Here is a 57,671-nt window from a genome sequence, read left to right as displayed (position 1 = left end):
TCGCCGAGAGATTAGCCTGACGCAGGCGCTACAGGATATTGCCAACAAACTTAACCAAACAGCGCTCCCAGTAGCGCTAGAATTGGATGTCGATGCCATCGCAAAAATGCCGAGCAGTGCCTCTACAGCTGCGGGAATTCCCCTACTCGATGCCGCCCACTACATTAGCTATATCGCCAGCCGATGTCCCTGTGCTTATTTACATTTAGCCGAAGCCGCCCCAAGCTGTCATGAGGCCGGCATAGAGGCGGGCTTTAGGGACGTGGGTCAAAGTATCAGCGAGTTAATTTATGCCTATGTACAAGCAAGATGCCAATTTTTAGCCCGATAGCCTCGTTTGCTTGTGTCCTTACGGGCGCGAAGCTATTCACCAAATCCTGATATTGTGGTCTAATGCCAGTCCATTTTATCGGGTCGGCACACTAAACACTGGCAAAAGCCAAACTCTTTAAGCTAACGCCTTGAGGAGAGTTTACTAGCTCGATCACAGAGTGATAGATCAAAGATTCAGCAAATGCAGGCGATGGCTTACACTCGCCACTAATACTTTGCAAAACAATAGGAATACATTGATGTCTGAGGGTGAATCTAAAAATACCCACTTTGGTTATAAAACCGTAGAGGCGGATAAAAAGGCCGATCTCGTTGCTGGCGTGTTCCATTCGGTTGCCGCCAAGTACGATATCATGAATGACGTTATGTCCTTCGGTATTCACCGTTTTTGGAAACGCTACACCATTGAAGTATCTGGCGCTCGTCCGGGTATGAAGGTGCTTGACCTTGCCGGTGGTACGGGCGATTTAACCGCTAAATTCTCTCACTTAGTGGGCGATAAAGGCGAAGTGGTTTTAGCTGATATCAACGATTCTATGCTAAAAGTGGGCCGCACTAAGCTACGTGACAAAGGAATTGTCAACAATGTCAGCTACGTGCAAGCCAATGCTGAAGCACTGCCCTTCCCCGATAATCACTTCGATATCATCACCATCGCCTTTGGTCTGCGTAACGTAACAGACAAAGACGCAGCGCTTCGTTCTATGAACCGCGTACTTAAGCCTGGTGGTAAGTTATTGGTATTAGAGTTTTCTAAGCCCCAGCATGAAATCATGCGTAAAGTGTATGATTTATATAGCTTCAAAGTCTTACCAAAGATGGGTGAACTCATTACTAAAGACGCTGACAGCTATGAGTACTTGGCCGAATCCATTCGGATGCATCCAGATCAAGACACTCTTAAGCAAATGATGGTGGATGCGGGCTTTGAACAGGTCGATTACACCAATATGACCGATGGCATTGTCGCCCTGCACCGTGGTTATAAATTCTAATGATGCCGCAAGAAGTGGTGTTACTTGCCTGCGCCGCTATTGAGATGGGTCTGAAACAACTTCAGACCCAAGCGGGCGACGCCTATGCGCGCCAGCGCCAGCTACATGGCAAAGTATTTCGTATTCAATTAACGCAACTCAACTGGCCAATTTACTTGGTCTTTGCCAAAGAAATCCAAGTACTGAGTCGCTATGAAGGTGATGTCGATGTCAGTCTGCACGCTGATGCAACCACACTTTATCGCGTGTCCGAAGGTGCCAACCTGACTGAACTTATCAAGCAAGATAAGCTCAAGCTCGAAGGCGATCTGAACTTATTGCAAAGCTTTAGCCAATATCTACGTAGCATAGAGTTTGATTTTGCCGAGCCCATTTCGCGTTATTTGGGTGACGGCCCCACTCACAAGCTCATCAGTACAAGCCATCAGGCAAAAGGTTTTGCACTTGAAGTATTGCGTAAAACCCGCTCCCATTTGGGGCAACTCGCTATCGAAGAGTATCGGCTTGCGCCCCATCGGATTGAGCTTATTCATTTGTGCGATCAAATAAATGACTTAGTTACCGACACTCGCGCGCTCGAACAACGGATTGCCCAATTAAGAGACTCAATTAAGCCATGACCCTTGCCAGTATCCGCCGCGGTTATCATGTGATTAAGACCCTATTGCAATATGGGTTAGATGATGTTTTACCGCCAAAGATGACCCCTTGGTACTTTAAACTCGCCCGCAATAGTCTGTTTTGGATCCGTAATAAACACAAAGGTAAATCCGGTGGCGAGCGCTTAAAGCTAGCAATGCAAGAGCTTGGCCCTGTGTATATCAAGCTAGGGCAAATGCTCTCCACCCGCCGTGACTTACTGAGTGATGAATGGGCGACAGAGCTTGCCATGTTGCAGGATAAAGTCCCTCCCTTCGATGGCGCACTCGCCCGACTCGCGATAGAAGCTGAGCTTAAAGCACCAATCGAGACCTTCTTTGATGACTTTAATGAAACGCCATTAGCCTCGGCCTCGATTTCCCAAGTGCATACCGCCACGCTTAAATCCAATGGCAAGGCCGTGGTATTAAAAGTGCTGCGCCCGAACGTAGAAACTAAAATCCAGGCCGATCTCCTGCTGATGTCGCAAACGGCGAAGGTCATCGATTATCTTCTTGGCGAAGGTAACCGACTACGCCCAGCCGAGGTGATTGAAGATTACCGCGTCACCATTTTAGGGGAGCTCAACCTTAAGCTTGAGGCCCTCAATGCCATTAAGCTACGTAATAACTTCCTCGACTCAGACGCGCTCTATATTCCTTATGTATATGAAGAGTTTTGTTATCCACGTTTGATGGTGATGGAACGGATTTACGGTATTCCAGTATCGGATATCGCTGCACTTAAGGCACAAGGCACAAACTTTAAACTGCTAGCCGAACGGGGCGTAGAGCTATTTTTCACCCAAGTGTTCCGCGATAACTTTTTCCACGCGGATATGCATCCGGGAAATATTTTTATCTCCCGCGAACATCCCGAAAATCCTTACTACATCGGCCTTGATTGCGGCATTATGGGCACGCTCAGTGAGGTCGATAAGCGCTATCTCGCGGAAAACTTCCTCGCATTTTTCAATCGTGATTATCACCGCATCGCACAGCTGTATATTGAGTCGGGCTGGGTGTCGGAAAAAACCGATCTGCAAGCTTTTGAACAAGCCATCAAGGTCGTGTGTGAACCCATGTTTAACAAGCCCTTAGATGAAATCTCCTTTGGGCATGTGTTGTTAGAGCTGTTCCGTACCGCACGGCATTTTGATATCGTCGTGCAGCCTCAGCTCGTGCTGCTCGAAAAGACTTTGCTGTATATTGAAGGTTTAGGCCGTCAGCTCTATCCGCAGCTGGATCTCTGGCAGACCGCTAAACCCTTTTTAGAGCAGTGGATGGCCGAGCAAGTGGGACCTAAAGCCATGTTTAAAAAGGTATCCACAAAACTGCCATATTGGTCTGATAAACTTCCGGAATTCCCTGAACTAATTTATGACAACCTTAAATTAGGCAGGAAATTGCTGAGTTCTCAGCAACAAATGCTAGATAAGTATCTGAAATACCAGCAGCAAGCACATAAGAGTAATTACTTACTCATCACTTCTGCAATTTTATTGATCTGTGGCACGTTATTGTTCAACCAAGACGCTACACTGTTGAGCCCTTACGTGTGCCTGATTTCAGGTACGGTACTGTGGATTATCGGATGGCGATCTAGGCCAAAGAATCGTAAATTTTAGCTAGCACTAATTAATCAGAGGTTCATAATAGAACCGATATCAATTAAGAGGATACCTTCATGGGTGGCATTAGTATTTGGCAACTTCTTATCATCGCGTTAATCGTTGTCTTATTGTTTGGAACTAAGAAATTACGCTCTTTGGGTGGTGACTTAGGTGGTGCTGTTAAGGGCTTCAAAAACGCCATGTCTTCAGAAGAAGATAAAAAGGCGCTAGAAGACACTGAAGCGGCAAAACCAGTGCAAACTGCACAAACCGCACAACCAACTCAACAGGCGACTGAAAAGAAACCTGAGTCTCACAAAGAACAGGCGTAACTCTTTATGTTTGACGGTATCGGCTTTATGGAGCTGCTGCTGATCGGTGTTCTGGGGCTGGTCGTTCTTGGCCCCGAACGTCTACCAGTTGCAGTACGTTCAGTAACCAGTTGGATCCGCGCGATGAAACGCATGGCCAACTCAGTCAAAGAAGAACTTGAGCAAGAGCTAAAGATCGAGCAGTTGCACGCCGACCTCAAAAAAGCGGAGAGCAAAGGTTTATCTAACCTCTCTCCCGAGCTGCAAGAGTCAATCGATCAATTGAAGCAAGCCGCGCAGTCAGTGAATCGTCCTTACCAAGTGCAAGATATTCCCAGTGCACAGGAAAACCAGATCCACAATCCTGCAAGCCAAACGGTTTCTACCGAGGCGAGTCCAACTTCGGCTTCCTCCGCCCCACATAGTGAGTCCATTCAGGGCGAGGATACCCGTTCTAACCCGAAAGCTAACGGATAATTCATGTCGCAACAGCAGCCACTTATCAGCCATTTGCTTGAACTTAGGTCCAAGCTGCTTAAATCCATTGCCAGTGTATTGATTGTATTTATTTGTAGTGTGTATTGGGCAAATGATATTTACCATTACATGGCAATCCCTTTAATGCAGTCTTTGCCCTTAGGTGGCAGTATGATTGCGACCGATGTGGCCGCACCTTTCTTCGCCCCTTTTAAACTGACATTAGTTCTGTCATTTTTTGTGGCCGTACCCTATGTGCTCTTTCAAATTTGGTCCTTCGTAGCACCGGGTTTGTATAAGCATGAAAAACGCTTAGTTATGCCGCTACTTTTTAGCAGCACAGTGCTATTTTATTTAGGTATAGCCTTCGCTTATTACGTTGTATTCCCAGTTGTATTTGGCTTTTTTGCCAACACGGCTCCAGAGGGAGTACAAGTTGCAACCGATATCAGCAGCTATCTTGATTTTGTACTGAAATTATTTTTTGCATTCGGCTTATCCTTTGAGATCCCGATTGCCGTTGTTTTACTCTGCTGGGCCGGTGTGACAACACCTGAAGATCTCAAGCAAAAACGCCCCTATATTATTGTCGGCGCATTCGTGGTGGGTATGCTGCTCACACCACCTGATGTTATTTCCCAAACTATGCTTGCCGTGCCAATGCTGTTATTGTTCGAAGGCGGATTATTTGCGGCTCGTTTTTACAGTAAACCTGATGACGAGACCGATGAAGAACAACCAACGAATGACTAATGCCTCAATCGGCATTAGAGGAAAATAATAATAAGGAAACTGGGATGCGTTTAACTCTACTGACTGGTGCAGTGTTACTGGTATCTGCACAGGCTAATGCCGGTATTGAGCAGCAATTAACTCAATGTGCAGGGATAACGGACAAGCTCGAGCGCTTGGTATGCTATGACAACCTCGCAGCAAGCATTCAAGTCACCACAGTGACCAATAACACCACGGCACCGATAGCTGTCGCCCCCGTTGTCACTCCCGCAGCGGCCCCTGCAGCTGTGGCGACTGCAGCTCCTGTTGCTGCCGCCGCGACCAATGTCGAAGATAATTTCGGTATGGAAGTTAAACGCGTCCAAGAGAATACGACTGACAAAATTTATCTCGATGTGGAGTCAATAGCAGAAGATGCCTACGGTGCCTTAAAGATTACCTTTACCAATGGCCAAGTTTGGAAACAAACCGAAAACCGTAAGTTCAACCTCAAAGTCGGTGAAAAAGTATTTATCGAAAAAGCAGCGCTTGGCTCTTTCTTAATGGGCACAGAAAGTCGTAATGCTAAGGTGAGGGTAAAACGCCTAAAATAATGTCATCTTATATAGATATCGCTGTCAACTTGCTTGGCAGCGCACTCGAACCAGACATAACGCAAATCATACAAGCAGCGGCGGACCAAGGGGTTTCGCCGTTAATTGTTATTGGCAGTGATTTAAGCGAAAGCGCGGCAGCCATTCAATTATGCCAACAGTATCCCAAACAGCTTTATTGCACTGCAGGTGTACACCCGCATCATGCTAGCGAATGGCAAACGAATTCCAAACAAACTCTCATAGATTTATGCCAAGCATCGCAGGTCGTTGCCGTTGGTGAATGCGGGCTAGACTATAATAGGGACTTTTCCCCCCGTCCGGCCCAGCGCAAAGCATTTATCGCCCAATTAGAACTGGCTATTGACCTTCAAAAACCCGTTCTGATGCATGAACGAGATGCCCATAGTGATTTTTTAAGCATTGTTAGTGAGTACCGCCCCCATCTTCGCGGCGCATTGTTACACTGCTTTACTGGCAGCCAAGCGCAAATGGAAGCTTATATCGATCTCGATTTACACCTAGGAATTACAGGTTGGGTTTGTGATGAAAGACGCGGCCAAGAATTAGCAGCGCTAGTGCCATTTATTCCAAAAGATCGCTTATTGATCGAAACAGATAGTCCTTATCTGCTACCGCGTAGCATGCGTCCTAAGCCTAAATCCAGTAAAAATAAACCCGAATATTTGCCTTATATTGCTCAGTATATTGCCAATCTACGCGGTGAAGATCCGGCTGAATTTGCAAAACAATGCTATCAAAATAGCCTAGCGTTTTTTAATTTGAGTCAACAGAATGGCTAAATTAAGTTGCTTATTGGTTTTGCTTATCAGCATGCTCATATCATCTGGTAGCTTCGCAAGCATAATCAACATCAATGAACACACTCCGACGCCGCTCAGTCTAACACCTTGGCTAATGGTGACTCATCCCCATTCTGAAAGTCAGTTAGCGGACATTGAAGCACTTCCCAAGGCACAATGGCATAAGTTTACCAGTAACGATATTCAACGTCTTAGCCTGCATAATTTTTGGCTGTCAGTTAATCTTAGTAGTAATAACGAAAGCCTTTCACGCATTCTTGCCTTAGATAATCCCTTATTAGATAAAGTAACTATTTACCATCTTGTAGATAACCAACTCGTCAACACAACGTATATGGGAGATACACTTCCCTATAAACAGCGTCCACTGCTGAGTAATATTTTTCTATACCCTTTTAAAATTAACACCAATGAACAACATACCTTTTATATACATATTGAAACCGAAGGCAATGCGGCCGTTCCTTTAAATTTATGGTCAGCCAACGATTTGGCACAAATAGCGGAATCAACAGCTGTCGAACATGGATTTCAGCTTGGGGTACTCGCCGCCATCGGTATATTCAGTCTATTTATCGCGTTAGCTTCTGGTTCATTCAGTTACAGCTATTACTCCGGCTACGTCCTTAGCATGACTCTCTTAGTTGCCACGATTAATGGTTTCGCATTCCGCTTCCTCTGGCCTAATTGGCCAACATTGCAGCAACTGATGGTTCCAGTGCTACTTCCTTTGGTTATGGCTTTCGCCTTAATGTTTACCGAAAAAATTTTACAATTAAAATACTATAATCGCCGCATGCTATTGATGTGCCGTTATAGTGCCGTTTATATCCTTTTAATCTGTTTATTAGTCCCCTTTTTGCGTTATGGCACTGTACTTTATATTGAGATTATCTCGGTTGTCGTGCTCAGTATCATTATGATGATACTCGCAATTATTCAAGCCGCTAGAGGGCAAAAATTAGCCAAACTTTATACTGTTGGCTGGGTGAGTATGCTGACGGGTGCGTGCCTGAGTAGCTTACTGTATTTAGGCGTTATCGAGCTGAATATCAAACCTCAGACACCTGTAATGCTGGGGTTAACCTTTGAAATCATCTTTATGTCACTCGTGCTTGCTATCCGCTATAACGACGAACGTAAAGCCAAACAACGCATTCAACAAGAAGCACTAAAACAAGCACAAAAAATTCGTAGCGCACGTGAAGATGCATTAAAAGTAGAAGCAGAAACTAACGAAAGACTGGAACAAATGGTGCAAGAGCGCACTTTGGAACTTGAAATTACCCTGCGCGAATTGCATGAAGTTAATCAAAAGCTCACAGAACAAAGCACTATAGACAGCTTAACGGGGGCTAAAAACCGCAGTGCCTTCGATAAACGCCTATTAGCAGAAAGCCGTATAAGTCGTCGTCAAGAAACGCCAATAGCACTATTAATGATCGATATCGATCGATTTAAATCTATCAACGATCAATTTGGCCATTTAGCGGGTGATCAGGCCCTAAAACTTATCACAAAGACATTGCAGCAGCATTTAAAACGACCAACAGATCTAGTATCACGTTTTGGTGGAGAAGAGTTTGCTATTATTCTTCCCAATACCAACGCGGATGGTGCGCTTCAAGTCGCTGAAAATATAAGAGATGCAGTGGCTAGTATCGGCCTTGAATGGGAAGGAAAACCCATACCACTCACCGTCAGTATCGGCGTGAGTGCCGACGTAATCTTGAATGAACAACACAGTACCGAATTATTAGAGCAGGCAGATAAAGCCCTCTATCAAGCAAAAAATAGCGGACGCAATCAAGTGAAATTGTATGCGCCAGCGCAAACAGAACCTAATTAGGAGTCTAATGTGAATATCATTACCAGTGCCTTCCCACAGCGCAGAATGCGCCGCATGCGCAAACATGATTTTAGCCGTCGCCTGATGGCAGAGAATCACCTAACAGTGAATGACCTAATCTATCCTATGTTTGTGCTCGAAGGCAGTAATCGCAGCGAAAAAGTCGCTTCAATGCCAGGTGTGGAGCGTTATTCAATCGACTTACTGCTCAAAGAAGCAGAAGAACTTGTTGAATTAGGCATCCCCTTAATTGCCCTCTTTCCTGTCACGCCTGCAGAGAAAAAGTCTCTCATGGCAGAAGAAGCTTACAATGCTGACGCACTAGTGCAACGTGCTGTACGTGAACTCAAAAAAGCCTTCCCACAACTTGGCATTATGACGGACGTGGCTCTCGATCCTTTCACGACCCATGGTCAAGACGGCATTATTGATGAAACAGGCTATATCCTGAATGACATCACTACAGAAATTTTAGTTAAACAAGCCTTGTCCCATGCCGAAGCAGGCGCTGATATTGTTGCGCCATCGGATATGATGGATGGCCGCATCGGCGCGATCCGTCAAGCACTGGAAGCAGCTGGCCATGTTAATACCCAGATCATGGCCTATTCAGCCAAATACTCTTCGAGCTACTATGGCCCATTCCGTGATGCAGTTGGCTCAGCAGGCAACCTAAAAGGTGGCAATAAGCATAGCTATCAAATGGACCCAGCTAACAGTGATGAAGCACTACACGAAGTGGCGCTCGATATCCAAGAAGGTGCTGATATGGTGATGGTAAAACCAGGTATGCCATATCTCGACATCGTTCATCGTGTTAAAACTGAGTTAGCTGTTCCTACTTTTGCTTACCAAGTGAGTGGTGAATATGCCATGCACATGGCCGCGATCCAAAATGGCTGGTTAGCTGAAAAGGCTATCGTCATGGAATCGCTACTATGCTTCAAACGCGCTGGCGCCGATGGCATCCTAACCTACTTCGCCAAACGTGCAGCACAGTGGCTAAAAGAAGCTAAATAATTGGGTTTAAAAACCAATGCTAAGCATAAAGGGCAGCCAAGTGCTAATGCCGATCAGTTAAGACAGATCGCTTGACGATCTCGCTGAAAAGATCAAAATCCGATGACCTCATGTCATCGGATTTTTTATGCAACTCTCGGAAGCACTCGCCCGTACCCATATTACCCGCCTAACCGAATTCACCTGCTTAGCTGATGTGTTAGAACCTGAGTTAATTCAATCTTGCCTAGACTCCCAGGGCGTTGCGACGTTAAGACGGCGTAAATTGCCGATGGACGCGATGATTTGGGCCGTTATCGGAATGGCTTTGTTCCGAGGGGAGTCTGTTCGGTCACTCATCAACAAACTCGACATTGTTTTGCCGCAAGAGATTGATTATGTTGCACGCAGCGCCGTGACTCAGGCGCGTAAACGATTGGGCAGTGAGGTTATTAGAGAAGTATTTAGCCGCAGCGCCAATACCTGGCACGCGAGAGCTGAACATCCTCATTGGTGCGGTCTTAACTTGTATGGTGTTGACGGTGTCGTGTGGCGGACACCCGATAGTGTTCAAAATCAAGCCGCCTTTGGACGAACCGCCAACGCTTTAGGCGAAGCGGCTTATCCGCAAATTCGCATGGTTTGCTTGATGGAGTTAAGCAGCCATTTATTGGTCAACAGCGCCTTTGATTCGGTTGCCGAAAATGAAATGAACTTAGCGTCCCAGCTCATTCCTAGCATTCCTAATCACAGCCTAACCCTATTTGACCGAGGATTTTACTCGCTCGGCCTGCTGCACGCTTGGCAGCAAGCGCAACCTGATAGCCACTGGTTGTTGCCATTGAAGAAAGGCACACAATATGAGGTGGTGCGAACGCTAGGAAAGCATGACCAGAGGGTGAAACTCACCACGACACCTCAAGCCAGAAAGAAATGGCCGCAGCTCCCTGAAACTCTTGAAGCGCGTTTATTGACTAAGACAGTGAAAGGTAAGTCAGTCGCCATTTTGACCTCGTTGACAGACCCGATGCGTTACCCCAGCGAAGACATCGTCGACTTATATGCCCATCGATGGGAAATCGAACTGGGCTATAGAGAGATGAAACAACATCTACTGGAGAGCCGTTTTACGCTCCGCAGTCAACTACCGGAGCTGGTGACTCAAGAGTTATGGGGCGTGCTACTGGCCTATAATCTCATTAGATATAAGATGTTGCTGATGGCTAAAAGCTTGCCATCGGTCCATCCCAATCAACTGAGTTTTCGGGATGCGGCGAGTTATATCATCTTCAAGTTGACACAACTGTCATCACAAACACCGGGGAATGTCCCGAGAGACGTATTGGATATAGAACGAAATGCACGGCAATTTAAGCTGGATGGTAAACGGGAAAGGGCATATCCACGAGTCCTTAAAATGAGCAAAAACAAGTTTCCGGTTAGACCAAAGAAAAATGCCGTTCACTCTTAAGTGAACGGCATTAGCCAAACGCTGCCCTTTTTATTAGCTCGAAGAAAGCCTTTGAAACTATTGCTCTGTCGGTCAAATCGATATGCAGGTCATAACTATCGTCATCGCAGAAGCGAATAAAAGGAAGTATGAATAGGAAGTAGTAATAGAGAGAATGAAATTACAAATGCCTAAAACAAAAAAGCCAGCTTATTCAGCTGGCTTCATTGCTCTCTTATCGAGAATATTAGGCGCTTGGCGATGACCTACTCTCACATGGGGAGACCCCACACTACCATCGGCGCGATTGCGTTTCACTTCTGAGTTCGGGATGGGATCAGGTGGGACCACAATGCTATTGTCACCAAGCAAATTCTTACTGGTTAATTCTACGTCTGACGGCATTGTTTCCTCACTACTGCGACCTCCATGGATGGAGGAAGTGTCATTAGATGTAAGGAACGTCTTTGACCTCATGTACTACCGTACACTCCGCCCTTTGCTCGTCACGGCTTTGTCTGCCGTACAATTACCTGCGCAATTAACCTTTATTTGTTAATTTAGAAAGCTGGATTGAGTACCACTTCTTAAGTGTTTCTATTCGTCTAAGTGCTACTTAGCAAAACCCATCTGGGTTGTATGGTTAAGCCTCTCGAGTCATTAGTATCAGTTAGCTCAACGCCTCACAACGCTTACACACCTGACCTATCAACGTCCTAGTCTCGAACGGCTCTTTAGTGGACTTATAGTCCAAGGGATGACTCATCTTGGGGCTCGCTTCCCGCTTAGATGCTTTCAGCGGTTATCGATTCCGAACATAGCTACCGGGCAATGCCATTGGCATGACAACCCGAACACCAGCGGTTCGTTCACTCCGGTCCTCTCGTACTAGGAGCAACTCCCCTCAATCATCCAACGCCCACGGCAGATAGGGACCGAACTGTCTCACGACGTTCTGAACCCAGCTCGCGTACCACTTTAAATGGCGAACAGCCATACCCTTGGGACCGACTTCAGCCCCAGGATGTGATGAGCCGACATCGAGGTGCCAAACACCGCCGTCGATATGAACTCTTGGGCGGTATCAGCCTGTTATCCCCGGAGTACCTTTTATCCGTTGAGCGATGGCCCTTCCATTCAGAACCACCGGATCACTATGACCTACTTTCGTACCTGCTCGACGTGTCTGTCTCGCAGTTAAGCTGGCTTATGCCATTGCACTAACCGTACGATGTCCGACCGTACTTAGCCAACCTTCGTGCTCCTCCGTTACTCTTTGGGAGGAGACCGCCCCAGTCAAACTACCCACCAGGCACTGTCCTTACCCCAGATAATGGGGCCAAGTTAGAACATCAACACTACAAGGGTGGTATTTCAAGGACGACTCCATCAGAACTAGCGTTCCAACTTCATAGTCTCCCACCTATCCTACACATGTAGGGTCAATGTTCAGTGCCAAGCTATAGTAAAGGTTCACGGGGTCTTTCCGTCTAGCCGCGGGTATACGGCATCTTCACCGCAATTTCAACTTCACTGAGTCTCGGCTGGAGACAGCGTGGCCATCATTACGCCATTCGTGCAGGTCGGAACTTACCCGACAAGGAATTTCGCTACCTTAGGACCGTTATAGTTACGGCCGCCGTTTACCGGGGCTTCGATCATGAGCTTCTCTTGCGATAACCCAATCAATTAACCTTCCGGCACCGGGCAGGCGTCACACCGTATACTTCCTCTTGCGAGTTTGCACAGTGCTGTGTTTTTGATAAACAGTTGCAGCCACCTGGTATCTGCGACTCCCGTCAGCTTAGAGAGCAAGTCTCATCACCAACAAGAGCGTACCTTCTCCCGAAGTTACGGTACCATTTTGCCTAGTTCCTTCAGCCGAGTTCTCTCAAGCGCCTTGGTATTCTCTACCCGACCACCTGTGTCGGTTTGGGGTACGATTCCCGCTAACCTGAAGCTTAGAAGATTTTCCTGGAAGCATGGCATCAACTACTTCATCCCCTTGGGGACTCGTCATCAGCTCTCAGTGTATAGTGACCCGGATTTGCCTAAGTCACCCACCTACCACCTTAAACGCGGACTACCAACGCCGCGCTAGCCTAGCCTTCTCCGTCTCTCCATCGCAGTTAGCGGAAGTACAGAAATATTAATCTGTTTCCCATCGATTACGCCTTTCGGCCTCACCTTAGGGGTCGACTCACCCTGCCCCGATTAACGTTGGACAGGAACCCTTGGTCTTTCGGCGAGGGGGTTTTTCACCCCCTTTATCGTTACTCATGTCAGCATTCGCACTTCTGATACCTCCAGTGTGGGTTACCCCTTCACCTTCAACGGCTTACAGAACGCTCCTCTACCGCGCAACTCTAATGAATTGCACCCGTAGCTTCGGTGGTATGTTTAGCCCCGTTACATCTTCCGCGCAGGCCGACTCGACTAGTGAGCTATTACGCTTTCTTTAAATGATGGCTGCTTCTAAGCCAACATCCTAGCTGTCTAAGCCTTCCCACATCGTTTCCCACTTAACATACACTTTGGGACCTTAGCTGACGGTCTGGGTTGTTTCCCTTTTGACGACGGACGTTAGCACCCGCCGTCTGTCTCCCGAGTAGTACTCATTGGTATTCGGAGTTTGCAAAGGGTTGGTAAGTCGGGATGACCCCCTAGCCTTAACAGTGCTCTACCCCCAATGGTATTCGCTCGAGGCGCTACCTAAATAGCTTTCGAGGAGAACCAGATATCTCCCGGTTTGATTGGCCTTTCACCCCCAGCCACAAGTCATCCGCTAATTTTTCAACATTAGTCGGTTCGGTCCTCCAGTTGATGTTACTCAACCTTCAACCTGCCCATGGCTAGATCACCGGGTTTCGGGTCTACGCCTTGCAACTAAACGCGCAGTTAACACTCGGTTTCCCTACGGCTCCGCTATTCGCTTAACCTCGCTACAAAACGTAAGTCGCTGACCCATTATACAAAAGGTACGCAGTCACGGTCTCAAGAACCGCTCCCACTGCTTGTACGTATACGGTTTCAGGTTCTATTTCACTCCCCTCACAGGGGTTCTTTTCGCCTTTCCCTCACGGTACTGGTTCACTATCGGTCAGTCAGGAGTATTTAGCCTTGGAGGATGGTCCCCCCATATTCAAACAGGATATCACGTGTCCCGCCTTACTCGTTTTCATCAAAGGTTAGTTTTCGTGTACGGGGCTATCACCCTGTGCCGCTGGACTTTCCAGACCATTCCACTAACACCCCTCTGACTTAAGGGCTAATCCCCGTTCGCTCGCCGCTACTAGGGGAATCTCGGTTGATTTCTTTTCCTAAGGGTACTTAGATGTTTCAGTTCCCCTCGTTTGCCTCATGTAGCTATGTATTCACCACATGATGACCGCTTATGCGGCCGGGTTCCCCCATTCGGACATCGTTAGCTCAAATGCTTGTTACTAGCTCGCCAACGCTTTTCGCAAGTTACTACGTCCTTCATCGCCTCTGACTGCCAAGGCATCCACCGTATACGCTTAGTCGCTTAACCATACAACCCAAATAGGTTTCACTTACGTGAGCCACTTGAATTGTTGCGACCAGCTGGTTTTACTTGTCTCATCTTCGACCAAGAAGATGGACTCGCCTTAGACTTGAATATTCAAGACACTTAACAAGTGTTTTAAGAACTCAATTTTTTTCGTATTAACACAACGACAGACATCATTGCGTTAATTACTATCAGCTTTCCAAATTGTTAAAGAACAATGCATACCGGCTCGCGGTGCATGTCGCTCTCCCTTCCCTTACAGGAAGTTCAACAAGCCATCTGTGTGAACACTCAGGCACATGGATGTGCCGTGTGTAAGAAACGCATGGAGCAGTTTCTTACCAACCAAACATCGAGTTAGTCGTATAGGTAAGGAGGTGATCCAGCCCCAGGTTCCCCTAGGGCTACCTTGTTACGACTTCACCCCAGTCATGAACCACAAAGTGGTGAGCGCCCCCCCGAAGGTTAAGCTACCCACTTCTTTTGCAGCCCACTCCCATGGTGTGACGGGCGGTGTGTACAAGGCCCGGGAACGTATTCACCGTGGCATTCTGATCCACGATTACTAGCGATTCCGACTTCATGGAGTCGAGTTGCAGACTCCAATCCGGACTACGACGAGCTTTGTGAGATTAGCTCCACCTCGCGGCTTTGCAACCCTCTGTACTCGCCATTGTAGCACGTGTGTAGCCCTACTCGTAAGGGCCATGATGACTTGACGTCGTCCCCACCTTCCTCCGGTTTATCACCGGCAGTCTCCCTAGAGTTCCCACCATTACGTGCTGGCAAATAAGGATAGGGGTTGCGCTCGTTGCGGGACTTAACCCAACATTTCACAACACGAGCTGACGACAGCCATGCAGCACCTGTCTCACGGTTCCCGAAGGCACAAGTCCATCTCTGGTCTCTTCCGTGGATGTCAAGAGTAGGTAAGGTTCTTCGCGTTGCATCGAATTAAACCACATGCTCCACCGCTTGTGCGGGCCCCCGTCAATTCATTTGAGTTTTAACCTTGCGGCCGTACTCCCCAGGCGGTCTACTTAATGCGTTAGCTTGAGAGCCCAGTGTTCAAGACACCAAACTCCGAGTAGACATCGTTTACGGCGTGGACTACCAGGGTATCTAATCCTGTTTGCTCCCCACGCTTTCGTGCATGAGCGTCAGTCTTTGTCCAGGGGGCCGCCTTCGCCACCGGTATTCCTCCAGATCTCTACGCATTTCACCGCTACACCTGGAATTCTACCCCCCTCTACAAGACTCTAGTTCGCCAGTTCGAAATGCTATTCCTAGGTTGAGCCCAGGGCTTTCACATCTCGCTTAACAAACCGCCTGCGCACGCTTTACGCCCAGTAATTCCGATTAACGCTCGGACCCTCCGTATTACCGCGGCTGCTGGCACGGAGTTAGCCGGTCCTTCTTCTGTAGGTAACGTCACAGATGAGCCGTATTAAGACTCACCCTTTCCTCCCTACTGAAAGTGCTTTACAACCCGAAGGCCTTCTTCACACACGCGGCATGGCTGCATCAGGGTTTCCCCCATTGTGCAATATTCCCCACTGCTGCCTCCCGTAGGAGTCTGGGCCGTGTCTCAGTCCCAGTGTGGCTGATCATCCTCTCAGAACAGCTAGGGATCGTCGCCTTGGTGAGCCATTACCTCACCAACTAGCTAATCCCACCTAGGTTCATCCAATCGCGAGAGGCCCGAAGGTCCCCCTCTTTCCCCCGTAGGGCGTATGCGGTATTAGCAGTCGTTTCCAACTGTTATCCCCCTCGACTGGGCAGATCCCTAGGCATTACTCACCCGTCCGCCGCTCGCCACCTCATAAGTAAACTTACTTGTGCTGCCGCTCGACTTGCATGTGTTAGGCCTGCCGCCAGCGTTCAATCTGAGCCATGATCAAACTCTTCAATTAAAGTTTTTTGTTTAACTCGCGTTAAACGACTCAATGAATTCTACTGTTTTGATCCGCTTTGCTCACTAAGAAGCATTGCGTTTCAATTCATACATTACTGTATGAACATATTGCTATGAACACTCATTCATTGATTTAATTCTTTGATTACTCGCCAAACGGCAGAGTAATTTCGATTAACTCAACACCTGTGAGTGCCCACACAGATTTCTTGTTTAGATTGTTAAAGAGCATTTGACCTCATCGCTTGCGTTACCGCTCACTGGGTCAGGGCTGCGTATTCTACGCATTTCCCTCATCGCGTCAAGGCGTTTTTACAAACTTCTTGAGGCTTTCGAATCAACTGCACATTTTGTATTCGATTCGCACTGAAACCGCGCTCGCTTTCGCTGTCTGCCGTGTCAGTGGATGCGCATTATAGGCAGCGAAACTTTTTGTGCAAGCGCTTTTTCAGGTTTTTATGATTAATTTTCAAATAGATTGTTACACCCAAGCTAGGCACAACCTACACACTTGTTATACCCAGAGTTATCCACACTGAGAAGGTTTAAAGACTAGATTAAATAATTAATTACTCAACTTTAAGTTAAAAGAACTCACAGCTGTGCGTATTCAAAGTTAATTGTGAGGCTGATTTTTTTAGTCTCAATTGATATTTGGTTTCAGGACGAAGCCAGATTCGGCCTGCAAAATACAACGACACGCCTTTGGGCCCCCAAAGGCAGTAGACCAAGAGCGCTAAAACAGCAGCAGTTTGAATATGTGCACCTCTTCGGCGCAGTCTGTCCTGCAACAGGAGAAACTGAAGCCATCATCACGCCATTCGCCAATAAGGACATCATGCACCAGCACCTGGAGCTCATTGCAAAACGCACCAAACCTGGCCGCCATGCAGTCGTGGTAATGGACGGTGCGGGTTGGCATACCAATGACATTGCTGCTGATATCCCTAACCTGTCGATCCTCAAACTGCCGCCATATTCCCCAGAACTAAACCCCATCAAACAGGTATGGAGTTGGCTGCGCCAACATTATCTCGCCAATCGCTGTTTTAAAGGATATGAGGACATAGTGGATGCCTGCAGCCAGGCATGGAACAGCTTTATCAGTTGTACAAAACGCGTGATAAAGATGTACTCTCGGGAATAGGCGAAGGTGGCTGAGCTTTAATGCGGAATGGTATTAGGCGTTTGGCGATGACCTACTCTCACATGGGGATGAAATCATAGCGCGATAAATACGGAGTATTTAGCCATGATTGAACGCGAAGAAGCTTGTCTTCGTAGCGGGGGCGACCGCAATGGATGGTGGAAGTGTCAATATTGGAGATTGGAGGAACATTTATTGACCGACATCGAGGTAGCTTTTCGCGAAACGTATAAACACAAAAGCCCTAGCGGTTTAGGCTAGGGCTTTTGTGTTTATTTGGATGCTTGGCGATGACCTACTCTCACATGGGGAGACCCCACACTACCATCGGCGCGATTGCGTTTCACTTCTGAGTTCGGGATGGGATCAGGTGGGACCACAATGCTATTGTCACCAAGCAAATTTTTCTCTAGGACATGACACTAGACTATAATGGTGCTGATACCCAGAATCGAACTGGGGACCTCATCCTTACCAAGGATGCGCTCTACCGACTGAGCCATATCAGCAATTTCTTATCATCAATAGATGAAATTAGGCGCTTGGCGATGACCTACTCTCACATGGGGAGACCCCACACTACCATCGGCGCGACTGCGTTTCACTTCTGAGTTCGGGATGGGATCAGGTGGGACCACAATGCTATTGTCACCAAGCAAATTTGGTATCTACTCCCCATCTTATGTGGGCAGTAAATGAATTCGGAAAGCTGTATTGAGTACCACTTCTTAAGTGTTTCTATTCGTCTAAGTGCTACTTAGCAAAACCCATCTGGGTTGTATGGTTAAGCCTCTCGAGTCATTAGTATCAGTTAGCTCAACGCCTCACAACGCTTACACACCTGACCTATCAACGTCCTAGTCTCGAACGGCTCTTTAGTGGACTTATAGTCCAAGGGATGACTCATCTTGGGGCTCGCTTCCCGCTTAGATGCTTTCAGCGGTTATCGATTCCGAACATAGCTACCGGGCAATGCCATTGGCATGACAACCCGAACACCAGCGGTTCGTTCACTCCGGTCCTCTCGTACTAGGAGCAACTCCCCTCAATCATCCAACGCCCACGGCAGATAGGGACCGAACTGTCTCACGACGTTCTGAACCCAGCTCGCGTACCACTTTAAATGGCGAACAGCCATACCCTTGGGACCGACTTCAGCCCCAGGATGTGATGAGCCGACATCGAGGTGCCAAACACCGCCGTCGATATGAACTCTTGGGCGGTATCAGCCTGTTATCCCCGGAGTACCTTTTATCCGTTGAGCGATGGCCCTTCCATTCAGAACCACCGGATCACTATGACCTACTTTCGTACCTGCTCGACGTGTCTGTCTCGCAGTTAAGCTGGCTTATGCCATTGCACTAACCGTACGATGTCCGACCGTACTTAGCCAACCTTCGTGCTCCTCCGTTACTCTTTGGGAGGAGACCGCCCCAGTCAAACTACCCACCAGGCACTGTCCTTACCCCAGATAATGGGGCCAAGTTAGAACATCAACACTACAAGGGTGGTATTTCAAGGACGACTCCATCAGAACTAGCGTTCCAACTTCATAGTCTCCCACCTATCCTACACATGTAGGGTCAATGTTCAGTGCCAAGCTATAGTAAAGGTTCACGGGGTCTTTCCGTCTAGCCGCGGGTATACGGCATCTTCACCGCAATTTCAACTTCACTGAGTCTCGGCTGGAGACAGCGTGGCCATCATTACGCCATTCGTGCAGGTCGGAACTTACCCGACAAGGAATTTCGCTACCTTAGGACCGTTATAGTTACGGCCGCCGTTTACCGGGGCTTCGATCATGAGCTTCTCTTGCGATAACCCAATCAATTAACCTTCCGGCACCGGGCAGGCGTCACACCGTATACTTCCTCTTGCGAGTTTGCACAGTGCTGTGTTTTTGATAAACAGTTGCAGCCACCTGGTATCTGCGACTCCCGTCAGCTTAGAGAGCAAGTCTCATCACCAACAAGAGCGTACCTTCTCCCGAAGTTACGGTACCATTTTGCCTAGTTCCTTCAGCCGAGTTCTCTCAAGCGCCTTGGTATTCTCTACCCGACCACCTGTGTCGGTTTGGGGTACGATTCCCGCTAACCTGAAGCTTAGAAGATTTTCCTGGAAGCATGGCATCAACTACTTCATCCCCTTGGGGACTCGTCATCAGCTCTCAGTGTATAGTGACCCGGATTTGCCTAAGTCACCCACCTACCACCTTAAACGCGGACTACCAACGCCGCGCTAGCCTAGCCTTCTCCGTCTCTCCATCGCAGTTAGCGGAAGTACAGAAATATTAATCTGTTTCCCATCGATTACGCCTTTCGGCCTCACCTTAGGGGTCGACTCACCCTGCCCCGATTAACGTTGGACAGGAACCCTTGGTCTTTCGGCGAGGGGGTTTTTCACCCCCTTTATCGTTACTCATGTCAGCATTCGCACTTCTGATACCTCCAGTGTGGGTTACCCCTTCACCTTCAACGGCTTACAGAACGCTCCTCTACCGCGCAACTCTAATGAATTGCACCCGTAGCTTCGGTGGTATGTTTAGCCCCGTTACATCTTCCGCGCAGGCCGACTCGACTAGTGAGCTATTACGCTTTCTTTAAATGATGGCTGCTTCTAAGCCAACATCCTAGCTGTCTAAGCCTTCCCACATCGTTTCCCACTTAACATACACTTTGGGACCTTAGCTGACGGTCTGGGTTGTTTCCCTTTTGACGACGGACGTTAGCACCCGCCGTCTGTCTCCCGAGTAGTACTCATTGGTATTCGGAGTTTGCAAAGGGTTGGTAAGTCGGGATGACCCCTAGCCTTAACAGTGCTCTACCCCCAATGGTATTCGCTCGAGGCGCTACCTAAATAGCTTTCGAGGAGAACCAGATATCTCCCGGTTTGATTGGCCTTTCACCCCCAGCCACAAGTCATCCGCTAATTTTTCAACATTAGTCGGTTCGGTCCTCCAGTTGATGTTACTCAACCTTCAACCTGCCCATGGCTAGATCACCGGGTTTCGGGTCTACGCCTTGCAACTAAACGCGCAGTTAACACTCGGTTTCCCTACGGCTCCGCTATTCGCTTAACCTCGCTACAAAACGTAAGTCGCTGACCCATTATACAAAAGGTACGCAGTCACGGTCTCAAGAACCGCTCCCACTGCTTGTACGTATACGGTTTCAGGTTCTATTTCACTCCCCTCACAGGGGTTCTTTTCGCCTTTCCCTCACGGTACTGGTTCACTATCGGTCAGTCAGGAGTATTTAGCCTTGGAGGATGGTCCCCCCATATTCAAACAGGATATCACGTGTCCCGCCTTACTCGTTTTCATCAAAGGTTAGTTTTCGTGTACGGGGCTATCACCCTGTGCCGCTGGACTTTCCAGACCATTCCACTAACACCCCTCTGACTTAAGGGCTAATCCCCGTTCGCTCGCCGCTACTAGGGGAATCTCGGTTGATTTCTTTTCCTAAGGGTACTTAGATGTTTCAGTTCCCCTCGTTTGCCTCATGTAGCTATGTATTCACCACATGATGACCGCTTATGCGGCCGGGTTCCCCCATTCGGACATCGTTAGCTCAAATGCTTGTTACTAGCTCGCCAACGCTTTTCGCAAGTTACTACGTCCTTCATCGCCTCTGACTGCCAAGGCATCCACCGTATACGCTTAGTCGCTTAACCATACAACCCAAATAGGTTTCACTTACGTGAGCCACTTGAATTGTTGCGACCAGCTGGTTTTACTTGTCTCATCTTCGACCAAGAAGATGGACTCGCCTTAGACTTGAATATTCAAGACACTTAACAAGTGTTTTAAGAACTCAATTTTTTCGTATTAACACAACGACAGACATCATTGTGTTAATTACTATCAGCTTTCCAAATTGTTAAAGAGCGGGCTTAAAAAAGCCAAAGATAATGTTTAAGTTTATCTTTGGCATCTCTAACCATAATGCAGTAAATGGTGGAGCTATGCGGGATCGAACCGCAGACCTCCTGCGTGCAAGGCAGGCGCTCTCCCAGCTGAGCTATAGCCCCATTTACATGCAGTGCGAGTAAATAAGATGTTCCAAACCTCTTAAAGGATTGGTTTGCCAAATCACGTTATCCGCGGCAAATTAACGCGACGTTTAGTTCACTAAACGAGTGTTAATTTAACAAAGGAGAACGAAGATTTGGTGGGTCAGAGTGGACTTGAACCACCGACCTCACCCTTATCAGGGGTGCGCTCTAACCAGCTGAGCTACAGACCCATCTTTTACTCTATCTTCTATCAAGCAAATCTGTGTGAACACTCAGGCACATGGATGTGCCGTGTGTAAGAAACGCATGGAGCAGTTTCTTACCAACCAAACATCGAGTTAGTCGTATAGGTAAGGAGGTGATCCAGCCCCAGGTTCCCCTAGGGCTACCTTGTTACGACTTCACCCCAGTCATGAACCACAAAGTGGTGAGCGCCCCCCGAAGGTTAAGCTACCCACTTCTTTTGCAGCCCACTCCCATGGTGTGACGGGCGGTGTGTACAAGGCCCGGGAACGTATTCACCGTGGCATTCTGATCCACGATTACTAGCGATTCCGACTTCATGGAGTCGAGTTGCAGACTCCAATCCGGACTACGACGAGCTTTGTGAGATTAGCTCCACCTCGCGGCTTTGCAACCCTCTGTACTCGCCATTGTAGCACGTGTGTAGCCCTACTCGTAAGGGCCATGATGACTTGACGTCGTCCCCACCTTCCTCCGGTTTATCACCGGCAGTCTCCCTAGAGTTCCCACCATTACGTGCTGGCAAATAAGGATAGGGGTTGCGCTCGTTGCGGGACTTAACCCAACATTTCACAACACGAGCTGACGACAGCCATGCAGCACCTGTCTCACGGTTCCCGAAGGCACAAGTCCATCTCTGGTCTCTTCCGTGGATGTCAAGAGTAGGTAAGGTTCTTCGCGTTGCATCGAATTAAACCACATGCTCCACCGCTTGTGCGGGCCCCCGTCAATTCATTTGAGTTTTAACCTTGCGGCCGTACTCCCCAGGCGGTCTACTTAATGCGTTAGCTTGAGAGCCCAGTGTTCAAGACACCAAACTCCGAGTAGACATCGTTTACGGCGTGGACTACCAGGGTATCTAATCCTGTTTGCTCCCCACGCTTTCGTGCATGAGCGTCAGTCTTTGTCCAGGGGGCCGCCTTCGCCACCGGTATTCCTCCAGATCTCTACGCATTTCACCGCTACACCTGGAATTCTACCCCCCTCTACAAGACTCTAGTTCGCCAGTTCGAAATGCTATTCCTAGGTTGAGCCCAGGGCTTTCACATCTCGCTTAACAAACCGCCTGCGCACGCTTTACGCCCAGTAATTCCGATTAACGCTCGGACCCTCCGTATTACCGCGGCTGCTGGCACGGAGTTAGCCGGTCCTTCTTCTGTAGGTAACGTCACAGATGAGCCGTATTAAGACTCACCCTTTCCTCCCTACTGAAAGTGCTTTACAACCCGAAGGCCTTCTTCACACACGCGGCATGGCTGCATCAGGGTTTCCCCCATTGTGCAATATTCCCCACTGCTGCCTCCCGTAGGAGTCTGGGCCGTGTCTCAGTCCCAGTGTGGCTGATCATCCTCTCAGAACAGCTAGGGATCGTCGCCTTGGTGAGCCATTACCTCACCAACTAGCTAATCCCACCTAGGTTCATCCAATCGCGAGAGGCCCGAAGGTCCCCCTCTTTCCCCCGTAGGGCGTATGCGGTATTAGCAGTCGTTTCCAACTGTTATCCCCCTCGACTGGGCAGATCCCTAGGCATTACTCACCCGTCCGCCGCTCGCCACCTCATAAGTAAACTTACTTGTGCTGCCGCTCGACTTGCATGTGTTAGGCCTGCCGCCAGCGTTCAATCTGAGCCATGATCAAACTCTTCAATTAAAAGTTTTTTGTTTCCGAAGAAACGACTCAATGAATTCTACTGTTTTGATTCGCTTTGCTCACTAAGAAGCATCGCGTTTCAATTCATACATTACTGTATGTACATATTGCTATGAACACTCATTCATTGATTTAATTCTTTGATTACTCGCCAAACGGCAGAATAATTTCGATTAACTCAACACCTGTGAGTGTCCACACAGATTTGCTTGATAAATTGTTAAAGAGCGTTGACCATCGCATTATCACAAGTGATTTCAGCGGGTCAGGGCTGCGTATTTTACGCATTCCCGTTTTTGCGTCAAGTAGTTTTTTAAACTTTCTTTTCGCTCATCAAGGACTGAATCACTTGATGAACTGGCACTTGCAACTGCGTATCGCTGTCTGCCGTGTCAGTGGATGCGCATTATAGGCAGCGGAACTTTTTGTGCAAGCGCTTTTTTGTATTTTTTCGATCTTTTTTCAATAGTTTCAGTTAGTCACAAAGTACCCACTAGTTACCCCCAACGTTATCCACAAAAGGCAATTTTACTGCTTTATTTGTGAACAAAGCATGACTTGCCATAACTGGAAGGCTGGAGATTCAAATAAGCTTTATATAGATGCAGACAGATTCAATGATTTGTATCTGGCTTTGAGTAGGCATGAAAAAGGCGACTATTACAGTCGCCTTTTAGAATTAGGTGCACGTGTTGAATTAGCTTAGCTTACCGTGACACTGCTTATATTTACGGCCAGAGCCACAAGGACAAGGATCGTTACGGCCAACTTTATCGCCATCTCGGATCATTGGTGTGTGCGCCATCATCTCGTCGCTACCATCATCCCCACCAACTAAGGCTTCGGCTGCTGCGTGCTGATAGTCGCGTTGGATTTTGGCATCTTCTTCACGACGACGAGCTTCCATTTCTTCAACATCAGATTGAGCTTGCACTTGAACTTTAGACAACACGCTAATCACGTCATGTTTCAGCGTATTCAGCAATTGTTGGAACAGTTCGAATGACTCACGCTTATACTCTTGCTTTGGATTCTTCTGCGCGTAACCACGTAAGTGGATGCCTTGGCGTAAATGATCCATTGCGGCTAAATGCTCTTTCCACAAGCCATCAAGGGTTTGTAGCATCACTGCTTTTTCGAATTGGCGCAGTACTGAGGCACCGACCATTTCTTCTTTAGCTTTATAAGCATCTGACCAAGAAGTGATAATACGCTCACGTAGGCTTTCTTCGTGTAAGTCGTCTTCTTTATCGAGCCATTCTTGGATTGGCAGTTTAAGCATAAACTCTTGGTTTAGGCGCTGCTCTAACCCAGGAACATCCCATAACTCTTCTACTGATTGTGGTGGAATGTACTGATCGATTACCGCACCAATTACATCGTCTTGGATGTTTTTAATCGTGTCTTCAATACTTTCCGCATCCATCAACTCATTACGCTGGGCGTAAACCACTTGGCGTTGATCGTTTGCCACGTCATCGAATTCAAGTAATTGCTTACGAATATCGAAGTTACGTGCTTCTACTTTACGTTGAGCATTTTCGATTGCACGGGAAACCCATGGATGTTCGATCGCTTCGCCTTCTTCCATGCCCAGCTTTTTCATCATGCCGGAGACGCGATCAGAAGCGAAGATACGCATTAAACTATCTTCCATCGACAGGTAGAAACGTGAAGAGCCCGCATCACCTTGACGGCCCGCACGACCACGTAGCTGGTTGTCGATACGACGTGATTCGTGGCGCTCGGTACCGAGAATGTGTAAACCACCCGCAGCAACGACTTCGTCATGACGCACTTGCCAATCAGCTTTGATCTTGGCTTTTTGCTCTGGGGTAGGATTTTCCAGCGCCTCGATTTCCATATTCCAGTTGCCACCAAGCACGATGTCGGTACCACGACCAGCCATGTTAGTGGCAATGGTTACGGCGCCAGTACGGCCAGCTTGGGCAACAATCTCGGCTTCTTTTTCATGGAACTTAGCGTTAAGCACTTGGTGCGGGATCTTTTCCTTCACCATTAAGCGCGCTAACAGTTCTGACTGTTCGATAGAAACGGTACCGACCAATACAGGTTGGCCACGCTCGCGGCAGTCTTTGATGTCTTTAATAATCGCTTGATACTTTTCATTAGCGGTTAAGTAAACTAAATCCGCCATATCCTTACGGACCATTGGACGGTTAGTTGGCACCACCACGGTATCTAAACCATAGATGTGTTGAAACTCAAACGCCTCGGTATCGGCAGTACCTGTCATGCCCGCTAACTTCTCATATAAACGGAAGTAGTTTTGGAAGGTAATCGATGCTAGAGTTTGGTTTTCGTTTTGAATACGAACACCTTCTTTGGCTTCAACAGCTTGATGTAAACCTTCTGACCAACGACGACCTGGCATAGTACGACCGGTGTGTTCATCAACGATGATCACTTCGCCATCTTGAACGATATAGTCCACATCACGCTCAAATAAGGTATGAGCACGTAGTGCTGCGTTCACATGGTGCAGTAGCGAAATATTAGCTGCTGAGTAAAGTGAGTCGCCTTCGGCTAACATGCCACGTTCAATCAGCAGGTTTTCAACCTTCTCTTGACCGCGTTCAGTAAAGTGCACTTGTTTGGCTTTTTCATCAATGGTGTAGTCGCCTTCGCCCACATACTCTTCAGAGTCTTCTTTATCTTGACGGATAAGATTAGGGATAAGCGTGTTGATCTTGATGTATAGCTCAGAGCTGTCTTCCGCTGCACCAGAGATAATCAATGGCGTGCGGGCTTCGTCGATAAGGATTGAGTCGACTTCGTCGATCAGTGCATAGTGTAATGGACGTTGAACACGCTCTTGTGGTGAAAACGCCATGTTGTCGCGCAGATAATCGAAACCAAATTCATTGTTGGTACCGTAGGTAATATCGGCGTTATAGGCATCTTTCTTCGCCTGTTGGCTAAGGCCAGCAACGTTAATCCCAACAGTTAAACCTAAGAATTCGAACAGTGGACGGTTATTCTCAGCATCACGGCGTGCTAAGTAATCGTTGACGGTAATAACGTGAACGCCTTTGCCCGTTAAGGCATTTAAGTAAGCAGGCAGTGTTGCGGTTAAAGTTTTACCTTCACCCGTACGCATTTCAGCGATACGGTTACTATCAAGTACCATACCACCGAGTAACTGCACGTCGAAGTGACGCATTTCGAACACACGCTTAGATGCTTCACGCACGGTGGCAAACGCTTCCGCCATAATGCTATCTAATGAAGCGCCCGCAGCTAAACGCTCACGAAACTCTGCGGTTTTCGCTTTAAGCTGCTCATCGGTTAATTTTTCATAATCGGCTTCAAGCGCATTAATCTTATTAACTACTTTTTGTAACCCTTTAAGGGTACGGTCGTTGCGACTACCAAATACTTTTGTCAGTAATTTACCAAACATCTGAATCACTTATTTTCTGTAGGCCAAGTCCATGATGGAAACTAGAAGCCAATGTTTCAATTAACTTGCTTTGCGGTAGACAAACTTTTGTGGATCTATCTGCTGTCCGCCACGCAACACTTCATAATGCACATGAGCCCCTGTTGAGCGCCCAGTGCTTCCCATACTGGCGATGGTTTCGCCTTTAGCGACCACATCACCTACAGCTACTGACAAAGCTTTATTATGGCCATAGCGTGTACGTAAACCGTTACCATGGTCGATTTCGACCAATTCGCCATAACCAAACATATTCCCAGCCCAAGTCACCACGCCTGCTGCAGTCGCGACAACTTTAGCCCCTTCCCGACCGGTAAAATCGATCCCTTTGTGCATGGTTCGACGACCGTTAAAAGGGTCATTACGTAATCCGTAGGGCGACGATAACCAACCTTTATCGAGTGGGAGCCCTGATACATAACGTTCAGCATCTATATGGTGGTTAGATGACACTGTTTCAAGTAGTGATAGTTGAACATTATTGTTGTCAATTCGTGACGCCAGTTTATCCATATCTTCGATAAGCTGACTAATTTCGATATTTGAGCCTAATTCGCTTAAACCACCAACCCCAACTTCAGATGAGAAATCAAAGTCTTCATCCAATTTGTTTTGTTTTGCGACTTGTTGACCTAAGGCCTCGAGACGGGTGATTTTAGCTTGCATGCGCGCGACATGGGTCGCCAGCATGGCTAGCTGTGACTCTGTGGCACTTTTAAGCTCTAAGACTTGCTTCTTTTGTTGTTCGCGTTGGATTCGATCGTTATCGACACTGGCTTGCTGATTTTCAAACTTAGCAGAGTTGTGTTGATAAATACCGGCACCAGTAGCTAACAATAGCATGGGAAGGATCAACCAGCGTTTACTGGGTTGCCAGCGCGTAACGCCATTCCGACCTTGAATAAATACTGTTACACTCATAGCCTAATTCAGCCATCTTATTATCATATGAAAAAGCCCCCTCAGGATCTCAGCCAATTACTACACCAATCAGGCACATTACCCGACATAGCTGAGAAAGCGGAACTACTTTTATATCTGGATCAGCACGTGAAGCAGATTGTCGCAGGTCCTGTTGCGGAGCAGCTGAAAGTCGCTAATTTCCGCCAGGGTGTTCTTGTGGTTGAAACCACTTCGGCAGCATGGGCCGCACGAATTAATTTCCAAAAGCCGAAACTACTCGCGCAGCTTCAAGCAGAAACGCTCCCAATCCTTACCGCAATTGAAGTTAAAGTCAACCCGAGATTAGCATTGTATGACGCAAAGCCGAAACAGGCGCATAAGGCACTGAGTCCAGCCGCTGCAGAACATATTGCCGCACTTGCAGAAAATGTGAGCGGGACACTAGGCGAAAAACTAAAACGGCTGGCCACATTGGCCAGCCGTAATAAGTAAACATCAGACGCAATTAAGCGAAGACCGCGCCACCAGGTACAGCAAAGCTAACGGGCACATCGGCTTCTTTCTCAAAGCTCACTAACTCCCACGCATCTTGCTGCGCCAATAAGGCACGTACTAACTGGTTATTCAGAGCATGACCCGTTTTATAGGCAGTAAACTCACCAAGAATGGCGTGTCCTGCCACATAGAGATCACCAAACGCATCTAAAATTTTGTGCTTAACGAACTCATCCTCATAACGCAGGCCGTCGGGGTTGAGGACGCGATATTCATCAAGTACAACTGCGTTTTCCATGCTGCCACCTAATGCTAGGTTATTCGCACGCAGATACTCAATATCACGCATAAAACCAAAAGTACGAGCGCGGCTAATGTCTTTAACAAAAGCTGAAGTAGAGAAGTCCATCACCACATGCTGTTGGCTGCGAGCAATTTCGGGGTGAGCAAAGTCAATTTTAAAGTTGACTCTAAAACCTTTGAAAGGCTTGAGCTCGGCCCACTTATCACCGTCTTCAACACGCACAGGGCGTTTAATCTTTAAGTACTTCTTAGGTGCAGACTGCTCTTTAATACCCGCAGACTGAAGTAAGAAGACAAATGGGCTCGCACTGCCATCCATAATTGGGATTTCAGGGGCGTCCACTTCGATTACGGCGTTATCAATGCCTAAACCCGCTAAGGCTGCAAATAAATGCTCAATAGTCGAAATACGAATACCTTCGTCATTGACAAGTGCCGTGCACATCGTGGTTTCGCGAACTTGTTCCGCCTTTGCTGGAATAGCAACGGCAGGACTCATATCGGTACGCACAAGTACGATCCCTGTATTGACTGGTGCGGGCATAATGCTCAAGGTGACCTTATTCCCAGAGTGCAAACCGACTCCGGTAGCTTTCACCATTTTTTGAACAGTTCTTTGAAATATCATTCAGTTACCCGTTTAGATTTCAATAATTAAGCCTAATATTTGCGCACACAGCGGCAGCAAAACGACCACATAGGTTCAACATAGTAACATAAGTTAGCTATGTCATACAAATGTCGTCATTGGGTGGTATTGCCGATAGAGCAATACATCACCCGATACGCTGGACTCAAATACCTGTTTTAATCAGCTTGCTTACGCAAAAACGCTGGGATATCTAAGTAATCCAATTCATGCTTTGTTGAAGGCGCTGGCGCAGGAGCAGGTGCTGGCGATGCAGGTAATACGTTACCCTTTGGCGCCGCATAGCTCACATGAGTTGCTTCTTCGACATAAGCTTCAACTTTTGGTTCCACAACCACTGGTTCTGGACGTGGTGCTGGCTTAGAAACTAATTGGATATCAGGACGCTTTTCAGCACCAATACCCGTTGCAACTACGGTTACGCGCAGTTCGTCGCTCATTTCTGGGTCGATAACCGCACCCACAACCACGGTAGCATTGTCAGAAGCATAAGCTTTAACATGGTTACCAACAGTTTCAAATTCTTCGATGCTCATGTCCATACCTGCGGTAATGTTAACTAACACACCACGGGCACCGGCTAAGTCGATGTCTTCTAATAATGGGCTGGCTACAGCAGCTTCAGCCGCTTCTTCTGCACGGTCTTCACCACGTGCAACACCAGTGCCCATCATGGCATTACCCATTTCAGACATAACGGTTTTCACGTCCGCAAAGTCGACGTTAATCAGACCTGGGCGAGTAATCAGCTCAGCAATACCTTGTACTGCGCCGAGTAACACGTTATTCGCTGCGGCAAACGCATCGAGTAATGACGTACCACGACCCAATACTTTTAATAATTTTTCGTTAGGGATAGTGATTAGCGAATCCACGTGCTTAGCAAGCTCAGCGATACCTTGCTCGGCATAAGCCATGCGCTTTTTGCCTTCGAAAGGGAAAGGCTTAGTCACGACCGCAACCGTTAAGATGCCTTCTTCACGAGCGATTTGAGCAACAACTGGCGCAGCACCTGTACCAGTACCACCGCCCATACCGGCGGCGATAAAGATCATGTCTGAGCCTTTGATCGCTGCACGAATGTTTTCGCGGTCTTCTTCCGCTGCGGCACGACCCACTTCGGGGTTGGCGCCAGCGCCAAGCCCTTTAGTGACATCGCGACCTAATTGAATCGTTGAGCCAGCGCCAGATTTACGTAGCGCCTGTGCGTCTGTATTGGTAACGACAAACTCAACACCTTCAATGTTGTGTTTGACCATATGTTCGACAGCGTTACCGCCGCCGCCGCCAACGCCGATGACTTTAATCACCGCGTCGTCTGAGTGAGTGTCCATGATCTCAAACATTGTCTGATCTCCGTGTTGCCTGCGTTATTAAAATTCACCCTTAAACCAGCTTTGGACCCGATTCCAAGCACTGGTAACCCCTTGACGCTCAGGACGCTCGAATTGACGCTCAAGCACCCGTCTTGCACCGTAGTGAAGCAATCCAACCCCAGTGGAGTAAATAGACTGATCCACGTATTCGTATAACCCTTTAACTGGCAATGGTGAGGCGACGCGAACAGGCATACCAAAGGTTGCCTCCGCAATGTCCACCACGCCTTGAATCGACGCCGTACCACCTGTTAGCACGATACCTGCGGCGATTTGGTCTTCTAAACCACTGTCTTTCAGCTCCTTGAGCACTAACTCAAATAGCTCTTGATATCTCGGCTCAACCACTTCGGCCAAAGTATGGCGCGACATGCTACGCGATGGGCGACCACCCACCGAAGGCACTTCGATACTGTCTTCGCGGCTCACCATGGAGCTGCGTGCACAGGCGAACTGCACTTTAATTTGTTCGGCATGTGACGACGGCGTGCGGAAAATCTTCGCGATATCGTTGGTCACTTGGTTACCCGCAACGGGCACAACCGCGCAATGACGTAGCGCACCATTGGTATACACAGCGATGTCCGTCGTGCCACCCCCGATATCGACGATACACACACCTAAGTCTTTTTCATCGAAGGTTAATACCGCATCCGCCGACGCAATGCCGGAGAACACTAAGTCATCGACCTTCAAACCACAACGCTCAACACTCTTAGTGATGTTCTTCGCCATATCATTGGCGCAGGTCACTATGTGTACCTTGGCTTCCATCCGCATGCCTGACATGCCGATAGGGCTGCGAATGCCGTCTTGTACGTCAATCGCGTATTCCTGCGGTAACACATGCAGAATACGACGTTCGGTCGGGATCTTCACCGAGCGCGCGGTGTGAATCACGTTGTCGACGTCTTCCTGTGTCACTTCTTCATCGTTAATCGACACCATGCCATTTTCGTTTTGGCAGGCGATATGTTTACCGGAAATGCTCAGGTAAACCGATGATACTTGGCAGTCTGCCATTAATTCCGCTTGATCGAGCGCGCGTTGCACACTGCGCACGATGGAGTCTAAATCGTTAACGCCACCTTTATCCATGCCCCTTGAAGGGTGGTTACCAAGGCCGACTATGCTGATTTCGCCATCGGGCAGAACTTCGCCTATGATCACTGCGACTTTAGAGGTTCCTATGTCCAATCCGACGATCAGATTTCTATCTTGGTTTTTGGTCATTAATTATCGGCTCTCTTGTTTGTGCATCGCCCCAGCCTACGGCCAACCCTGTGTCGTAGCGCAAATCCACTCTGGCAATCGGTTTATCTTGTTTCGCCAATAATGGGTAAACAGTGATAAACCTTTGTATCCTTGCCATTTTATCTTCTCGACCTAGGTCTAAAACAATACCGTTACCTAGTGTCGCGTGCCACGCATGACGTGGTGTTAAACTCAAATTGGCTAAGGTAAAGCCATTAATCTTCAGTAGCGAGTTAACCTGCGCGTAGGCGGTTAACACTTCGGTCCCCATATCATCTGGCCCAGATAAATAAGGCAGATGCTCTAACTCAGGGTGCGATGGCGCTTCAAACACTTCACCATGCACATTGAGCCAAGCGGTACCATTCCAATGGGCGACCGGTTGTTGCTCCTGTAAATACACCCTGAGTTTCGCAGGCCATTCACGTCTCACTGACGCACGATACACCCAAGGTAAAGCTTCTAATGCCTGTTGCACTAAGGTGATGTCAGCACTAAAAAAACTCCGCTGCATTAAATCCTGTAGTGCAATTTGTATATCCCTATCTGTGGTGTAAGTCCGCTCACCTTTAATGGCGACCGCTTCAATGGGCAAAGTGCTGGCATCATTTAAAAACTTATGTAGCAGGTAGCCGCCAAAAACAAAACTACCAATGACTAACCATAAAAAACCAATCCCACTCCACAAGTACCAATTAACCCGTGACATCCTCGCCCGCCAGTGTCGCCTCTTATCACTCCAAGACACGTTTGTTTCCACCCTTCAACGACACTACTAAAAACCACAGAAAACCGGCCATTATATAGCGCTAAAACCTCGGATCAACATTTCCTTTAAATCCAAGTTGTCACGCAATTCATCAAGGTTTTACCTCGGTTGTCACAGCCGTGCTAAAGCCTAATTCAGTGGCGGCTAACTGACGCGACAAGGCACCTATATTACCTGCACCTTGGGTCAACAATAAATCCCCTTCCTGCAACACATCGGGTAGCACTTCAGCTAACTGATCTGGGCTAGCAATAAATATGGGGTCTAACTGCCCACGCAAACGAATCGAACGGCATAGAGCCCGACCATCGGCACCGGGGATCGGTGCTTCACCGGCACTATACACATCGAGCAATAGCAAGCAATCTACCTGAGATAACACTTCAATAAAGTCTTCGTACAGATCGCGAGTACGAGTGTATCTGTGTGGCTGATAAGCCATCACTAAACGTTTGTCAGGCCAGCCTGCACGCGCCGCTTTAATGGTCGCCGCCACTTCGCTGGGGTGATGACCATAATCATCCACTAACATCACTTCGCCCTTTGGCGTCGCGAACTTGCCTAAGTGTTGGAAACGACGACCAATACCCTGGAATTCAGCCAAGGCTTGAATGATGGCGCTATCATCAATTTCATCTTCTGTCGCCACGGCAATCGCTGCCAGTGCATTTAATACATTGTGCTGACCCGGCAGATTAAGCAGCAGGTCTAAATCTTCTTTGCCTTTACGTCTGACGGTAAAGCGGCATTGGTGACCCTGCTGATGAAAATTCAGCGCCTGCACGTCGGCATCGTCACTGAAGCCATAGGTGATCATATGACGACCTATACGCGGCATAATCTCACGTACGACTGGATCATCGATACAAACGACAGCCACGCCATAGAATGGCAGGTTATGTAAAAAATCCACGAAGGTCGATTTGAGCTTTTCAAAATCACCACCGTAGGTATCCATATGATCGGCTTCGATATTCGTCACTACGCTGACCATAGGTTGCAGATGCAGGAAGCTCGCATCACTTTCGTCTGCTTCGGCGATCAGGTAACGACTCGTGCCTAAGCGGGCATTGGTGCCAGCGCTGTTAAGTAAACCACCGATAACAAAAGTTGGATCGCGCCCCGCTTGACCATACAAACTGGCAATCAAACTGGTGGTCGTGGTTTTACCGTGAGTTCCTGCAATCGCTACACCATGGCGATAACGCATCAACTCAGCCAACATCTCAGCGCGGCGCACGATAGGAATACGCAATTCCTTCGCCGCAATAATCTCTGGATTCTCAGGATTAATCGCGGTCGAGACCACCACCACATCGGCTTGCTGCACGTTATCGGCGCCATGGCCGATATGAATTTTCGCGCCCAGCAGGCAGAGTCTGTCAGTCACGGCGTTTTGTGCGATATCAGAACCACTAACGACATAACCTTCGTTTACTAATACTTCAGCGATCCCGCCCATGCCCGCGCCGCCAATACCGACGAAATGAATACGCTTAATCCGGCGCATTTCTGGGATCATACTTCTTAGCTGTAAGTATCTTTCTGTCTTAGTCATACCTATCCTTTCTCGGCGAGAGCGATACACACTTGGGCCACCTGTTCGGTTGCATCCAGTACGGCAACATCTCTCGCTCTTTGGCCCATTTGGGCTAATTCTGCTCTGTCATTGGCGAGTAACTGTAATTTACTCACCAGCTTATTCACGTCCAAGATGGCCTGCGGCAATAGGAAAGCGGCGCCAGCCTCAACCAATACTTGAGCGTTACGGGTTTGGTGATCATCCACTGCATGGGGATAAGGCACCAGAATACTCGGAAGTCCCACCGCCGCTAACTCGGATACCGTCAGCGCGCCAGCGCGGCACAATACCACATCTGCCCAGCGATAGGCGGCTTCCATATCATCAATAAATTCGGCAACGTTAACGCCGCCCTCTTGTCCTTGCTGTTGATAAGCCGACTTCACTCCTGCCAGATTATCCTTACCCACTTGATGCCAAACCGTAATCGACTGCTGTTTACTGAGCGCAGCCACGACTTCAGGCATTAAGTCGTTAAAGACTTTGGCGCCTAAGCTGCCGCCTACCACCAAGACTTTTAAGGCATCATCCGCGGCTTGCTTAGGCTCGGCACCTAAGGCAATTAACTCGCGACGGATGGGGTTACCCACCACCTTTGCCTTAACCTGAGTGAAGGTATTTTTAAAGGCGCACAGTACTTGATTCGCAATTCGCGAGAGCAACTTGTTGGTCATTCCCGGAATGGCATTTTGCTCATGCAGCACTAAGGGCACGCCCGCTAATTTGGCCGCCACACCGCCCGGACCACTGGCGAATCCGCCCATGCCCAGCACCACATCGGGCTTGAACTCGGCAATCAAGGCCTTGGCTTGCAGAATCGATCGCACCACTTTAAAAGGCGCCGCCAATTTACGTACTAAACCATTGCCACGCACGCCCTTGATGTCGATAAAATCGATATCGAAGCCATACTGAGGCACTAAGCGCGCCTCCATACGGTCGGCTGTACCTAACCAACGCACTTGCCAACCTTGCTGCGCTAAATATTTTGCCACCGCGAGTGCCGGGAACACATGTCCGCCCGTGCCGCCTGCCATGACTAAAATACGTTTACCCGCGTCGGTCATTACTTCAATCTCCCTTGCACGGCCTGAACTAAACTCATGCGCCGCTCATAATCGATGCGTAGCAATGTCATTGCCGCCGCAGTCATGACCCATAAACTACTACCGCCGTAACTCACAAAGGGCAGTGTTAACCCTTTAGTAGGTAACATACCAATGCTTGCGCCCACATTAACGACGGTCTGAAAACAGATCCAAATCCCAATGGCATAGGCCAGATAACCCTCGAAGGCTTTGTCCATCACCAGACATAAATTGCCGAGGCGAATGGCCCTTAATGCCACAAACAGCAACACGGATAAGACCGCGATAATGCCGATAAACCCTAACTCTTCACCAATCACGGCAAAGATAAAGTCGGTATGCGCCTCGGGGAGGTACTCCAACTTTTGAATACTGTTGCCAAGGCCCTGGCCGAACCAATCACCTCGGCCGTAGGCCATCAGCGATTGAGTTAACTGGTAGCCACTACCAAACGGATCTTGCCAAGGGTCTAAAAACGATGTCACCCGGCGCATACGATAAGGCTCGAGCAGTACCAGCGCGACGAAAGCTAAAATGCCAGCAAAGATCAGCGCGAAAAAGTCCAGCAACCGAGCACCCGCGAGAAACAACAGTCCAACAGTGCCGACAAACAACACCACCACAGTGCCTAAGTCGGGCTGCATCAAAATCAAAATCGCGTAAATCGCAAATACCGCAATCGGCTTATAGAAGCCCTTAGCATTTTCACGCACTTCCTGATGACGGCGCACCAGATAGCCCGCCATGTACACAGAAAACGCAAACTTAGCGACCTCGGCCACTTGAATACGGATTGGACCGATTGATAACCAACGGGTCGCGCCGTTTACGGTAGTTCCCACGACCAGTACTGCCAGTAACATCAAAAATACAACCAGCAGCATGATAGGGCTCATCCGCTGCCAAGTTTGCATTTCAACCCTCAGCACAAATGCGGCAATCACTAAACATCCCAACAGATAACCCACATGGCGAGTCATAAAATGGAATGGGTTACCCGTCAGTGTTTGTGCCTCGGGCATAGAGGCCGACATCACCATTACAAAACCAAAGCCAATCAAAGACAAAACAGCAGTGAGCAAAGCCCGATCGTACAATTGCGCGCCCGGGACTTCGGTATCTCGTTGCCAGTTGGGCAGTGCATGCAGCACTCGCCCAAACAGGCTGAGCTGTCTTGCATCACTCGCCATCGAGTTGCTCCACTTGGCTTCTAAAATCATCACCACGGGCCATAAAGTTGCTGTACATATCCAGACTTGCACAGGCGGGCGACAACAACACAATATCACCCGAAGTCGCTAATTGAGCGGCCTTAGCAACAGCGGCAGCCATTGAATCAACCTTAATAGCGCCTTCTTTCAGCGCGGCAATCTTATTGCCATCTCTACCTAAGGTAATGAGGTGAGTCACTTTTGTTAACGGCTCGGCCAGTGGACTGAAATCCGCACCTTTACCATCGCCGCCAGCAATCAAAATAATGTCGCCGAGGTGATCGCTTAAACCATCAAGGGCCGCAACAGTAGCCCCCACATTGGTTGCTTTAGAGTCATTCACATAGGTCACACCACCTTTGACCCCTACCACTTCGCAACGGTGAGAAAGGCCAGTAAAGGTGCGAGCCACTTTGGCCATCACTTGCTTATCCACACCCACCGCGTAGACCAAAGCCATTGCAGCAAGTAGGTTGGCATGGTTATGACTGCCAATCAGCGACACTTCGGTGATTGGCATGATTTCACTGTGGCCGTGATAAATCTTGCTGTCGCAAATGCCCCACTCGTCGCCTTCAGGCGGCGCTAAACCAAAGCTGTTTTGGTTCATGGGTTCAGTTGGGATAGTCAGCGCATCATCACGGTTAAAAATGATGGAACGACTTTGATGATACAAACGTAGTTTGGCCTTCCGATAGGCATCCATATCGCTGTACCTGTCCATATGATCTTCCGTCACGTTTAAACAGGTTGAGGCCACACAATTCAAGCTATGGGTGGTTTCCAGCTGGAAACTCGATAACTCAAGCACAAAAATATCCGCATTCTCTTGCAGCAAATCCAGCGCCGGAGTACCAATATTGCCTCCCACAGCAACAGCAATGCCTGCTTCTCGCAGCATTTCGCCCACTAAGGTGGTGACTGTCGTTTTGCCATTTGAGCCCGTAATCCCAATCACGCATGGTTTACGGTCAGCAATTTCACGGGCAAATAACTCAATATCACCAATGACTTCAATCCCCATATCCAGTGCCGCGCGCACTTCGGGAGTATCAATCGCAATCCCAGGACTGATAATGATTTGCGTCGCCTGCACTAGATAACGGCAATCAAATCCGCCAGCAATTAATTGCACCTCAGGGAATGAACTTGCCAGTGTTTCGGCACCTGGAGGCTGGCGACGGCTATCCATCACCAACGGCGTAATGCCTTTTCCACACAAATAGCGCACTACCGAGAGCCCTGTGGCACCCAAACCTAATACTATGTGTGAATAATGACTTTGCATGAGTGATTACCTTAACTTCAACGTGGCTAAGCCGAGCAACACTAAGAAAATAGAGATAATCCAAAAGCGGACAATCACGCGTGGTTCAGGCCAACCTTTTAACTCGTAGTGGTGATGGATAGGCGCCATGCGGAATATCCGTTGACCGCGTAATTTGTAAGAACCGACCTGCAATATCACTGACACGGTTTCCATGACAAACACCCCGCCCATGATCACTAATAGAATTTCTTGGCGAACTAATACCGCAATCGCACCTAATGCAGCCCCTAAAGAAAGAGAACCCACATCGCCCATAAAGACCTGTGCTGGATAAGTGTTAAACCATAAAAAGCCTAAACCTGCGCCCACAATCGCGGTGCAAACGATCACCAGCTCACCAGAGCCAGGTAAATGCGGAATATGCAGGTAATTGGCAAACTGAGCATGACCAGACAGATAAGCAATCAAGGCAAATGCTGCTGCTACCATTACCGTTGGCATAATCGCCAAACCATCGAGACCGTCGGTTAAGTTCACTGCGTTGCTTGAACCCACGATAGTAAAGTAGGCCAATACGATAAACACAGCGCCAAGCTGTGGCATCACGTCCTTAAAGAAAGGCACGACTAACTGGGTTTCACCCGGGTTAGACGCTGTGGTGTAGAGGAAGAAAGCAATAATCAACGCCGCTAAAGATTGCAGAATATACTTCCAGCGCGCAATTAATCCCTTAGTATCTTTACGTACCACTTTGCGGTAATCATCAATAAAGCCAATCATGCCGAAGCTGCCTAAAACAAACAGCATCACCCAAACATAACGGCTACCAAGATCGCCCCATAACAGCACACTGATAAAGATGGCCGCAAGGATCAGTAAACCACCCATAGTCGGCGTTCCGCGCTTACTGAAATGCGACTCAGGCCCATCATTACGCACCACTTGACCAATTTGCATTAACTGCAAACGCTCAATAAGTTTAGGACCCCACCATAAACTAAATACTAATGCGGTTAACAAGCCCAAAATGGCTCGAAACGTCACATAGGAAAATACGTTAAACCCAGTGTGAAAACGGGTTAAATACTCGGCCAGATACACCAGCATCTACACTAACTCCCCACGCCCGAAGGCTACTGTTAGGCCATCCACGACCCGCTCCATTGCGGCACTTCGTGAACCTTTAACTAAAACCGTCACCTGTCCCGGCAACTGGTTGATGTGTTTTATGAGTTTTTCTACTAACGTCGCCACGCTGTCATGGTGCTCCGCCCCGAAAGCTTGGCTAGTATGCTGAGTCAAGGTGCCAGTACAGAACAGGGCATCAATCCCCTGTTGCTTTGCCAGTTGTCCCAGATCAGCGTGTAAAAGGGGCGCATTGTCGCCTAATTCGCCCAAATCTCCCAGTACCAAACAACGATTTTCAGAAATTTCCTTTAACCAAGCGATAGCCGCCCCCACGGATACAGGGTTAGCGTTATAGCTATCATCGATTAAACGGACTCGGCCTAATTGAGTCGGCTGCATACGTCCCTTCACAGGGATAAGTTTGCTTAAGCCTTCGGCGATCTCTTTTAGACTTAATCCTAATGCGATACAAACACTTGCAGCAGCTAAGGCATTGCTGACTTGATGACGTCCCGCTAAAGGTAAGGTCACTTCGCAGGACTCACCCGCATAATTAAGGATAAAGCGGTAACAACCATCGCTATTGGCTTTATGGCCAGTCGCAATCACATCGATTTGGCGTTTCGCCGCGCCTTCCTGCTGGGAGAAGCTCAATTGCTTATAATGCTTGGCTTTAACACGCATCACATCAGCAAAGGCGTCGTCAGCATTAATAATCGCAGTGCCGCCTTGTTGTAGATGGTTATAGATTTCCGATTTCGCTTGGGCAACGCCGGCCTGTGAACCAAATCCTTCTAAGTGGGCACTGCCGACGTTATTGACTAACGCTACATGCGGACGGACCAAAGCAGAGGTGTAATCAATCTCGCCTTTATGGTTAGCCCCTAACTCAAATACCCCATACTTATCTTCGGGGGTTAAGCGCAGTAGGGTTAAAGGTACGCCGATTTCATTATTAAAATTACCCGCGGTGTAAAGTACTTGATGCTTAGCCGACAAAATAGTGGCAATCATCTCTTTCACGCTGGTTTTGCCGTTAGAGCCAGTTAATGCCACACAAATAGGATTCACTTGGTCGCGGACATAGGCGCCAATCGCGCCCATGGCCTTTTGGCAATCGGCAACAATTAGCTGCGGAATATCAAAGGCCAATTCACGTTCAACCAGTAATGCAATGGCGCCATTTTCAATTGCCGTGGCCGCAAAATCATGGCCATCAAACCGCTCACCCTTTAAGGCGACGAAAAGGGTCGCGGGGCCGATTTTACGGCTATCGCTGCTTAATGCTTGGATGGTGACATCGTCACCGACTCGATGCGCACCTAAGTATTGGCTCAGTGCCCCGAGGGAAATTGGGATCATTAGCGTTGCTCCGATAACTGACGTGCCAGGGCGCGTTCATCATAGTCATGACGCACACCTGCCGCCTCTTGGTAAGTTTCATGGCCTTTGCCCGCAAGCAAAATCACATCCCCAGATTTAGCCTGTGCGACGACTTGTTTAATCGCAGCCACACGGTCAACCTCGGTCAGCGCTCGCTCTGGGTGAGTCAGCCCTTGGATAATATCGGTAATAATTTGGTTAGGATCTTCGCTGCGGGCATTATCGCTAGTCACCATAATGCGATCGGCAAATTGCTCCGCCGCACGCCCCATTAAAGGCCGCTTACCCTTGTCACGGTCGCCACCGCAGCCAAACACGCACCAAAGCTCCCCTGCACAGTGACGACGCAGGGCATTAAGTGCCTGTTCAATCGCATCGGGGGTGTGGGCATAATCGACGACTAAGGTGATGTTGTCCGCGGTGGTAAAACGTTCCATACGGCCAGACACGGGCACTAAGTAAGGTACCTTGGCAGCTAATGCACGCATATCCATTCCCTGTAAATACAGGGCTGATAGTGCAGCGAGTAAATTCGAGAGGTTAAAGGCGCCTAATAACGGGGAACGAATATCGATTTCGCCCTCGGGCCAGACTAAGGTTGCCTGCACGCCTTGGTCATTGAATTGGGCATTCTTAGTGTAAAACGTCGCATCGGTATGCGCTTCAATGCTAAAGCCCCACATCTTCGCAGGAACGTTTGCCAGCTCGGATAACCAAGCGATGCCCACGGGATCATCGAGATTCAGTAGGCCGTGGCGCAGAGAGTCGAAGCGAAACAGCATTTGCTTGGCCGCGGCATAGTTTTCCATATCACCGTGGTAGTCCAAGTGATCACGGGTCAGGTTAGTAAATACCGCCACATCGAAGGGCACTGCATCGACTCGCCCTTGAACTAAACCATGGCTCGAGACTTCCATCGCACAGGTATTTACACCTTTATCTGCAAATTCACGCAGTTGGCGCATTAAGGTAATGGCATCGGCGGTCGTATTACCGCTATCGACTAACTCGCCCCACAGGCCATTGCCGAGCGTGCCCATCACCGCCGCTTTACCCTCAAGCAGGGTCACTAATTGCGCGCACAATTGGCTTGTCGAAGTTTTGCCATTAGTCCCTGTAATACCCACAATGGCCATAGATTGACCTTGAACAACGGGATAACGCACCGCAGCCACCGCTGAAACGTGCTTAGCTAAGTCGTAGAAGTAAATCTGCACGCCTTGCTCAGCCGCAATAACTTTGCCTTGCTCTTGGGGATTATCCGTATGCACTAACACCGCCGCCGCACCTTGGGCTAAGGCCTTATCGATAAACTGACGACCATCGACCTTGTGTCCTGGCAGCGCTAAAAACACATCGCCGCGACGTATTGCGCGGCTATCTAGAGTCAAATCTTGGAAGGTTTGTTCACCCGCGTAGGAGAACCAAGGGGCGAGTAGATCCCTTAATAACATTATTCAGTTCTCCCGGCGAGACCCGCCAATTGCACCTGTTCTTTATCGGAAATGGGTTCAACATTTAACATTTGCAGTGCGCCTGACATCACCTTAGCGAAAGCAGGCCCTGCCACTGAACCACCATAATAGAGATCGCCCTTAGGTTCATTGACCACAACGACGATAGCGAGTTTGGGATTATTCACCGGCGCAACACCTGCAAATAACGCAACATAATCATCACCATAACCACCGGCTACTGCCTTACGGCTGGTGCCCGACTTACCTGCGACGGGATAACCATCGATATGCGCAAGCGTACCTGTACCACCTTTTTCGGTGACACCCACCATCATTTGCAGCACGTCTCTGGCTACTTCTTCTGAAATCACCCGTTCACCTTCGGGCGGCTTTTTAAGTTTTAAAATCGATACTGGATATAAAGTGCCGCCATTGCCTAAAGTCGCGTACATCCGCGCTAACTGCAGCGTCGTCGCGGTTAAGCCGTAACCAAAGGATAAAGTGGCACGCTCAAAGTCAGACCAACGGTGGCGATCTTGGATAAGGCCTGCGCTTTCTCCCGTTAAGTTAATCCCTGAAAAACTACCTAATCCCATGGATTGATAAGTGCCGAGTAACTGCTGTACAGGTATCGACAGGGCTAATTTACTAATGCCCACGTTACTGGATTTGGCTAAAATACGCGCTAGCGTCATATCACCGTAGTTAGATGCATCACGCACTTGGCGTCCACCTAAACGCATCCAACCTGGAGAGGTTGGGATCACATCGGTGGATTTAACGGTGCCCGCTTCTAACGCCGCCGCAACCACAAAGGGTTTAATGGTCGAGCCGGGCTCGAAGGTGTCCGTCATCGCGCGGTTACGCATTCTGAAGGTTTGAAAATTATCACGGGAATTAGGGTTGAAGGAGGGCGTATTCGCCATCGCTAACACTTCACCCGTGTGGATATCGAGTACCACAATCGACCCTGATGTCGCTTGGTTCATCTCTGTGGTGCGCTTTAACTCGCGATAGGCAAGCTGCTGGATCCTATGGTCGATACTCAGGACAAGATCATTTGGGCTTTCGCCTTCTTGGACGATATCGAGGCGCTCAACCACATGACCATCACGTGACTTACGTACTTTCTGTTTGGATGGCGTACCAGTAAGCCAACTGTTATAGGCATTTTCAACGCCTTCAATACCAACATCATCGATATTAGTGATACCGATAAGCTGGGCAGTTATCTCACCACCGGGATAGTAACGGCGAGACTCAGACTTTAAAAATACCCCAGGCAATTTAAGCTGAGTGATGTAGTCCGCCACTGCAGGAGTCACTTGACGCTTAAGGTAGGTAAAACGTTTGGTTGGATTGCTACGGACTTTATCGAGTACGTCTTCAACGGGTTCGTGTAATACGTCAGCCAGTGCTTGCCAACGACGCATATCTGTAAAGCCATTGCTATCGTTAACTTGCTTTGGATCTGCCCACACTGCACGCACTGGCACACTCACCGCCAGCATATCCCCATTGCGATCAGTAATTAAGCCACGCTGTACCTCACGACTGGTAGTACGTAACGTACGCATATCGCTCTCATGGCGAAGCTTATCAGGCTCAATAATTTGGATATAAGCAGCACGACCCACCAGGCTTGAAAACATCGCAAATACAAAACCAACCACGACGTATAACCGCCAATGGATCAGTTGTGGCTTTTGCTTTTTGCTTGCCTGTTTGGTTTTTGCTTGCCTAATCATATCTTCCCTATGTTCACGGCACCTTTACCACAACTTCTTCGCTGGGTAATGGGCGACTCATGTTGAGATCCTTCGATGCAATCCGCGTAATTCGGCTATGCTCCGTTTGGGATTGCTCTTCCAATAATAAATTGCGCCACTCGATATCTAACCTGTCACGCTCCTGCAATAGCAGATCCCATTCAGTAGTGAGTTTGCGACTCACATGGCTGGTATACACCACAGCCACTGCATTACTGAGCACGAGCAGGGCAAGTAACAAAATCCATTTGTGTTGCCAAAGGTCGTGTAATACAACCTGTGGTAGACTCAATGAGGGCTTACTCATTTGTTTGCCCTCTAGTAATCTAGTCGCTCGGCAATGCGCAATACCGAACTACGGGCTCTTGCATTGCGTTCAATTTCCTCATCGGATGGCATAATCGCCTTGCCAATGGCACGTAGTTTACGCGACTTATTAATCTGATCTTCAGTGATGGGTAAACCATGGGGCACACTCTCACCTTGACTGTGGCGGCGGATAAATCGCTTCACTATGCGGTCTTCTAAAGAGTGAAAGCTGATAATCGATAAACGACCCTGCGGAGCAAGCACGGTTAATGCACCTTCAAGTGCTTGATCAATTTGATCTAACTCACTATTGATATAGATACGTATTGCCTGAAACACGCGGGTGGCAGGATGTTTATTACGCTCTTTGTTTTTGGTGATCCGCGCAATTAAATCGGCTAAATCTTTGGTACGTAAAAACGGGGTTTTATCGCGGTCGGCAGCAATGCAACGGGCAATATGACGAGCATTTTTCTCTTCGCCATAGGTTTTGAATACCCATGCCATATCTTCAATTTCAGCACGGGCTAACCACTGGGCAGCGGTTTCACCTTGACTATTGTCCATGCGCATGTCGAGTGGACCATCACGCAAAAAGCTAAAACCACGTTCCGCATCATCGAGCTGCGGTGAGGACACGCCTAGGTCGAGTAACACACCATCAATCTTGCCAACCAGACCAAGCTCTTCGACGTAATCGGCTAACTGACCAAAGCCACCGTGTACGATTTGAAAACGGGGATCATCGGCAAATTGTTTAGCAGCTTCAATAGCCTGAGGATCGCGGTCGATCGCAATCAAGCGTCCGTTTTCACCCAGTCTTTGCAATACTTGTCTTGAATGACCACCGCGGCCAAACGTGCCATCAATATAGATGCCATCGTCTTTAATGTTTAAACCGCCAACCGTTTCTTCGAGCAAAACGGATAAATGGGCAAATTCTTGACTCATTAATTTCTTCTTATTTAATTATGCGACTCGTTAGAGTGAAAAATCCGCCAGACGCTCGTTGTTAGCAAGCTCCTCGCTTCGAATCGTTTCCTGACACTCATCAATTTGCTGCAGCCAAGCTTGCTCATCCCACAGCTCAAATTTGTTTAACTGTCCCACCAGCATGATGCGCTTATCTAAATTGGCATATTGCCTTAGCGGTGGTGGCAGTAATATGCGTCCGTTGCTATCGAGCTCCACCTCATGGGCATAGCCTAGCAACATGCGCTTAAGGGATCGTTGGGTTTTATCTGTATCCGAAAGCTTGAGCAACTTAGCCTCAATCAACTCCCATTCGTGGAGGGGATAAAGGAGCAAACACGCAGATTGAATATCGACTGTGATGACGATGCGGCCCTGGTGCTCTAGTTGCAAAGGTTCGCGGTATCGCACTGGAATAGCGATCCGTCCCTTTGTATCTAAGTTGATAGCACTGGCTCCACGAAACACGCTAATTCATCCTATCCTTTGCTTTTTGATCCACAAATATCCACTATTTCCCACAAATGCTAAGTTTAGGGATAGTCGACAAGCATTGTCAAGGGATGGGATCCTTTTATAAAGCCAGTCGGCAAGCGGGTTAGCAGCATGTTGACCCCATAACTTAGCGACAATGTTTTGACAAAATGAGCAGCTTAAAATCAGCTAAACGATGGAAACCATAGAAATAAAAAGCGGACAAAAAAACAGCAGCCTTTTGCTTTCAGGCAGTTGCAATGAAATTTCTGCCACAAAATTTCGGTAAATGTGGGATTTTCCTCATAGGTAAATCACGCTAGACTCACAACGCGTAACAAAACAAACCTAAAATTAACCTTTTTGTGATCCCGTAAAGTGTAAAATTTCAGCATAAATAGCTGAAATTTTATTTTTGGTTGTAGATTTATTCTGCAATTAGGTGAGTATTTTTATTTCACGATTGCGAGGAAGATCAAAACTCCCATGGGATTAACTCACAATAAATCGCCTATGACCGCAACTCAGATCCGCACCTACCACAAATGGTTTGCACTCCTCGCCGCCTTTCAATTGTTGATATGGGTTGCAACAGGTGCTTATATGGTATGGATGGATATCGAGTTTATCCGTGGCAAACCTTTGGCAAACAAGAACAATGCCGCAATTTTCCATGTAGAAGCTCCCGCTTATAGCTTGACGGATTTCATCAAAACTCACACAGATGCAACAGAAATCAATTTATATGCTCACCAAAGCACACTCTTTTATAGCGCCAAAATAGCGGGGAAATTACAGCGTTTTAGCACTGTGACGGGAGAATTATTACCCCTCTTAAATCAACAACAAGCACTCGACACCGCTCAGCAACTATATACGGGCAAGGCTAAGATCATCCATTCAACACTCCACCAGCAAACAGCACCGAATGAAATCTCCCTCCGCGCATTACCTGTATGGCAGTTGGAGTTGGACGATGCAATGAACTCGACACTCTATATCTCCGCGGTCACAGGACAATTGGTCAGCGCTCGACATAATTACTGGCGGCTGTTCGATATAATGTGGATGCTGCACATTATGGACTACAAGACTCGGGAGAATGTGCAGAATCCGTTACTCACGGTAATGAGTACACTCGCCCTATTGACCGCACTCTTTGGTATGGCGTTGAGCTATATCAGTTTTCGCAATACTAACTCCCAAGAGGAGCCAAAATGAGCTTCTCAAACAAACGGAATGCTGAGAGTAAACGCCATATCAGTTTAGTGATGCAAACTCTACACAAATGGCTATCACTTATTGTTGGCCTACAACTGTTGATTTGGATCGTAACAGGGCTGGCCTTTAACCTGATTGACGAGCGTTTTTTCGATGCGAACCCATATCGCACCACGCATCAAACAGCGAGTCCCACTACTGCACTCGCCCCCACGGCTAATCTACTGCAACAATACCAAGCAGAAGGCATTATCGAGCTTAAGTTGACTTCAGTACTTAGCCGCGCAGTGTATGCCCTCACAACAACTCAGCAAAACCGCTGGTTTTGGGCGGACTCACTCCAACCGCTATCCTTGAACGATGCCGATATACTCGCTATTGCCAAACAGAGTTACTCAGGCCCTGGTGAACTCAGCGCACCGCAAATCCTCACCCATGAAACGCCATTCGACGCCAGTGGCCCAATTGCAGTACTGACAGCCTCGGACGAAGTCGGCACTCGGATTTATATCGACACAGCCTCGGGCCTGATTCTTGCCCACCAAAATCGCCAATCGGATCTTAAAGATCTGCTCTTTATGCTGCATTTTATGGATTATGCTCCCGATAATGGCATTGGTTTTAACCACTTATTGGTACAACTCGTCAGCATTGCCGCGCTGTTATTAGGTCTTACGGGTATCTACATTCTTGGGCATAAATTCCATCAAAGTCAGTTATCACTCCCTTTCTTTAGACGTAAGGCCGCAACAGGAAAACTGGCGCTTTATACTCAGGACAATCAGCCTCTTGCCAAATTTACCGAGCTCAATGGCACTTATTTAGAAAGCATTAATCGAGGGAGTGAAAGGCTAAGAACCCAATGTGGTGGTGGCGGACGCTGCGGCCTGTGTAAACTAAGGTTTGTCGAGCAGGCGCCCAGTCCCAATGATTATGATCTGGATAAACTCACCATAGCAGAGCTTGAGCAAGGCATTCGCCTAAGCTGCCAACACAAGGCCAGCCCTAGCAAACTTGCACTCGTCACTAAGGCGCAACACAGATATTGGCCAAAGTCAGAGTGCCAGTAGAGTGTCGCGCATAGGCTTCAATCGGCGTATAGTCTAAATATTGAGCAGCCCCTGCCGATAAAGGGTTAAGTGGTCATAAACCAAGGAGGCGCTATGAGTGGATTGGACAGTCTTTACGCTATGCTGGCTCAGCCAGTAAAACCCGTACTAACCCCAAAGCGGATCGTTGATCAGGTGAGCAGTGCCACCGCCAATGCGCCCGATAGCCATGAAACGCCGCAGTCGCAATTGCCACCCACCCTAGATGCAAAAGTCAGGGAAAGACGTAAACAGGATAATGCCAGTCGCAATAAAAAACGCCGCGCAGCGGACAAACAAGATTTAAAAGAAGGAAAAGTACTTGAAGTCACTGACGATACCGCTGACACAGCGCAGCCAGCTAACAAACATATTATCGATATCGAAGTTTAACGTGCTGGCCGTTAAATAAATAAGGCGCAACCTCAGGGTGCGCCTTATGTGTTTCAAGCCTAAACGAAACTAAGAACGCGTTCTTGCCACCGCATCTTGCCAGCCAGCGTATAACCGCTCCCTTTTACTCGCATCAATATTCGGTTTGAAGTGTTTATCGATACAGGCCTTATGCTCCAGCTCAGTTACCGAGTGCCAAAATCCAACGGCCAGCCCAGCTAAGAATGCCGCACCCAAAGCGGTCGTTTCGCAAACACTCGGCCGTAACACTTCAACATCGGTAATATCTGCTTGAAATTGCATTAAAAAGTCATTCGCGACCGCGCCACCATCCACTTTCAAACGCTTTAGACTGACGCCACTGTCTTTGATCATGGCATCGAGCAAATCCTTGCTCTGGTAGGCAATCGACTCTAATGCCGCGCGGATAATATGATTACGGTTAGCACCGCGCGTTAATCCAAATAATGCACCACGGGCATTGGGGTCCCAATAGGGTGCGCCGAGCCCCACAAAAGCGGGGACTAAATACACCCCATTAGTATCCGCCACTTTAGAGGCAAAATATTCGGTATCGCTGGCGTCGCGAATAAGTCCCAGCTCATCCCGCAACCATTGAATAGTCGCACCGCCCATAAATACTGAGCCTTCGAGGGCGTAGTTCACTTCACCTTGCGCACCTACCGCCACTGTGGTTAATAAACCATGGGATGAACGCACGGCTTTGTTACCTGTGTTCATCAGCAAAAAGCAGCCTGTACCATAAGTGTTTTTGGCCATTCCCGGCTCAACACAGAGCTGGCCAAAGAGCGCCGCCTGTTGATCGCCCGCAATCCCCGCCAGTGGAATTTCACTGCCCTCACCGGCAATACGGGTTGTGCCATAGACACTGCAGGAAGGTTTTACTTCGGGCAACATGGCAGCAGGAATATCGAGCGCCTCAAGCAGCTTACTATCCCAACTCAAGCTATGGATATTAAACAGCAACGTGCGAGCGGCGTTGGTGGGATCGGTCACATGCACTTTGCCTTCCGTGAGTTTCCACAGTAACCAAGTGTCAACCGTACCAAATAACAGTTCACCTCGTTTGGCCTTCGCACGTGCATCCGGCACATTATCTAAGATCCATTTGATCTTAGTGCCTGAAAAATAAGGATCGAGTAAAAGGCCGGTATTCTCACGCACATAATCTTCTAAGCCGTGCGCTTTCAGTTGCTCACAGATCTCAGCGCTGCGGCGACACTGCCACACAATGGCATTGTAAACCGGTTTGCCTGTGGCCTTTTCCCAAACAACGGTGGTTTCCCGCTGATTGGTAATACCAATCGCCGCCACTTCATCGCTGTGAATCCCCGCTCGAGCCAACGACTCAATAAGCACTGAACTTTGGCTTGCCCAAATCTCCATTGGATCGTGTTCAACCCAGCCGGGATTAGGATAAAGCTGAGTAAACTCCCGCTGTGAAACACTGACAATATTGGCATCGTGGTCAAACACAATCGCTCTTGAGCTGGTTGTGCCTTGATCTAACGCCACTACATATTTTTTCTGCACACTCTTTCCTTTCTTCAAGCCAAATCAACGCCATTGAGATTTTATGGTCAACATTATCGCCACAAAATTCCCTTGGGGTGAATATATTCTTAATGGCTGTCTTTGACCAGCATCGGCCGAAACAGTGAATAAAATCAAATAAATCATTAAGAAGATACTCAGGTGTGTAGCGTGTCCGATGACATACTGTTTGCTAGGGCAGCACTATTATCCGTTTATCTAGAATAAGGACAGCACAAGTGCATACGCCCGCTTAATTGCAGCCAAAATGCCCCTAAAGCATCAATGCGCCCAACTCGCTTTGCAAATAAACAAATACCTTCTACGCTTTATATAATTAGAAAAATCTAATTGATAAAATTTAGATTATACAAAGACCAAGGCAGGTTCTTTGTTAACAATATCCATTCGGAGGAGTAGATAATGAAAAGAGTCATTGTAATTGGGGCGGGACTAGGTGGCGTATCGGCAGCATTTGAACTCAAACAGCGACTGCCTTCCGATTGTGAAATAGGTGTGATCAGTGAAGGGGCTGACTTCCAATTTGTTCCCTCAAATCCTTGGGTAGCACTCGGTGAACGTAAGCGCGAAGACATCAGTCTTCCAATTGGAACCTACTTAGCTAAACGTAAGATTAGTTATTCCGGTGAAGGGGTGACTCATATAGATCCCATGAATAGGCAACTCACCTTAGGGGATGGTACAACAGATAATTACGATTACTTAGTCATCTGTACTGGCCCAAAACTCGCCTTTGAAAACGTACCAGGTGCCGGTCCAGATGGTTTTACTCAATCTATTTGTACCATTGATCACGCCGAAAAAGCCTACGAATGCTTCCAACAACTGCTCGCTAAACCCGGCCCAGTGGTTGTCGGCGCACTACAAGGTGCAAGTTGCTTTGGGCCAGCCTATGAGTATGTGTTATCCCTAGAGAGCTTATTGCGTAAACACAAAATTCGTCAGCATGTACCTATCACTTTTGTCACCAGCGAGCCCTATGTGGGTCATATGGGCCTCGGCGGCGTGGGAGACTCTAAGTCACTTATGGAACACGAATTTAGAGAACGTAGCATCAAATGGATTTGCAATGCTAAAACGACCCACTTTGAATCAGGTATGGCTTATGTTGATGAATTAGATAGAAAAGGAGAAGTCGAATTTCAACATACCTTACCCTTCTCCCTTGCGATGTTTTTACCCCCTTTTAAAGGCAGTCCTGCGATAGCAGCAGTACCAGAACTGTGTAACGAGAAGGGCTTTGTACTCACCGACACGTTCCAGCGCTCACCACGTTATCCAGAAATCTATGCCGCTGGCGTGTGCGTAGCACTCCCACCATTGGAAAAAACTCCCGTACCCATTGGCGTACCTAAAACGGGTTTTATGATTGAATCTATGACCACTGCTATTGTGGATAATATTCTTTCCAGTTTAAAAGGCGAGCCTCCCAAGACCCATCCAACACTTAATGCTATTTGTTTGGCCGACATGGGAGATAAGGGTGCCGCCTTTGTGGCTCTTCCCCAAAATCCTCCCCGCAATGCTAACTGGACATCTATGGGTAAATGGGTACATGTGGCCAAAATTGCCTTTGAGAAATACTTTCTCTACAAAGTCCGCAATGGCACTAGCGAACCTATTTAACCTCAGATCTGGTTAAGCCAGCACTAAATTAGAGCTATCTAACAGTTCAAGCTCCTGAGCTGTTAGATTTAACGATGGCTTTTCTTCTTTTAAACAATATGCAATCAATCCACCAAGTAGATTGAGCATGAACCCATGCTCGCTGCGGTGTCTTGAGTGTTCAATATAGGAAATGTTCTTCAATTGGTCATTCACTGTTTCAATGATGAATCGCTTTTTTAAGATTGCTCTATCCCATAGAGAAATAAACTTTTTCTTCATGTTCTTACGAACTGTGGTGATTAACTCAACGCCCTTTTCCAAAAGCTCACCTGTTAGGGCTTGGCTAATATAGCCTTTATCACCATAAAGCTTACCAAAAAGAGACTCAGCCATTTCACTGACAGGTTGCCTGTCATCGACATTACCTTTCGTCAGTTTTAACGCTACAATTTCACCCAAGTGATTGATAATAAGATGCAGTTTAAATCCAAACGACCAGCCCATAGTTCCCTTTCCATGTTCGGCAATGCCTTCAAAAACCTTATTTCGCTTCGCTCGAATAATATGACAGACTTCAATTTTAGTGGAGTCGACAAACTGAATTCCCGTTGGCTTTCCAAGCTTTGAAGTCAGATAGCTACACATAGGGACAACGACGCTAGGCATTAATGCAAGGAAACGAGTGTAGCTCAACAACTCTGGAAAATAGGGTTTTAGCTGGCGACAAACATAGTGCAGATAATAATTTTTGAAATCTCGGTAATGTGATTGATGGAAATGAATGATAATGGTCATCACTTCTGCGGGAGAAAGGCGACAAGGTCTATTACGCTTCATTTCACCATTATCAAGCAATAAGCGTTGCCAATGTGGGATAAATAACTGACAGAAATCATCGACATCACAGTAAGTTTCAACTAGTTTGTTCATGCTCGTTCCTTTTTCTAATCACTCTTGGTCGAATGATCGGATCAGGGAACGAGCATTTAGTTCCTTTTGGGAGCTAAATTCTTATCCGAAGCTCAGGTTATTTATGAAAAATATGTACTCGGCAGTTTAGGCATTCACCGCACCCACGAGCCTAAGGAACCGGAATAACAGATCAGCGTCAGACAAAAAAGCCCTGAAAATTCAGGGCTTTTTTAATCAAACTTGATATTACATCTTGTAGCTCATTTGGATACCCGCTAACCAAACATTACCGCTCGCTTCACCGTTAAAGTTAACAGTCGCTAGGTTTAACAGATTTTGCTGCTCGTTAATTGGCGCATCACCCGTGGCACGGATATAGGTCAGTGCAAAATCAACATTCAGGTTTTTAGTCGCCTGATAGCCCGCACCAACAGAGAACCACAGACGGTCTGAGTCAGGGATAGTTGTTGTACGCCATTCATTAGTTGCCGCCGTTTTATCTAAGGCCACACCCGCACGCACTAACCACTCATTGTTCACTTGATAAGTCGTACCTAACGCAAAGCGCCAGTTATCTTCAAAGTGCTCTTCTTTCACTAAGTCAGATTCTAAGTCGCCCTTTGGCTTAACTTCACCAGGGAAGTACGCCACTAACTGATCGAATACACTCCAATCAGTCCAGTTAACACTGGCGTGCATCGCCCAGTTGTCTGTCAATTGATGATAAGACGACAACTCGGCAAACGCAGGCAACTCAAGTGGTAAATAACCTTCGATTGACAGATTTTGACCACCATCATAAATCACCCCTGAAGCATGACCATCTAAGTCAAGCTGCACACCACTATGGTAAGCCAAACCTAAACGATGAGCAGGGTTAATTTGCCAGCTAGCACCGAGTTGCCAACCATAGCCAATGTCATCACCCTTCATGCTTTTCAGCTCAGTGCCACCCGACGGTAACATGCCTGCCACTTGTGGAGGTAAACCAGGTTTAATTTTATCCACCCAGCCCGGTAACGAAGCACCGATTTCACCTTCGCCATAAACGATACGCACACCACCACCAATACTAACAGCATCATTGATGCGATAGGCAATGTTTGGATTAAACTCAACAGTAGTGACCGAGGTCTTGTTACCAAAAATAGCCGCAGCATGGGTCGCAGGCAATTCAGTGGCGAGACCATAATTCGAGTTAACTGCCAGACCCCAAGTCCATTGGTCATTCAACTGATTGGAATAATAAAAGTTAGGTACCAAAGCGTCATCGGCTACGTCGATAGCATCACCGTTCATCACGATTGGATTTGGACCAAGCAGAGGCGAGCTTAGGCTCACGTCACCTTTCACATCTACATTGGGCATCACATAGATACCACCAGCAGATAACTGACGACCTTCTAAATAGGTCAGCATCGCAGGGTTGCGCGCTTGTGCCGAAGCATTATCAGCAATTGCGGCTTCACCGGCGAAGGCGCGGCCTAAGCCAGTTGCCGAGTATTCGGCAAGTTGAAAACCTGCGGCATACACTTGAGTCGTTGTGCTTAATAAGGCTGCAGTCACAGCCAAGGTCAGAAGACGTTTTTGCATTGTTATTCTCGAAAAATATTATTGTTATCTGTGCCAGTAACTTGGTCACAATGGCGTTCACACAAAATAGAGCAAACACTCCAGATTGAATGCACGGCAGTTTACCGATGCAGAAGATGTTTGCAACAAGCCGGAATAAAACAGATAAAAAAACTAGAAAAAACAACCTAATCAATATTTTTAGTGAGATAAATCACTTTTAAAACAAGAATAATCAGTATTTTTTCAACAAGATATTTGCTGAAAGCATTTTAAAAGCAACACCAAAAATACTTAAACCAATTTAAAAACAATACACTAAACCACAAAAAACCTATAAACACCTGTAAGCCATTTTACCTATTAAAATTCAGCATAAATCACTGGCATTCATTTTGTTTGCGAAACAGAAAAGCCGCCATCCATTTTAAATCAATAAATACAACACATTAGACATAAACACTTAAGCGTAGATAATAAAAACGCCTAGTTTTCGAACTAGGCGTTTAAGATTAACTTCTATTAAGGTACAAGTGTTCGCTGAATGCTTAACATCGCCAACTTGGGATTTGTGATTCGTATTCGCTGATCTGCATTCCGTGGGACAAGGTCAATCCAATGGCATCTAATCCATTCAGCAATTTATGTCGCGCCGACTCGGCCAGTGTAAAGCTAAACTCAGCCCCCGAAGGCGATGTCACCTTACAAGTGGTTAAGTCGACGGTGATTTGTGCGCCTTCTTCGCTCGCCACCTCATCCATTAACTGACGCACTTCATTCGCGCTCAGCTTCACCGGCAACAAACCGTTATTGATGGAGTTTCCATAAAAAATATCGGCAAAACTGGGGGCGATAATGGCGCGCAGGCCAAAATCCGCTAATGCCCACGGGGCGTGTTCACGACTAGAACCACAGCCAAAGTTTTCCTGTGCCAGCAGAATCGACGCACCGCTATAGCGAGGCTTGTTTAGAGTGAAATCAGGGTTAGGCACATCCCCGGCATCATCGAGATAACGCCAGTCGTGGAATAAGTGCACACCGAATCCATCCCGCGTCACCTTAGATAAAAATTGCTTCGGGATAATTTGATCGGTATCGATATTGGCGCTGTCGATCATGACCGCAAGCCCGGTATGGCAAGTAAAAGGTTGCATTAACTTCTCCTCTTGGGATGACGGTTAGTAAGGTTTACGGATATCGACAAAATGCCCAGCAATCGCCGCTGCAGCAGCCATCGCCGGACTCACCAAGTGCGTGCGACTACCACGGCCTTGGCGACCTTCGAAGTTACGGTTACTGGTCGAAGCGCAGCGATCGCCCGCCTCTAATCTGTCATCGTTCATCGCCAAACACATAGAGCAGCCCGGTAAACGCCATTCGAATCCGGCCTCGATAAAGATTTTATCTAAGCCTTCGGCCTCGGCCTGTGCCTTCACTTGGCCAGAACCCGGTACTACGATTGCCGTAACGCCCGCAGCCACTTTGCGCCCTTTGGCATGCTTCGCCGCGCTGCGTAAATCTTCAATCCGCGAGTTAGTGCAAGATCCGATAAAGACCTTATTGATCGCCACATCTGTCATTGGCGTGCCTGCAGTTAAGCCGATATAGTCCAGTGCTTTTTCCATGCTAGCGCGAATCGTTGGATTCACCTCATCGGCAGGATTAGGCACTGGCGCATCGATGGCAACGACTTGTCCAGGGTTAGTACCCCACGTGAGCTGCGGCGCGATATCGGCAGCATCCAACACCACGGTGGCATCAAACTCAGCGCCAACATCGGTTTTCAGCGCCTTCCAGGCGACGACGGCTTGTGCCCAATCTTCGCCCTTTGGCGCAAACTCACGACCTTCTAGGTAATCGAAAGTGGTTTGGTCCGGCGCGACCATGCCAGCCTTAGCGCCCATTTCAATCGCCATATTGCAGACTGTCATGCGCCCTTCCATCGACAATGCTTCAATGGCCTCACCACAAAACTCAACCACATAGCCAGTGCCGCCATCCATCCCAATCTTACCGATAATCGCCAGTACGATATCTTTAGCCGTTACGCCATCGGTGACCTGACCGCGGACTTCGATTTTCATGGTCTTGGCTTTTAATTGGCGCAGAGTCTGGGTCGCCAACACATGCTCCACCTCGGAAGTGCCGATACCGAAGGCCAAGGCGCCAAAGGCGCCGTGGGTCGCGGTGTGAGAATCACCACAGACGATCACAGTGCCGGGTAAGGTAATCCCAAGCTCAGGCCCCATAACATGCACAATTCCTTGATTAGGATGGTGAATATCATATAAGCGTACGCCGAAGTCTTTACAGTTTTGCGCCAAGGTCTCGACCTGAGTGCGCGCCATCGGGCTTAAGGCATCAAGACTAGCGCTGCGAGTCGAGGTGTTGTGATCCATGGTCGCGAAAGTTTTCTCCGGGGCACGTAATTTACGCCCAGCCACTTTTAAGCCACTAAAAGCTTGGGGAGAAGTCACTTCATGAACTAAGTGTCTGTCGACATAAATGATCGGTGCTTCACCCTCGGGAGTTGCTACAACGTGAGCATCCCACACCTTTTGATACAGGGTTTTCGGAGCACTTGATATTGAAGGATTAGTCATTACACACCTGCCTTAACTGCATCGGCGATAAAGTTGCCCATTTCGACCGTCGATTTAGCCTTATGGCGTTGGTCGCTACTTAATAGCTCACCGGTTAAATAGCCAGAATTCAGCGCCTTAGTCACAGCACGTTCAATCGCACTTGCCGCCTCTTCTTGCTTTAAGCTGTGGCGCAGCATCAGTGCCGCCGACAGAATTTGTGCAATCGGATTAGCAATACCTTTACCTGCGATATCCGGCGCACTGCCACCTGCGGGTTCAAACAAACCAAAGCCAGTGCTATTCATGCTCGCCGAAGACAACAAGCCCATAGAACCCGTCAGCATGGCGATTTCATCCGATAAAATGTCGCCAAACAAGTTAGAACACAGCATAACGTCAAACTCATCGGGGCGGCGCAGCAACTGCATGGTCGCGTTGTCGATATAGATATGTTCCAGCTCAACGTCGGGAAAATCGACCGCCACTTCTTCAACCACTTGGCGCCACAATACCGAGCAAGCCAATACGTTTGCCTTATCGACCGAAGTGACTTTTTTACGGCGTCCGCGAGCGGCTTCAAAGGCAATGCGCGCAATACGGCTAATTTCACGGCGGCTGTAACGCATGGTATCGAAGGCTTCTTCGCTCTCACCTTCACCTTGGCGCCCCTTAGGCTTGCCGAAGTAGATCCCACCCGTTAACTCACGCACGCAGAGAACATCGAAACCTCTTGCAGAAATATCACTGCGCAGCGGTGACATATGTTCTAAACCATCATGCAATTTAGCGGGGCGTAGGTTACAAAACAGTTCGAAGTGACCCCGTAGCGGCAACAGAGCACCACGCTCGGGCTGTTCATTGGGCGGCAGTTTCTCCCATTTAGGGCCACCGACAGAGCCGAACAGAATGGCATCGGCCGCCTCACAGCCCTTCAGTGTTGCCTCTGGCAATGGACAACCATGGTTGTCGATAGCGATACCGCCGACATCATATTCAGTGTATTCAATGTTAAGGCCAAAACGTGCCTCAACCGCCTTTAACACCTTACGCGCCTCGGCCATCACTTCTGGCCCAATACCATCCCCGGCTAATACTGCAATTTGATAACTCATACGCCCGCTCACTCCTTCAATGTGAAAACTTTATGCTCGATATTACCTTGGCTATACGCCGCCCAGCTCTTTGTTTTTATGCATATTCTGTTTGTAATCTGCAACCTTATCGGCGCGGCATGTCAGGTTCATCACGTGCACTAATGCACGGGCTGATGCCTCAACCACGTCGGTCGCTAACCCGACACCGTGGAAATTTTGCTCATGGTAAACCGCGGTAATATCAACTTGGCCGAGCGCATTTTGTCCTACGCCCTTAGCCCCCAATTTGTAGCTGATGATATCGATACGGCGGTCAGTCGCGCGGGCGATAGCATTATAGGCAGCATCAACAGGGCCATTTCCTGTAGCGGCCTCAGTTTTAATCTCACCGCCGACATCAATACGCACCGTCGCCGTGGCCACGCCTTCGGTTGAGTCAGATTGCACCAC

41 protein-coding genes, 3 tRNA genes, 7 rRNA genes and 1 pseudogene (2 of these 52 only partly in view) are annotated in these 57,671 nt (G+C 48.1%); 18 read left to right on the top strand and 34 right to left on the bottom strand.

Going from position 1 to position 57,671, the window contains the following annotated elements; all coding sequences use genetic code 11:
* From CEQ32_RS18860 to CEQ32_RS18805, 12 genes are all read left to right on the top strand, one after another.
* Positions 1-331 carry the 3' end of a formimidoylglutamase gene (locus CEQ32_RS18860; protein ID WP_088586590.1) on the top strand. The gene continues 722 nt to the left of window position 1, outside the view, so only the last 331 of its 1,053 coding nucleotides appear in the window; the start codon falls outside the window, past its left edge; its stop codon occupies positions 329-331.
* Positions 332-572: 241 nt separating this feature from the next.
* Positions 573-1,328 (top strand): bifunctional demethylmenaquinone methyltransferase/2-methoxy-6-polyprenyl-1,4-benzoquinol methylase UbiE, encoded by a 756-nt coding sequence (gene ubiE / locus CEQ32_RS18855; RefSeq protein ID WP_037422660.1) that lies wholly within the window; start codon positions 573-575, stop codon positions 1,326-1,328.
* Positions 1,328-1,948: an SCP2 domain-containing protein gene (locus tag CEQ32_RS18850; protein WP_088586589.1), complete on the top strand. Its 621-nt coding sequence runs from the start codon at positions 1,328-1,330 to the stop codon at positions 1,946-1,948. The genes ubiE and CEQ32_RS18850 overlap by 1 nt, the downstream gene beginning before the upstream one ends.
* A complete protein-coding gene (gene ubiB, locus CEQ32_RS18845; protein ID WP_037422654.1) occupies positions 1,945-3,594 on the top strand; it encodes a ubiquinone biosynthesis regulatory protein kinase UbiB in 1,650 nt (549 codons plus the stop codon). Before CEQ32_RS18850 ends, ubiB begins: the two co-directional genes overlap by 4 nt.
* 59 nt (positions 3,595-3,653) lie before the next feature.
* Positions 3,654-3,911 carry a Sec-independent protein translocase subunit TatA gene (gene tatA, locus CEQ32_RS18840; RefSeq protein WP_037422651.1) on the top strand — a complete coding sequence of 86 codons (258 nt, stop codon included), beginning with the start codon at positions 3,654-3,656 and terminating at the stop codon, positions 3,909-3,911.
* A 6-nt stretch (positions 3,912-3,917) separates the two neighbouring features.
* Entirely contained in the window at positions 3,918-4,367 is a 450-nt protein-coding gene (gene tatB, locus CEQ32_RS18835; RefSeq protein WP_037422648.1) for a Sec-independent protein translocase protein TatB, read from the top strand.
* A 3-nt stretch (positions 4,368-4,370) separates the two neighbouring features.
* Positions 4,371-5,120, top strand: coding sequence for a twin-arginine translocase subunit TatC (tatC, locus tag CEQ32_RS18830; protein ID WP_037422645.1), 750 nt, complete (start codon positions 4,371-4,373; stop codon positions 5,118-5,120).
* A gap of 44 nt (positions 5,121-5,164) precedes the next feature.
* Complete coding sequence (locus CEQ32_RS18825) at positions 5,165-5,695, top strand: hypothetical protein (protein ID WP_088587012.1); 531 nt, start codon at positions 5,165-5,167, stop codon at positions 5,693-5,695.
* On the top strand, positions 5,695-6,498 hold the full coding sequence (locus tag CEQ32_RS18820) for a TatD family hydrolase (RefSeq protein ID WP_088586588.1): 804 nt from the start codon (positions 5,695-5,697) through the stop codon (positions 6,496-6,498). Before CEQ32_RS18825 ends, CEQ32_RS18820 begins: the two co-directional genes overlap by 1 nt.
* On the top strand, positions 6,491-8,368 hold the full coding sequence (locus CEQ32_RS18815) for a diguanylate cyclase (protein WP_088586587.1): 1,878 nt from the start codon (positions 6,491-6,493) through the stop codon (positions 8,366-8,368). Before CEQ32_RS18820 ends, CEQ32_RS18815 begins: the two co-directional genes overlap by 8 nt.
* Before the next feature lie 9 nt (positions 8,369-8,377).
* Positions 8,378-9,388: a porphobilinogen synthase gene (gene hemB / locus CEQ32_RS18810; RefSeq protein ID WP_037422636.1), complete on the top strand. Its 1,011-nt coding sequence runs from the start codon at positions 8,378-8,380 to the stop codon at positions 9,386-9,388.
* A gap of 127 nt (positions 9,389-9,515) precedes the next feature.
* On the top strand, positions 9,516-10,838 hold the full coding sequence (locus CEQ32_RS18805; RefSeq protein WP_088585852.1) for an IS4-like element ISSba6 family transposase: 1,323 nt from the start codon (positions 9,516-9,518) through the stop codon (positions 10,836-10,838).
* 232 nt (positions 10,839-11,070) lie between these two features.
* On the opposite strand, the gene rrf (CEQ32_RS18800) is transcribed toward CEQ32_RS18805, so the two are convergent.
* The 3 genes from rrf (CEQ32_RS18800) to CEQ32_RS18790 form a co-directional block, all read right to left on the bottom strand.
* A 5S ribosomal RNA gene (gene rrf / locus CEQ32_RS18800) occupies positions 11,071-11,186 on the bottom strand.
* 270 nt (positions 11,187-11,456) lie between these two features.
* Positions 11,457-14,349: ribosomal RNA gene (locus CEQ32_RS18795) — 23S ribosomal RNA — on the bottom strand.
* Positions 14,350-14,719: 370 nt separating this feature from the next.
* A 16S ribosomal RNA gene (locus CEQ32_RS18790) occupies positions 14,720-16,262 on the bottom strand.
* Between the two features lie 633 nt (positions 16,263-16,895).
* Between CEQ32_RS18790 and CEQ32_RS18785 the strand changes: the two are divergent.
* Positions 16,896-17,411 (top strand): annotated as a pseudogene (locus tag CEQ32_RS18785) (IS630 family transposase); the annotation flags it as partial.
* Between the two features lie 282 nt (positions 17,412-17,693).
* Here CEQ32_RS18785 and rrf (CEQ32_RS18780) read toward each other — a convergent pair.
* From rrf (CEQ32_RS18780) to CEQ32_RS18740, 9 genes are all read right to left on the bottom strand, one after another.
* A 5S ribosomal RNA gene (rrf, locus tag CEQ32_RS18780) occupies positions 17,694-17,809 on the bottom strand.
* A 35-nt stretch (positions 17,810-17,844) separates the two neighbouring features.
* Positions 17,845-17,920 (bottom strand) — tRNA-Thr (locus CEQ32_RS18775).
* Positions 17,921-17,951: 31 nt separating this feature from the next.
* Positions 17,952-18,067, bottom strand: a 5S ribosomal RNA gene (rrf, locus tag CEQ32_RS18770).
* 124 nt (positions 18,068-18,191) lie between these two features.
* Positions 18,192-21,083 (bottom strand): 23S ribosomal RNA (locus CEQ32_RS18765).
* A 281-nt stretch (positions 21,084-21,364) separates the two neighbouring features.
* Positions 21,365-21,440 (bottom strand) — tRNA-Ala (locus CEQ32_RS18760).
* Positions 21,441-21,578: 138 nt separating this feature from the next.
* Positions 21,579-21,655 (bottom strand) — tRNA-Ile (locus tag CEQ32_RS18755).
* A 121-nt stretch (positions 21,656-21,776) separates the two neighbouring features.
* Positions 21,777-23,318 (bottom strand): 16S ribosomal RNA (locus tag CEQ32_RS18750).
* The 16S, 23S and 5S rRNA genes sit together here with 3 tRNA genes alongside, the layout of an rRNA operon.
* Positions 23,319-24,015: 697 nt before the next feature.
* Positions 24,016-26,742, bottom strand: coding sequence for a preprotein translocase subunit SecA (secA, locus tag CEQ32_RS18745; RefSeq protein ID WP_037422805.1), 2,727 nt, complete (start codon positions 26,740-26,742; stop codon positions 24,016-24,018).
* 60 nt (positions 26,743-26,802) lie between these two features.
* Positions 26,803-27,702, bottom strand: coding sequence for a M23 family metallopeptidase (locus CEQ32_RS18740; RefSeq protein WP_037428847.1), 900 nt, complete (start codon positions 27,700-27,702; stop codon positions 26,803-26,805).
* A 27-nt stretch (positions 27,703-27,729) separates the two neighbouring features.
* Here CEQ32_RS18740 and CEQ32_RS18735 point away from each other — a divergent pair, with 27 nt between their 5' ends.
* Complete coding sequence (locus tag CEQ32_RS18735; RefSeq protein WP_037422811.1) at positions 27,730-28,176, top strand: DUF721 domain-containing protein; 447 nt, start codon at positions 27,730-27,732, stop codon at positions 28,174-28,176.
* A gap of 13 nt (positions 28,177-28,189) precedes the next feature.
* Here CEQ32_RS18735 and lpxC read toward each other — a convergent pair whose 3' ends face one another.
* The 15 genes from lpxC to mraZ form a co-directional block, all read right to left on the bottom strand.
* The gene (lpxC, locus tag CEQ32_RS18730) at positions 28,190-29,110 is read right to left on the bottom strand and encodes a UDP-3-O-acyl-N-acetylglucosamine deacetylase (protein ID WP_037422814.1); all 921 of its coding nucleotides are present in this window, start codon (positions 29,108-29,110) and stop codon (positions 28,190-28,192) included.
* A 179-nt stretch (positions 29,111-29,289) separates the two neighbouring features.
* Positions 29,290-30,477, bottom strand: coding sequence for a cell division protein FtsZ (ftsZ, locus tag CEQ32_RS18725; protein ID WP_011624294.1), 1,188 nt, complete (start codon positions 30,475-30,477; stop codon positions 29,290-29,292).
* 27 nt (positions 30,478-30,504) lie between these two features.
* Positions 30,505-31,740 carry a cell division protein FtsA gene (gene ftsA, locus CEQ32_RS18720; RefSeq protein WP_011073897.1) on the bottom strand — a complete coding sequence of 412 codons (1,236 nt, stop codon included), beginning with the start codon at positions 31,738-31,740 and terminating at the stop codon, positions 30,505-30,507.
* Positions 31,721-32,470 carry a cell division protein FtsQ/DivIB gene (locus tag CEQ32_RS18715; protein ID WP_037428855.1) on the bottom strand — a complete coding sequence of 250 codons (750 nt, stop codon included), beginning with the start codon at positions 32,468-32,470 and terminating at the stop codon, positions 31,721-31,723. Before CEQ32_RS18715 ends, ftsA begins: the two co-directional genes overlap by 20 nt.
* Before the next feature lie 151 nt (positions 32,471-32,621).
* The gene (gene murC, locus CEQ32_RS18710) at positions 32,622-34,088 is read right to left on the bottom strand and encodes a UDP-N-acetylmuramate--L-alanine ligase (protein WP_037422821.1); all 1,467 of its coding nucleotides are present in this window, start codon (positions 34,086-34,088) and stop codon (positions 32,622-32,624) included.
* Positions 34,089-34,090: 2 nt separating this feature from the next.
* A complete protein-coding gene (gene murG, locus CEQ32_RS18705) occupies positions 34,091-35,179 on the bottom strand; it encodes an undecaprenyldiphospho-muramoylpentapeptide beta-N-acetylglucosaminyltransferase (RefSeq protein ID WP_088586585.1) in 1,089 nt (362 codons plus the stop codon).
* Positions 35,179-36,390 carry a cell division protein FtsW gene (gene ftsW / locus CEQ32_RS18700; RefSeq protein ID WP_055647665.1) on the bottom strand — a complete coding sequence of 404 codons (1,212 nt, stop codon included), beginning with the start codon at positions 36,388-36,390 and terminating at the stop codon, positions 35,179-35,181. The genes murG and ftsW overlap by 1 nt, the downstream gene beginning before the upstream one ends.
* Positions 36,380-37,699, bottom strand: coding sequence for a UDP-N-acetylmuramoyl-L-alanine--D-glutamate ligase (gene murD, locus CEQ32_RS18695; protein WP_047536139.1), 1,320 nt, complete (start codon positions 37,697-37,699; stop codon positions 36,380-36,382). The genes ftsW and murD overlap by 11 nt, the downstream gene beginning before the upstream one ends.
* Before the next feature lie 6 nt (positions 37,700-37,705).
* Positions 37,706-38,788 (bottom strand): phospho-N-acetylmuramoyl-pentapeptide-transferase, encoded by a 1,083-nt coding sequence (gene mraY / locus CEQ32_RS18690; RefSeq protein WP_037422832.1) that lies wholly within the window; start codon positions 38,786-38,788, stop codon positions 37,706-37,708.
* The gene (locus CEQ32_RS18685) at positions 38,789-40,171 is read right to left on the bottom strand and encodes a UDP-N-acetylmuramoyl-tripeptide--D-alanyl-D-alanine ligase (RefSeq protein ID WP_088586584.1); all 1,383 of its coding nucleotides are present in this window, start codon (positions 40,169-40,171) and stop codon (positions 38,789-38,791) included.
* Positions 40,171-41,649: a UDP-N-acetylmuramoyl-L-alanyl-D-glutamate--2,6-diaminopimelate ligase gene (gene murE, locus CEQ32_RS18680; RefSeq protein WP_088586583.1), complete on the bottom strand. Its 1,479-nt coding sequence runs from the start codon at positions 41,647-41,649 to the stop codon at positions 40,171-40,173. The genes CEQ32_RS18685 and murE overlap by 1 nt, the downstream gene beginning before the upstream one ends.
* Positions 41,646-43,397 carry a peptidoglycan D,D-transpeptidase FtsI family protein gene (locus CEQ32_RS18675; RefSeq protein ID WP_037422838.1) on the bottom strand — a complete coding sequence of 584 codons (1,752 nt, stop codon included), beginning with the start codon at positions 43,395-43,397 and terminating at the stop codon, positions 41,646-41,648. Before CEQ32_RS18675 ends, murE begins: the two co-directional genes overlap by 4 nt.
* Positions 43,398-43,410: 13 nt before the next feature.
* On the bottom strand, positions 43,411-43,725 hold the full coding sequence (gene ftsL, locus CEQ32_RS18670; RefSeq protein WP_037422840.1) for a cell division protein FtsL: 315 nt from the start codon (positions 43,723-43,725) through the stop codon (positions 43,411-43,413).
* Between the two features lie 11 nt (positions 43,726-43,736).
* Positions 43,737-44,678 (bottom strand): 16S rRNA (cytosine(1402)-N(4))-methyltransferase RsmH, encoded by a 942-nt coding sequence (rsmH, locus tag CEQ32_RS18665; protein ID WP_011624305.1) that lies wholly within the window; start codon positions 44,676-44,678, stop codon positions 43,737-43,739.
* A gap of 30 nt (positions 44,679-44,708) precedes the next feature.
* Positions 44,709-45,167: a division/cell wall cluster transcriptional repressor MraZ gene (gene mraZ, locus CEQ32_RS18660; RefSeq protein WP_037428867.1), complete on the bottom strand. Its 459-nt coding sequence runs from the start codon at positions 45,165-45,167 to the stop codon at positions 44,709-44,711.
* Positions 45,168-45,686: 519 nt separating this feature from the next.
* Between mraZ and CEQ32_RS18655 the strand changes: the two genes are divergently transcribed.
* From CEQ32_RS18655 to CEQ32_RS18645, 3 genes are all read left to right on the top strand, one after another.
* Positions 45,687-46,394: a hypothetical protein gene (locus tag CEQ32_RS18655; RefSeq protein WP_055647682.1), complete on the top strand. Its 708-nt coding sequence runs from the start codon at positions 45,687-45,689 to the stop codon at positions 46,392-46,394.
* A complete protein-coding gene (locus CEQ32_RS18650) occupies positions 46,391-47,464 on the top strand; it encodes a PepSY domain-containing protein (RefSeq protein ID WP_055647669.1) in 1,074 nt (357 codons plus the stop codon). The genes CEQ32_RS18655 and CEQ32_RS18650 overlap by 4 nt, the downstream gene beginning before the upstream one ends.
* 93 nt (positions 47,465-47,557) lie before the next feature.
* Positions 47,558-47,875, top strand: a complete 318-nt coding sequence (locus CEQ32_RS18645; protein WP_037422850.1) for a hypothetical protein — start codon at positions 47,558-47,560, stop codon at positions 47,873-47,875.
* A 69-nt stretch (positions 47,876-47,944) separates the two neighbouring features.
* Here CEQ32_RS18645 and glpK read toward each other — a convergent pair whose 3' ends face one another.
* Complete coding sequence (glpK, locus tag CEQ32_RS18640; protein WP_037428871.1) at positions 47,945-49,429, bottom strand: glycerol kinase GlpK; 1,485 nt, start codon at positions 49,427-49,429, stop codon at positions 47,945-47,947.
* 423 nt (positions 49,430-49,852) lie between these two features.
* Between glpK and CEQ32_RS18635 the strand changes: the two genes are divergently transcribed.
* Positions 49,853-51,076, top strand: coding sequence for an NAD(P)/FAD-dependent oxidoreductase (locus CEQ32_RS18635; protein WP_088586582.1), 1,224 nt, complete (start codon positions 49,853-49,855; stop codon positions 51,074-51,076).
* A 12-nt stretch (positions 51,077-51,088) separates the two neighbouring features.
* On the opposite strand, the gene CEQ32_RS18630 is transcribed toward CEQ32_RS18635, so the two are convergent.
* The 6 genes from CEQ32_RS18630 to leuA form a co-directional block, all read right to left on the bottom strand.
* On the bottom strand, positions 51,089-51,988 hold the full coding sequence (locus tag CEQ32_RS18630; protein ID WP_088585327.1) for an IS982 family transposase: 900 nt from the start codon (positions 51,986-51,988) through the stop codon (positions 51,089-51,091).
* A gap of 228 nt (positions 51,989-52,216) precedes the next feature.
* Positions 52,217-53,563: an outer membrane protein transport protein gene (locus CEQ32_RS18625; protein WP_055647671.1), complete on the bottom strand. Its 1,347-nt coding sequence runs from the start codon at positions 53,561-53,563 to the stop codon at positions 52,217-52,219.
* Between the two features lie 527 nt (positions 53,564-54,090).
* Positions 54,091-54,696 carry a 3-isopropylmalate dehydratase small subunit gene (leuD, locus tag CEQ32_RS18620; RefSeq protein ID WP_023265756.1) on the bottom strand — a complete coding sequence of 202 codons (606 nt, stop codon included), beginning with the start codon at positions 54,694-54,696 and terminating at the stop codon, positions 54,091-54,093.
* A 24-nt stretch (positions 54,697-54,720) separates the two neighbouring features.
* Positions 54,721-56,145 carry a 3-isopropylmalate dehydratase large subunit gene (leuC, locus tag CEQ32_RS18615; protein WP_055647672.1) on the bottom strand — a complete coding sequence of 475 codons (1,425 nt, stop codon included), beginning with the start codon at positions 56,143-56,145 and terminating at the stop codon, positions 54,721-54,723.
* Complete coding sequence (gene leuB / locus CEQ32_RS18610; protein WP_055647673.1) at positions 56,145-57,239, bottom strand: 3-isopropylmalate dehydrogenase; 1,095 nt, start codon at positions 57,237-57,239, stop codon at positions 56,145-56,147. The genes leuC and leuB overlap by 1 nt, the downstream gene beginning before the upstream one ends.
* Before the next feature lie 51 nt (positions 57,240-57,290).
* Positions 57,291-57,671 carry the final stretch of a 2-isopropylmalate synthase gene (gene leuA, locus CEQ32_RS18605; protein ID WP_055647674.1) on the bottom strand. 1,188 nt of this gene lie beyond the right edge of the window, so the window shows 381 of its 1,569 coding nt (coding positions 1,189-1,569); its start codon lies off the right edge, out of view — the gene reads right to left on this strand; its stop codon occupies positions 57,291-57,293.

Source organism: Shewanella sp. FDAARGOS_354 (assembly GCF_002209245.2).
Lineage (GTDB): Bacteria > Pseudomonadota > Gammaproteobacteria > Enterobacterales > Shewanellaceae > Shewanella > Shewanella xiamenensis.
The sequence above is the reverse complement of the archived record's forward strand: the minus strand, read 5'-3'. Positions and strand labels throughout refer to the sequence as shown.

Bases quoted from the DNA above. Each gene is read 5' to 3' on its own strand.
- ubiE (WP_037422660.1), top strand. From the start codon at position 573: ATGTCTGAGGGTGAATCTAAAAATACCCACTTTGGTTATAAAACCGTA.
- CEQ32_RS18850 (WP_088586589.1), top strand. From the start codon at position 1,328: ATGATGCCGCAAGAAGTGGTGTTACTTGCCTGCGCCGCTATTGAGATG.
- ubiB (WP_037422654.1), top strand. From the start codon at position 1,945: ATGACCCTTGCCAGTATCCGCCGCGGTTATCATGTGATTAAGACCCTA.
- tatA (WP_037422651.1), top strand. From the start codon at position 3,654: ATGGGTGGCATTAGTATTTGGCAACTTCTTATCATCGCGTTAATCGTT.
- tatB (WP_037422648.1), top strand. From the start codon at position 3,918: ATGTTTGACGGTATCGGCTTTATGGAGCTGCTGCTGATCGGTGTTCTG.
- tatC (WP_037422645.1), top strand. From the start codon at position 4,371: ATGTCGCAACAGCAGCCACTTATCAGCCATTTGCTTGAACTTAGGTCC.
- CEQ32_RS18825 (WP_088587012.1), top strand. From the start codon at position 5,165: ATGCGTTTAACTCTACTGACTGGTGCAGTGTTACTGGTATCTGCACAG.
- CEQ32_RS18820 (WP_088586588.1), top strand. From the start codon at position 5,695: ATGTCATCTTATATAGATATCGCTGTCAACTTGCTTGGCAGCGCACTC.
- CEQ32_RS18815 (WP_088586587.1), top strand. From the start codon at position 6,491: ATGGCTAAATTAAGTTGCTTATTGGTTTTGCTTATCAGCATGCTCATA.
- CEQ32_RS18805 (WP_088585852.1), top strand. From the start codon at position 9,516: ATGCAACTCTCGGAAGCACTCGCCCGTACCCATATTACCCGCCTAACC.
- secA (WP_037422805.1), bottom strand. From the start codon at position 26,742: ATGTTTGGTAAATTACTGACAAAAGTATTTGGTAGTCGCAACGACCGT.
- CEQ32_RS18740 (WP_037428847.1), bottom strand. From the start codon at position 27,702: ATGAGTGTAACAGTATTTATTCAAGGTCGGAATGGCGTTACGCGCTGG.
- CEQ32_RS18735 (WP_037422811.1), top strand. From the start codon at position 27,730: ATGAAAAAGCCCCCTCAGGATCTCAGCCAATTACTACACCAATCAGGC.
- lpxC (WP_037422814.1), bottom strand. From the start codon at position 29,110: ATGATATTTCAAAGAACTGTTCAAAAAATGGTGAAAGCTACCGGAGTC.
- ftsZ (WP_011624294.1), bottom strand. From the start codon at position 30,477: ATGTTTGAGATCATGGACACTCACTCAGACGACGCGGTGATTAAAGTC.
- ftsA (WP_011073897.1), bottom strand. From the start codon at position 31,740: ATGACCAAAAACCAAGATAGAAATCTGATCGTCGGATTGGACATAGGA.
- CEQ32_RS18715 (WP_037428855.1), bottom strand. From the start codon at position 32,470: ATGTCACGGGTTAATTGGTACTTGTGGAGTGGGATTGGTTTTTTATGG.
- murC (WP_037422821.1), bottom strand. From the start codon at position 34,088: ATGACTAAGACAGAAAGATACTTACAGCTAAGAAGTATGATCCCAGAA.
- murG (WP_088586585.1), bottom strand. From the start codon at position 35,179: ATGACCGACGCGGGTAAACGTATTTTAGTCATGGCAGGCGGCACGGGC.
- ftsW (WP_055647665.1), bottom strand. From the start codon at position 36,390: ATGGCGAGTGATGCAAGACAGCTCAGCCTGTTTGGGCGAGTGCTGCAT.
- murD (WP_047536139.1), bottom strand. From the start codon at position 37,699: ATGCAAAGTCATTATTCACACATAGTATTAGGTTTGGGTGCCACAGGG.
- mraY (WP_037422832.1), bottom strand. From the start codon at position 38,788: ATGCTGGTGTATCTGGCCGAGTATTTAACCCGTTTTCACACTGGGTTT.
- CEQ32_RS18685 (WP_088586584.1), bottom strand. From the start codon at position 40,171: ATGATCCCAATTTCCCTCGGGGCACTGAGCCAATACTTAGGTGCGCAT.
- CEQ32_RS18675 (WP_037422838.1), bottom strand. From the start codon at position 43,397: ATGATTAGGCAAGCAAAAACCAAACAGGCAAGCAAAAAGCAAAAGCCA.
- ftsL (WP_037422840.1), bottom strand. From the start codon at position 43,725: ATGAGTAAGCCCTCATTGAGTCTACCACAGGTTGTATTACACGACCTT.
- rsmH (WP_011624305.1), bottom strand. From the start codon at position 44,678: ATGAGTCAAGAATTTGCCCATTTATCCGTTTTGCTCGAAGAAACGGTT.
- CEQ32_RS18655 (WP_055647682.1), top strand. From the start codon at position 45,687: ATGACCGCAACTCAGATCCGCACCTACCACAAATGGTTTGCACTCCTC.
- CEQ32_RS18650 (WP_055647669.1), top strand. From the start codon at position 46,391: ATGAGCTTCTCAAACAAACGGAATGCTGAGAGTAAACGCCATATCAGT.
- CEQ32_RS18645 (WP_037422850.1), top strand. From the start codon at position 47,558: ATGAGTGGATTGGACAGTCTTTACGCTATGCTGGCTCAGCCAGTAAAA.
- CEQ32_RS18635 (WP_088586582.1), top strand. From the start codon at position 49,853: ATGAAAAGAGTCATTGTAATTGGGGCGGGACTAGGTGGCGTATCGGCA.
- CEQ32_RS18630 (WP_088585327.1), bottom strand. From the start codon at position 51,988: ATGAACAAACTAGTTGAAACTTACTGTGATGTCGATGATTTCTGTCAG.
- CEQ32_RS18625 (WP_055647671.1), bottom strand. From the start codon at position 53,563: ATGCAAAAACGTCTTCTGACCTTGGCTGTGACTGCAGCCTTATTAAGC.
- leuD (WP_023265756.1), bottom strand. From the start codon at position 54,696: ATGCAACCTTTTACTTGCCATACCGGGCTTGCGGTCATGATCGACAGC.
- leuC (WP_055647672.1), bottom strand. From the start codon at position 56,145: ATGACTAATCCTTCAATATCAAGTGCTCCGAAAACCCTGTATCAAAAG.
- leuB (WP_055647673.1), bottom strand. From the start codon at position 57,239: ATGAGTTATCAAATTGCAGTATTAGCCGGGGATGGTATTGGGCCAGAA.